Raw genomic sequence first — 56702 nt, forward strand, 5'->3', positions numbered from 1 at the left:
GGGGTGGGGGCCCCGCGCTCGGCCCGGGGCCCACCTCCCCCGGGGCGGGGGCGGGGGCCTTCGGTGCCCCCCCCCCCCCCCCCGCGGGGGGGGGGGGGCGGGGGCCCCCCCCCCCCCCCCGGCCATGTCCCCGTCCACCCCGCGCCGGGACGGCAGCGGGGATGTCGTCGAAACTGTTGCGCAGGTCGCAGCACATCCCGCACGATGCAAAGACAGCCCCCGCCCTTCCGGACGGTCGCTGCCACGGGTCCGACACCACCCGGGCGCGCCCTTCGCGCGCTCCCTCGCACAAGCCAGCGGCGCACCCCCCGGCGCCGCCCCGCGGCACCGGCGCTGCCCTGACGCCGGTGCTGACGGCCAGGGGCCCCGCGGATCTCCCCCCGTCCGCGGGGCCCTTCGCTTTGCCCGGAGGGTGCGGGCGGGCAGCCGATGACCGCGTGTGACGCAAGCCACATGAGAAACCCGTGAGATTCCGGGCAACCCTTTACGCCGGTCACAGGTCATCCATGCGAACCAACGGCCACCCGTGCACCCCCATTCACGGCGGCCCTCACATCTCGTGCCCCGCCCGCGCGGCACGCCAGACTTTCTGAGGTCTACATGAAGCTTCGCCGCGCCATGGCGATTGCGGCCGCGACGGCCGTCATAGCTCCTGCCGCTTTCCTGGCTGCGCCGGCCGCGCACGCCGAGGGTGACCCCACCTCCGCCACGCAGACGGAGACGACCGACCCGGGCGAGGCGACCGACCCCGGCGCGACGGACCCGGCCCCGGAGACCGACCCGGCCGACGAGACCGACCCGGCCGACGCCGACCCGACCGACGAGAACCCGGAGACGGACCCCGTCACCGACCCGGCGACCGACCCCGTCGACGAGACCGACCCTGCCGACGAGACCGACCCGACCGACGAGGACCCGGAGACGGACCCCGTCACCGACCCGGCGACCGACCCCGTCGACGAGACCGACCCGGCCACGGACCCGGCGGCCGACCCCGACGGTGAGACGGACCCGGACGGCGAGGAGGACCCGGACGGGGAGCCCGAGGAGCCCGGCACCGACCCCGGCGAGGAGGACCCCTCCACCGACCCCGATGAGGGCGAAGAGCCGACCGTGTGCGAGTCCTCCGACCTGGAGCTCGCCGTCAAGGGCCTGCCGGGCAAGATCGCCGCGGGCAGCGGCTGGCGCGAGTTCAGCCTGAACGTCTACAACTCGTCCGAGACGACCGTCTCGCAGATCGACTACTTCGCGGGCGCGTCCTTCGACAAGGACGGCTCGGAGCTCCTCAAGTCCCGTCACGTCACGCTGCAGGCCTTCAACGAGGAGACCAAGAACTGGGAAGACCTCGTCGACCCGGAGGGCAACGTCGTCGGTTACGTCGGTCAGTCCGACGAGATCAAGCCGGGCTACGAGGTCGACATCCCGATGCGGATCAACGTGAAGGCCGACGCGCCCGCCGGCGCCGCCTTCACCCTCGGCGCCGGTCTCTACATCGGTGACGAGGACTGCTTCGGCTTCGCCGACATCGCGTACCGGTTCGAGATCGTCAAGGCCGGCACCGACACCGACGGCACCAAGCCCCAGGAGGGCGGCAAGGCCCCGGTCCCGAGCGAGAAGCCGGCCCAGAGCACGGCCCCGGCCGTGACCGGCAGCCTCGCCGAGACCGGTTCCTCGTCCGCGATGCCGATGTTCGCCCTCGTGGGCGGTGCGGCCGTGGCGCTCGGCGCCGGTGCGATGTTCGTCGTACGCCGCCGCAACGCCGGTTCCGAGGCGTGACATCGCCGAGGACGGTGACCCGGTGACACACCGGTAGAGCCGGCAAGAGGGGCTGCACTCGGAGGGGAGTGCAGCCCCTCTTGCCTGCCCGCCTACTTCTTGGGCGGGACCGCAGGCATGCCGAGGAAGGGCAGTTTCAGCGCGCCGAAGGCGTCCTTCGGCACCGCGGGCGCCTTCGGCTCGACCGCCGCGAGCCGCTCGTACACCGCGTCCTGTGCCGGGCGCACGTCCGGCTCGCCCTTGTTGGGCCAGTACGACATGGCCCGTTCCGCCTGCGCGGTGATCGTCAGGGACGGGTTGACGCCCAGGTTGGCGGATACCGCCGAGCCGTCCACGACCGAGATGCCCGGGTGCCCATACAGCCGGTGGTAGGGGTCGATGACGCCCTTCTCGGGAGAGGCCCCGATCGGGCAGCCGCCGAGGAAGTGCGCGGTCAGCGGCGTACCCATGAGCTCGCCGACGTTGCTGCCCGCGAAGCCGTTGATCTCGTCGGCGAGGATCGTCGCGGCGCGCGCCGCCTCGGGGATCTGCTTCGGGTTGGGGGCGCCGTGGCCCTGGCGGGCGGTGAGCAGACCCTTTCCGATGCCGCCGGGCTTGCGGTACGTCGTCAGGGAGTTGTCCAGCGACTGCATGACCAGGCCGATGATGGTCTTCTCCGACCAACGGTGGTTGGAGAGCGACCGCACGGTCAGCAGCGGATGCCGGACGACGTTGCCGAGCCAGCCCAGTGCGCGCGGGAACTTGTCGGCGTACGGCACCTGGATGACGGACATCGCGCCCATCGCGTTGGAGCCCTTGCCGTAACGAACCGGTTCGATGTGCGTGTTGGCGTCGGGGTGGATCGACGACGTGATGGCGACGCCCCGTGTGAAGTCGGCCTTCGGCGCGCCGTGCTTCTTGCGGTAGCGGCGGTCGGTGGTCTGCGAGCCGACGAGGGCCTCGGAGTTGGTCCGGGTCAGTTCGCCGAGCTTCGCGGAGACGCGGGGCAGGTCGCCGCGGTCCTTCATGGTGTGCAGGAGCGTCTGTGTGCCGTACGTACCGGCGGCGACGACCACCTGGCGGGCCCGCAGCGTGCGCGGCTCGGCCTTGCGGCGGCCGTCGGTGGGGACGGTGGCGACGCGGTAACCGCCGTCCGGGTGCTCGGCGAGGCCCACGACGGACGTCATCGGGTGGACGGCGGCGCCGGCCTTCTCCGCGAGGTAGAGGTAGTTCTCGTTGAGGGTGTTCTTCGCTCCGTGCCGGCAGCCGGTCATGCACTCGCCGCACTCGGTGCAGGCTCTGCGGGACGGGCCGGCGCCGCCGAAATACGGGTCGGGAACTTCCGCTCCGGGACGGGCCGTTGTATCACCGTCGGCGTCCTTGCCGTCGCCGTAGAAGACACCGACGGGTGCCATGTGGAACGTGTCGCCCACTCCCATGGCCTCGGCGGTCGCCTTCAGGTGTACGTCGGACGGCGTCATCGTCGGGTTCAGGCGCACCCCCAGCATGCGCTTGGCCTGGTCGTAGTACGGCGCGAGTTCGTCCTGCCAGTCGGTGATGTCCGCCCACTGCTGGTCCTGGAAGAAGGGCGCCGGGGGGACGTACAGCGTGTTGGCGTAGTTGAGGGAGCCCCCGCCCACACCCGCGCCCGCCAGGACCATGACGTTCCCGAGCAGGTGCACGCGCTGTATGCCGAAGAGGCCGAGCGCGGGTGCCCACAGGTAGTTCTTGATGTCCCAGGAGGTCTTGGGCAGGGTCTCGCGGGTGAAGCGGCGGCCCGCTTCCAGCACGCCGACCCGATAGCCCTTCTCCGTCAGGCGCAGCGCGGAGACGGACCCGCCGAATCCGGACCCGACGACGATGACGTCGTAGTCGTACGCGCGGTCGTCGTCGCGCGCGCAATCGTCCGCAGCCTCCTGGCTGTGGACAGAGCTCTCCTGTGACATTGGCGCTCCTCGTTGAAAGACCTGGAATCAGCGGAAACGCAGAACCTTGAGCGCCTTCAGGCTGGTGCTCATGAACGCCGCGTACTTCTCGTCGTCCATGCCGAAGGACGGGGCCATCGGGATCAGCCGCTGATGGGCGACGGTCTGGGCCTCGGTGTACTTGAGGATGCCCTCGGAGCCGTGCCGGCGGCCGAGGCCGGATTCCTTCATGCCGCCCATCGGCGCCTGGACACTTCCGTACGCCGGGGCGTAGCCCTCGTTGATGTTGACCGTGCCGGTGCGCAGCCGGGCGGCGATGGCGTGCCCGCGCTTGCCGTTCTTGGTCCAGACGCTCGAATTGAGGCCGTACGCCGTGGCATTGGCCTGCGCCACGGCCTCGTCCTCGTCGGTGAACCGGTAGATGGAGACGACCGGGCCGAACGTTTCCTCGGCGCACACCGCCATCGGCGCCTCGACGCCGTCCAGGATGGTCGGCTCGAAGAAGAGCGGGCCGATGTCGGGGCGGGCGACACCGCCCGCGACGAGGGTGGCGCCCTTGGCGACGGCCTCTTCGACGTGGCGCTTGACGTTCTCCAGCTGGCGCTCGCCGACGAGCGAGCCCATGTCGGCGCCGTACGCGAGGGACGTGCCGAGGCGCATCGCCTTCGTACGGGCCGCGAACCGGGCGACGAAGTCGTCGGCGATCGACTCGTGGACGTACAGCCGCTCGATAGAGATGCACAGCTGTCCGGCGGAGGAGAAGCAGGCGCGGACGGCGCCCGCCGCGGCCTTCTCGACGTCGGCGTCCTCGAGGACCAGCATGGCGTTCTTGCCGCCGAGTTCGAGGGATACGCCGATGAGGCGGGCCGCGGCGCCCTGGGCGACCTCGCGGCCGGTGCGGGTGGAGCCGGTGAAGGAGACGTAGTCGGCGTGCTTGACGATTTCGGGGCCGACGACCGGGCCGTCACCGAGGACGACCTGGAAGACCTCGGCGGGAAGACCGGCCTCGACGAGGAGGTCGCGGGCCCACAGGGCGGTCAGGGCGGTCTCGGTGTCGGGCTTCATCACGACGGCGTTGCCGGAGACGAAGGCGGGCAGCGCGTCGCCGATCGACAGCTCGAAGGGGTAGTTCCACGGGGCTATCTGGCCGACGACACCGCGCGGCTGACGCAGCTCGGTGACCTTCGTCAGCGTCGGGATCGCGCCGGTGCGCCGCTTGGGCCTGAGGTACGAGGCGGCCTTGCGGCCGTAGTGGCGGGCGGCTATGGCGACGGCCTGGATCTCCTCGTGCGCGTGCAGGCGGGCCTTGCCGGTCTCCAGCTGTATGAGGTCGAGGACCTCGGCCTGGCGCTCGAGGACCAGGTCGTGGAAGCGCAGCAGGATCGCGGCGCGCTGTCGTACGGGTACGGCAGCCCAGACGGGCTGGGCGGCGCGCGCCCGCTCGAAAGCGGTGGCGACGTCCTCCGGGGTGGACTCAGGCAGGTCGGCCAGCTTCTCGCCGGTGAAGGGCGTGTGGTTGGCGGTGCGGCCGGAGCCGACCACGTCACGCGTGAGCTGGGCGACCACCTCGGGGGTGACCACGTCGGCCGCCGTGCGCGCACCTGCGGGGGCGGCGGCGATGGGGTTCGTACCGAGGGCGGCTGCGGGGGCCTGCGAGTCCGTCATGAGGGCGAGAGTAAGCCTCCCGCGAGCCTTTTGGTACCCGTCGGTAACGCCTTTTCACCAGCCCCACACCACCGCGCCAGTGTTCACTGGCAAATAAGCCCTGATCAGGGGCTTGTGCCCGACCTCGGAGCCGGTACGCGGCCTATCCGCGCGCGAACGAGTCGAGGGCGGTGTCGAAGTGCCGCTTGCCGTCGTCCTGCCTGCCGACCGGCGCCGAGACCCACACGTCGTACATCAGACCGCCCTCCTCCCAGCACAGGTCGTACGTGTGCCGGTCCTCGTCACCCGGCTCGTAGCCGCCTTGGCCGAACTCCCACAGCGCGGCCGCCAGTCCGTTGTGCGTGGTCGGGGTGACCTTGCCGGCGCGGTATCCGGGGCGGGTGTCCGGGCCCTTCGCGTGCGCCCGCCGCATCGCGCCGAGCGGGCCGCCCGGCACGGGGCTCTGCTGGCGTACGCCGATCCTGATGCTCCTGTCCGGCGACATGTACAGGACCAGGCTGTCGTCGGCCGAGCGGTTGTAGCCCTCGGGTACGGCCAGCGTGAAACCCGCCGGGTCACTCACCCTGCGGTAACCGGGCGGCGACGTGCGGGCCGGGTCGGCCGTACCGGTCGGGGCGGGCCCTCCCCCGCCGGGGCGCGTCGACACCGTCGAGGTGACGGTGCGGGTGGGCGCGGCGTCCGTACGGCCGCCGCCCCGGCTGTCGCGGTCGCCGTCACTGCCGCGCAGGAACAGCGTCGCTGTCGCCGCCCCCGCTCCCGCCATCACGGCGACGAGAACGCTCGCGACGAGCGCGCCCCGGACACCGCCGGCTCGGGGCCGCGCCGCCCCGGGCGCCAGGGGGACGTGCGACTGGGTGGCCGGGCCGGGCGCCGCGGCCTCGGGGGCGATGCCGGTCGCGAGGAACGCGAGGAGCAGCCGCTCCGCCTCGGCCGCGCCGAGTCTGCGCTCCGGATCGCGCTCCAGGAGGCGTTGTACGACGGGAAGCAGCGGGCCCGCGGCGGCGGGCGACACGATCGGGTCGTGCATGACGGCGCACAGGACGCCGCCGAGCGAGTCGCGGTGAAAAGGGGATTCGCCGCTCACCGCCGTGCACAGCAGCACGCCGAGCGACCACAGGTCCGAGGCCGGGCCGGCGGGGCCGCCCTCCATGCGCTCGGGAGCGGTGTATTCGGGAGAGCCGACGAAGGCCCCGGGATCAGTGATCGTCGTACCGCCGTCGAGCCGGGCGATCCCGAAGTCGGTGAGAACGACGCGGCCGCTGCCCGCCTCCAGCAGCACGTTGTCGGGCTTGAGGTCGCGGTGCAGCACGCCGCGCTCATGGGCCAGGCGGAGCGCGCCGACCAGCGCGAGTCCGATCCGCGCCGCCTCGCGGACACCGACCGGCCCGTCGGCGGCGATCCGGTCCGCGAGCGAGTCGCCGTCGATCCGCTCCATGATGATGTACGAGAGTCCGGTGCCGGCGTCCTCGACGATGTCGTGGACGACGATCACATGCGGGTGGACCAGCTGGGCCAAGGTCCTGGCCTCACGCAGCGCCCGCTCCCGCCGCAACTGCGTGTCGGCGGTGGGGACACCGGGTTCGTCGCCGCCGAAGTGGAGCTCCTTCACGGCGACCTGCCGGCCGAGCAGCTCGTCGGTCGCCTGCCAGACGGTCCCCATGCCGCCGCGCCCCAGCCGGTCGCCGAGACGGTACCGCCCGGCGACAAGGCGTTCGCCGCCCCCGGTCCCGCCGGTCATCGCGTGTGAGTGGTCCACGTCTCCTGTCCTGCCCCGCGTCTACGAGCCCCAAGGGCTGCTCAGCCGCCTGTCACCCGGTAGGCCGCCGTGGCCTGTTCGTAGACCTCGGTGATCTTGTCGCGCTGGGCCTCCGGGCCGATCACCTGGACGACGTGGTAGCGATCGCCGACGATCATCGCGAGGTTACGGACGTACACATCGCGCCCACTGCTGTCCTGCCAGGTGAACTGCCCTTCCGCCATGGCTTGCCGGCCGACGTCGATGCGGCGCAGACCGTTCTGGGTCGACCAGGAGGAGTCCCTGACCGGCTGGAGTTCGCGCTCCTTCTTCAGCTGGTAGTCCATCGGGTCGCTGCCGTGCTCCTTGACGGAGTCACGGCCAGGGACGACCAGCAGCTCGAAACCGCTGCCGCGGTAACGGACCTGCCCGGCGTCGTTGAGCGGCCGCCGCTCCCAGTCCTTGTCGACGGCGACCTGGAATCCCTCGGGGTCCTTGCGGACCTCGTACCCCTTGGCGACATCGGTGGCCGGGACGGAGGTCTGCGGCTGCTGGGAGCCGGGCGTCTTCTGCGGGGGCGGCGGTCTGGACTCCGTCCCGGCGGAGGGGCCCGGCGTGGCGGGTGCGCCGGTGCTCCGGCTGTCGCCCGCGTTCTTGGGGGCGCCCTGGCTTCCGTCCTGGCTTCCGTCCTGCTCACCGGCCTTCGGCATGAAGACCAGCGCATAGACGAGGGCGGCGGTCAGGCAGAGAAGGATCAGGAGGAGGAGCGTACGCCCGAGTGAGCGTGGGCCGCCGCGCTGCTTCTTCTGGATCCGCGGCTCCTTGATCCGCGGCTCCCGGGGAGGCCGCGGCTCGCGCTGCTCCCCTTTGGCACCGGCCCTGCTCTTCTTGTGCCGGTGGCGGCCGTGCACGTCGGACGACCCACCGCGGCGCTTGCGCACGAGCTCGCCGCGGCGGCGCACGATGGGCAGGCGCGCGGCGTCGACGGACGGCAGCGGCACGATGTCCGCACCGGCCTCCGGCTCGGGCGCGGACCGTACGAGCGAACGCAGCCAGCCGCGCAGCTCCTCGAAGTCGGGCCGTTCGGTGGGGTCCTGACGCAGCAGCGACTCGACGACGGGCCGCAGCGGGCCGCACTCCTCGGCGAAGGCGGGCGGCTCGGCGCAGACGAGCTGCACCAGCTCTATGGCGCTCTCCTCGGGGTACGGGGCGTGGCCCTGCACGGTACGGAAGAGGAGCGCGCCCAGGGCCCAGAGGTCGGTCGAGGGGCCGATGGGCGGGGCGAGCTGCCAGTTCTCGTGGACGGACCCGGCCTGCTCGGGCGCCCAGCGCTCGGTGACGGCGCCGACGACGGCGATCCGCGCCTGCCGGGCACGCTCCGCGGCCAGCGGATTGGCGGGCCCCCGGTAGACGGGAACCCCGCTGTGCCCGCCCTGCGCGTCCTGTCCGGCCTGGCCACTCGCCACTACCTCGTCCCAGCTCCGGGCCGGGGGCCGGCCCTGGTCCGGCTCCGGCTGCGGGCCAGGGCCGCGTCGCAGGCCGTCGGCGCGCATTCCGTCGCCCGCGGGCGAGCGGGGCACCGCGCCGTGCCAGGAGTCGTCGAAGTCGGCGGCGCCGGGCGGGCGCCGACTGCCGGCCGCGGCTCCGGGCGCTCCCGGGGCGGTGGCGGGTGCGCCGCCGGGGCCGGAGTGCCAGCCGCTCGCGGTGCCGGGCTTGCCGGGGCGGGTGTCGTCCTGCCAGGTGCCGGCGGGCCCGGGGTGACCGGCGGGCCCGGGGGCGGAGGCGGGGGCGGAGGCCGGGGCGGTGTCGACGTACGGGCTGATCGCGCGCGGGCCCCCGGCCGGACGTGGGACCGGGAGCGGGCCCGTGCCCCCCGGGCGCTGCTCCTCGTTGACGCGCGCCGCCGCACGGGCTCCGGCGCGGTACGCCGCGATGGCGCCGGCGCGCGCGGCGCGGACCTCGGCGGCGGGGTTTCCGCCGCCGGCGGGCAGGGCGGTACGCACACCGGCGCCGGGCGCGGGAGCGGGAGCCGCGTCGTACTGCGCCGCCGTCTCGCGCCCCGGGACCGGGACGGCGGCGCCCCAACCGCCGCCGTCCTCCTCCGCGTCCGCCGCCGCGTCCGGCGGCACGGGAACGGGTGCGTATCCGCAGAGCGCCTCCTCGGCCGCCCCGGCCGCGAGGCCGGTCAGGACGATGCGGCCGTCGTCGCAGACGAGCACGGTGCGGACGGTAATGTTCCGGTGGGTCCAGCCGTGCGCGTGCAGCACGCGCAGAGCGGTCAGTACGTCGGCAGCTATTTCCGCGGCCCGGTAGGGATTCAGCGGCTTCTCGGCGAGCAGCGCCGCGAGCGGCCGGGCCGCCACCAGTTCACTCACTATCCACAACGAGCCGCCCTCGGCGAAGACGTCGAAGACCTGGTCCAGCCTCGGGTGGTCGGGGATCTGCGCGGCGGCCTGCGCCGCCTCGATGGCCCGTCGCACGGCGGGATCGGCCGGCCGCCGGGTCGCACGTCCGGGCGCGCGCCGCTGGGCCGCCCCGCCTCCGCCCTCGCCGTCCAGGAACTCGGCGTCCACGACCTCGGGTAACGGGACCTGGCGGACCAGGACCTCCTGACCGCTGTACGTGTCGAACGCCCTGGTCTCGACGAGTTCGTACGCATCGGAAGGCGGCAACGGAAGGCGGTAGCGGTCGGCAAGCACCCGACCCGCATAGTCGTCCACGACGCCTCCCCAGAGCGCGCTGTACCCCTGACTCGGTGACCGCACCAAGTCGTCAATTCCGGTCGCGTACGGTCAGTCCACGAGCTCTCACGATACGTGGCCGAACGCGGCCGCGCCGCCGGGTCTCGCCAACCCGGCGGTTCCGTGCGTCAGTCCTTCGGCTTGAACGTGGCGTGCGCGGTCTCCCGCAGGGTCCGGCACTCGTCGCCGTTCCACTCGCTCGCCTTGCAGCTCACCATGATCGAGTAACCGCGGCCCGCGTCCACCTTGAAGCCCCGGTTGAGGACGTGCACGCGCATCCCCGCTTCGTCGCGCTCGAACTCCCAGTCGGCGGTGGTGGGGTAGCCGTTGTAGTCGACGGGCCGTATCCCCAGGTGCTTGTAGTTCCTGCTGGCCGCGTCGGTACCCACGACGGCGGCCGCCCAGGCCGCCTTCGCGTCGTCCTTGGGGCTGGCATTGAAGTCGACCTGAACGCGCGGGTATCCGCCGTTCTCGTTGTAGATGCCGCCGGAGTTCGAGCCCGCTATCCCATTCCGCTCAAAACCCTTGGGCATCGCCATCGTGAAGCGGAACCGGTCGTCGCTGACCTTCACGTACCCTTCGGGCAGCCCGCCGCTCTTCGGCGGGTCGTCCGTCTTGGAGTCGTCCGCGTCGCCCTGGCCCTCGTCGTCGCCGCCACCGGTGTCCTTGCCGGAGTCGTCGCCCTGGCCGTCGTCCTGGCCCTGGCCCTGACCGGGGTCCTGGCCCTGGCCCTTCCCGCCGTCCGCTGCCTTGCCCTTGTCCGCGTCGCCCTTGGCGTCGCCGCCGGCGGTGGTGCCGCTCGAAGCGGACGTACCGTCCTTGGACTTGCCCTGCGGGCTGTCGTCCTCGCCACCACTCAGCGCGACAGCGAGCACGGTGCCGAGCACCGCGAGCGCGGCGACGACCGCCACTATCACCAGCGTGCGACGCGGTACGACATCGGTGAGCGAGGCGCGCGCCGGTGACCTCGGGTCCGCCCCGGACATCGACTGGCGCGCCTGGGCAGCCTGCTTCTGCTTGGCGGTCTGGGCCGCCGCCGCGTTGCGTACGGACTTCAGCGCACCCCGCACCCGCTCGCTCGCGGCCGGGCCCTCGCCCGCCCCCGCGGCGCTCTTGGCCGGGCGCACCTCGCCGAGCACGTCGTCGGGTACCGGCGGCAGGGCCACCACCCGCGTCGCCTCCGGCGACGGTTCGGGCTCGGCCGGCTTGTCGGGCAGGTTGATCACGTCATTGAGGAGCGCCCGGGCACCCGCCTCGTCGAGCCGCTGGTCGGGGTCCTTGGCCAACAGGCCGTAGATGACCTCTTCCAGCGGGCCCGCGTTCTTGGGCGGGTCGAGCGGCTCGGTCATCACGGCCGTGAGGGTCGCGATCGCCGACCCCTTGTCGTACGGCGGAGTGCCCTCCACCGACGCGTACAGCAGACCGCCCAGCGACCACAGGTCGGCGGCCGGGCCCGGCTTGTGACCACGCGCCCGCTCCGGCGAGATGTACGAGGGCGCGCCCACCAGCATGCCGGTCGACGTGATCGACGGGTCGCCCTCGACCTGCGCGATGCCGAAGTCGGTCAGCACGACCCGGCCGTCCTCGGAGATCAGGACGTTGGACGGTTTCACGTCGCGGTGCAGGATGCCCTCGCGGTGCGCGGAGCGCAGGACGTCGAGGATCGCGAGGCCGACCTCGGCGGCGCGACGGGGCGTCAGCAGCCCGTCCTGACGCACGACGTCGGCCAGCGACTTGCCCTCGATGAGCTCCATGACGATCCACGGCCGGTCGTCCTCGTCCACGACGTCGTAGACGGTCACGGCGCCGTTGTTGCGGATCCGGGCGATCGCCTTGGCCTCACGCAGCGTGCGCGTGATGAGGCGGCGCTTCTCCTCTTCGTCGATGCTCGTGGGGAAGCGCAGTTCCTTCACTGCGACCGTGCGGCCCAGCGTCTCGTCGACCGCGCGCCAGACCGTACCCATGCCGCCCCGGCCGAGCACCGCCCCGAGCCGGTACCGCCCAGCGAGAAGACGCCCCTTGGGGTCCTTGGACTGCTCCGCCTCCGACATGCGTCCCCTCTGCGATCCCTGATCTTCGCCCGCGATGGCTGCGTTCCAGGGTGATGCAGTAACACGCCCTGGCAGAGCCTTCATTGTCCCTCACCGCGCGACCGATCGTGGTCCCGGGTCGCCGGGGCCTTTCGGCCGACCGAACAAAAGGGACCATGCGCAGGTCACAGCAGTGTCAGGACCACTCCGCCGAACCTCCCCGCAGTCCGGCCGAGTTCGCGGCATCACGGCCAGTCACTGGATCGGCGCGATGTCCGGCGCCCCCAGCCGCGCCGCGTCGGCCGTCAGATCGTCCGGCTGGCGCTGCGATTCCCGCTCGGCCTCGACCCGCTTCTCGTAGTGCTCGACCTCCTTCTCGATCTGTCCCTTGTCCCACCCGAGCACCGGCGCCATCAGCTCCGCGCACTCCCGCGCACTGCGCGTACCCCGGTCGAACGTCTCGATGGAAATACGCGTGCGCCGGGTCAGTACGTCGTCCAGATGCCGCGCTCCTTCGTGCGAAGCGGCGTACACGACCTCCGCCCGCAGGTAGTCGTCCGCACCGCTCAGCGGCTCGCCGAGACGCGGGTCACCGGCGACCAGCTCCAGCAGTTCCTCGGTCAGCGAGCCGTACCGGTTCAACAGGTGTTCCACGCGGACCACATGAAGACCCGTCCGCGCCGCGATCCGCGCCCGCGCGTTCCACAGCGCCCGGTATCCCTCGGCCCCGGCCAGCGGCACGTCCTCCGTCACGCATTCGGCGACCCGCTGGTCGAGCGCGTGCACCGCCTCGTCCACGGCGTCCTTCGCCATCACGCGGTACGTCGTGTATTTGCCGCCCGCGACCACGACGAGCCCGGGCACCGGGTGCGCCACCGTGTGCTCGCGGGAGAGTTTGCTGGTGGCGTCCGACTCCCCGGCCAGCAGCGGCCGCAGGCCGGCGTACACGCCCTGCACGTCGTCACGCGTCAGCGGCACCGCGAGCACCGAGTTCACGTGCTCCAGCAGATAGTCGATGTCCGCGCTGGACGCCGCCGGATGCGCCTTGTCGAGGTCCCAGTCGGTGTCGGTGGTACCCACGATCCAGTGCCGGCCCCACGGGATGACGAACAGCACCGACTTCTCGGTCCGCAGGATCAGTCCGGTCGACGAATGAATGCGGTCCTTCGGCACGACCAGGTGAATGCCCTTGGACGCCCGAACGTGGAACTGTCCGCGCTCCCCGATCAGCGCCTGGGTGTCGTCCGTCCACACCCCGGTCGCGTTGACGACCTGCTTCGCCCTGACCTCGTACTCCCCGCCGCCCTCCACATCCTGAACCCGCGCCCCCACGACCCGCTCGCCCTCCCGCAGGAACCCGATCACCCGGGCGCGGTTGGCGACCTGCGCGCCGTACTGCGAGGCCGTGCGCACCAGCGTCGTCACATAGCGCGCGTCGTCCATCTGGGCGTCGTAGTACTGCAACGCGCCGACCAGGGCGTCCTTCTTCAGTGCGGGCGCGACCCGCAGGGCCCGCTTGCGCGAGAGGTGACGGTGCATCGGCAGCCCGCGTCCGTGGCCGGAGGACACCGACATCGCGTCGTACAGCGCCACGCCCGATCCGGCGTACCACCGCTCCCAACCCTTGCCCTGGAGCGGATAGAGGAACGGAACGGGCTTGACCAGATGCGGCGCGAGCCGTTCGAGCAGCAGTCCGCGTTCCTTCAGCGCTTCCCGTACGAGCGCGAAGTCGAGCATCTCCAGATAGCGCAGCCCGCCGTGGATGAGCTTGCTCGACCGGCTCGACGTGCCCGAGGCCCAGTCCCGCGCCTCGACCAGTCCGGTCGACAGGCCGCGCGTGACGGCGTCGAGAGCCGTCCCCGCACCGACCACCCCCGCGCCCACGACCAGCACGTCCAGTTCACGCTCGGCCATCGCCGCGAGCGCCTCGGCGCGCTCGGCGGGTCCCAGTGTCGCTGTCCTCACTGCTGCCTCCCGTAGTGGTCGGGGTGGCCGGGATCACATCCCTGCCCTCCTCGATTCTGTCTGTGCCGCCCGTCTTCAGCCACCGCCTGTGGACAACACTCCCGCACCCCGACCTCACACAATGCCGCATAACGGTCATATTTACGCTTAGTCTGACAGTGCGCTCGCTCGAACTGTCCACAGGGCTTGCGCGTTGCCTCCCCTCCGGCTATTGGGAAGGACGGCCCACCGCCATGCCCGCAGATCTCGCCGTCATCGGACTCGGCCATCTCGGCCTGCCCCTCGCCCAGGCCGCGGTCGCCTCCGGCATCAACACCATCGGCTACGACACCGACCCCCGCCGTCTCACGGACCTGGCCGCGGGGCGCGCCCCGGGCGACGGCTCCCTCACCGCCGCCGACCTGCGCCGCATGCTGGCGGGCGGATTCCGTACCGTCAGAGCCCCGGCCGAGCTGGGCCGGGTCCGTACCGCCGTCATCTGTGCCCCCACCCCGCTCGGCGCCGACCGTACGCTCGACCTGAGCGCCGTCGGCGACGCCGCCAGAACCCTGGCGGCGCAGCTGCGCCCGCACACCACCGTGCTGCTCGAATCCGCCGCGTACCCCGGCACCACGGAAGAATTCCTGCGCCCCATCCTCGAAGAGGGCTCGGGACTCCGCGCGGGCCGCGACTTCCACCTCGCGTACTCCCCCAGTCGGGTGGATCCGGGCAGCCGGCTGCCCAGTTACGCCGCTACCCCGCAGGTCATCGGCGGCCTCACCCCCGCCTGCACCGAGTCGGCCGCCGCCTTCTACGGGCGCCTCACCGACAAGGTGGTCCGCGCGCGCGGACCGCGCGAGGCCGAGACCGTCGGCGTACTGGAAACGAACTACCGGCACGTCAACATCGCCCTGGTGAACGAGATGGCCGTACTCTGCCACGACCTCGGCGTCGACCTCTGGGACGTCATCCGCTGCGCCGAGACCAAGCCCTTCGGCTTCCAGGCGTTCCGCCCGGGACCGGGCGTCGGCGGCCACGGCGTCCCCGTCGACCCGAACTACCTCCCGCACAGCAGCCGCACACCCGGCCACCCCCTGCGCATGGTCGGCCTCGCGCAGGAGATCAACGGCCGCATGCCGCAGTACGTCATCCAGCGCTGCGCCACGCTCCTCAACGAGCACGGCAAATCCGCGCGCGGCGCCCGCGTCCTGCTCCTCGGCATCACCTACAAGCCGGACCTCGCCGACCAGCAGGGCTCGCCCGCCCAGGAGATCGCCACCCGGCTGATGGACCTCGGCGCCCAGGTGGGCTACCACGACCCGCACGTCCCCGACTGGCGCGTACGCGACGTCCCGGTCCCCCGCGCGGACTCCCTCTACGAGGCCGCAGCCAACGCCGACCTGACGGTGCTTCTGCAGAACCACCGTACGTACGACCTCCAGGCCCTCGCGGTGAAGGCCCAGCTCCTCCTCGACACCCGGGGCGCGTCCCCGACGGGGGCGAGCCACCGCCTCTGACCGTCCGGGGGGAATTCGAAGCCCGCTGTCGTACGGCACTGCTAGCGTTCGGCGTCACTCGTCGCACGTCCGTGCGCATTTACCGTGTGTCACATCCCTGGGGGGATTCTCACCATGAGCCAGTCCGCACCACCGCCACCCTCCGGCAACCCGTTCGCCGACAACGCCTACCCGCAGGCACCGGCCCCGGCCCCGGCACGCGACAACGTCGTCCTCGGCATCGCGGCCGCCTTCGCCGCCGCGCTCGTCACCGGCGCGATCTACGGCGGCATCATCGGCGCCACCGAGTACCAGATCGGTTTCGCGGCGGTGGGCGTCGGGTACGCCACGGGTCTGGCGGCCGGAAAGGCCGGCGGCCACAACCCCGCCCTCCCGGTCGTGAGCGCGATCCTCTCGCTGGGCGCGGTCTACCTCGGCCAGCTGCTGAGCTTCGCGATCGACCTCGCCGACGCGGTCGGCGTGCCCGAGTTCTTCTTCCAGAACTTCCAGGATCTGACGACGCTCTGGAAGGCGGAAGCAGGACCGATGACCTTCCTCTTCCTGGCCATCGGCGCCTACGCCGCCTTCACGGCCGCCAAGAAGTCCGCCGGCTGACGCAACGGCGGCACGCGAAAAGGCCCGGACCACCGGGTCCGGGCCTCTCACGTACGTGCGTCGGTCCTGTCGGTCAGCGCTTGTGCTCGGCCGGGGAGACCGTCACCTCGACGCGCTGGAACTCCTTGAGCTCGCTGTAACCCGTCGTCGCCATCGAGCGGCGCAGCGCGCCGAACAGGTTCATCGACCCGTCCGGGGTGTGCGACGGGCCGAGGAGGATCTCCTCGGTCGTGCCGACCGCGCCCAGGTCCATGCGCTTTCCGCGCGGCACGTCCTCGTGGACGGCCTCCATGCCCCAGTGGTGGCCACGGCCGGGCGCGTCCGTCGCGCGGGCCAGCGGAGAGCCCATCATCACGGCGTCCGCGCCGCAGGCGATGGCCTTCGGCAGGTCGCCGGACCAGCCCACGCCGCCGTCGGCGATGACGTGCACGTACCGGCCGCCGGACTCGTCCATGTAGTCGCGGCGGGCCGCGGCCACGTCGGCCACCGCGGTCGCCATCGGCACCTGGATGCCCAGCACGTTGCGCGTGGTGTGCGCGGCGCCGCCGCCGAAGCCGACGAGGACGCCGGCCGCGCCGGTGCGCATGAGGTGGAGCGCGGCGGTGTACGTCGCACAGCCGCCCACGATGACCGGGACGTCGAGCTCGTAGATGAACTGCTTGAGGTTCAGCGGCTCGGCGGCGCCCGACACGTGCTCGGCGGAGACCGTGGTCCCGCGGATCACGAAGATGTCGACACCGGCGTCGACGACGGCCTTGGAGAACTCGGCCGTGCGCTGCGGCGACAGCGCGGCGGCGGTGACGACGCCCGAGTCGCGCACCTCCTTGATGCGCTGCCCGATGAGGTCCGCCTGGATGGGGGCGGCGTAGATCTCCTGGAGGCGGCGGGTCGCGGTCTCGTCGTCGAGCTCCGCGATCTCCTGGAGCAGCGGCTCCGGGTCCTCGTACCGCGTCCACAGACCTTCGAGGTTCAGTACGCCCAGACCGCCCAGCTCACCGATGCGGATCGCGGTCTGCGGCGAGACGACGGAGTCCATCGGAGCGGCCAGGAACGGCAGCTCGAAACGATAGGCGTCGATCTGCCAGGCGATCGAGACCTCCTTCGGGTCCCGGGTGCGCCGGCTCGGCACGATGGCGATGTCGTCGAACGCGTACGCCCTGCGGCCGCGCTTGCCGCGCCCGATCTCGATCTCAGTCACGTGTGTGGCCTTTCCCTCTTGGTATGCCGTTCCAGTATCCCCGACACACACGCGAGGGGCGGCCCCGGGAAAGTCCGGGGCCGCCCCTCAGCGTGTACGTGCGAGATTACTTCCTGCTGTAGTTCGGTGCTTCGACCGTCATCTGGATGTCGTGCGGGTGGCTCTCCTTGAGACCCGCCGAGGTGATCCGTACGAACCGGCCGTTCTGCTGAAGCTCCGGAATCGTCCGGCCGCCGACATAGAACATCGACTGGCGCAGGCCGCCCGCGAGCTGGTGCACGACGGCGGACAGCGGACCCCGGTAGGGCACCTGGCCCTCGATGCCCTCGGGCACGAGCTTGTCGTCGGCGCCGACACCCTCCTGGAAGTACCGGTCCTTGGAGTACGACTTGGCCTGGCCGCGGGACTGCATCGCGCCGAGCGAGCCCATGCCGCGGTACGACTTGAACTGCTTGCCGTTGATGAAGAGCAGCTCGCCCGGCGACTCCTCACAGCCGGCGAGCAGCGAGCCGAGCATCACGGTGTCGGCGCCCGCGACGATCGCCTTCGCGATGTCGCCGGAGTACTGGAGGCCGCCGTCGCCGATGACCGGTACGCCGGCCGCCTTCGCGGCGAGCGAGGCCTCGTAGATCGCGGTGACCTGCGGTACGCCGATACCGGCGACGACGCGGGTCGTGCAGATGGAGCCGGGGCCGACGCCGACCTTGATGCCGTCGCAGCCGGCGTCGATGAGCGCCTGGGCGCCGTCGCGGGTGGCGACGTTGCCGCCGATGACGTCGACCGCTGCGTTCGACTTGATCTTGGCGACCATGTCGCCGACCAGCCGGGAGTGACCGTGCGCGGTGTCGACGACGATGAAGTCGACGCCCGCCTCGATGAGGGCCTGGGCCCGCTCGTACGCGTCACCGGCGACACCCACGGCCGCGCCGACGAGCAGCCGGCCCTCGGCGTCCTTCGCGGCGTTCGGGTACTTCTCGGCCTTGACGAAGTCCTTGACCGTGATGAGGCCCTTGAGGATGCCCGCGTCGTCGACCAGCGGAAGCTTCTCGATCTTGTGGCGGCGCAGCAGCTGGACCGCGTCCACGCGCGAGATGCCGACCTTGCCGGTGACGAGCGGCATCGGCGTCATGATCTCGCGGACCTGGCGGGAGCGGTCGGTCTCGAAGGCCATGTCGCGGTTGGTGACGATGCCGAGCAGCTTGCCCGCCGGGTCGGTCACCGGCACGCCGCTGATGCGGAACTTGGCGCACAGCTGGTCGGCCTCACCGAGCGTCGTGTCCGGGCGCACGGTGATCGGGTCGGTCACCATGCCGGACTCGGAGCGCTTGACGAGGTCGACCTGGTTGGCCTGGTCGGCGATCGAGAGGTTGCGGTGCAGCACGCCGACGCCGCCCTGACGGGCCATGGCGATGGCCATGCGGGCCTCGGTGACCTTGTCCATCGCGGCGGACAGCAGCGGGACGTTCACCCGTACGTTCTTCGAGATGTACGAGGAGGTGTCGATCTGGTCGGGGGCCATGTCCGACGCGCCGGGCAGCAGCAGCACGTCGTCGTAGGTCAGCCCGAGCATCGCGAACTTCTCGGGCACTCCATCGACGTTGGCAGTCATGCCTGACACCTTCCCAAATGGTCTTGCTCGGCGCGGATGTCCATGCTAACGGGATCGCGAGGTGTCTCATTCCACGAGCAAGATCACCTGGCGAGTTTGTGCGTTCGCACGGGGCGCGGCCGTCCCCGGAAGCCGGCTACTGCCCGGCGAGCGCGCGCAGGCGGCTGAGGGCGCGGTGCTGCGCGACCCGCACGGCACCGGGCGACATGCCCAGCATCTGTCCGGTCTCCTCGGCGGTCAGCCCGACCGCGACGCGGAGCACCAGCAGCTCGCGCTGTGCCTGGGGAAGATTTGCCAGAAGTTTCTTCGCCCACTCGGCGTCGCTGCTCAGCAGCGCCCGCTCCTCGGGGCCCAGCGAGTCGTCGGGCCGCTCCGGCATCTCGTCGGAGGGCACCGCGGTCGAGCCGGGGTGACGCATGGCGGCGCGCTGGAGGTCGGCGACCTTGTGCGCGGCGATGGCGAAAACGAAGGCCTCGAAGGGGCGGCCGGTGTCCTTGTAGCGCGGCAGCGCCATCAGGACCGCGACGCAGACCTCCTGCGCCAGGTCCTCGACGAAGTGGCGGGCATCACCGGGAAGCCGGCTCAGCCGGGTGCGGCAGTACCGCAGCGCCAGCGGGTGGACGCGGGCCAGCAGATCGTGCGTCGCCTGCTCGTCGCCCTCGACCGCACGTCGGACGAGTGCACCGATCACCGTCGTCTCGTCGTCGCGCATCGGTCCATGGTGCCTTGGCGCCGAGGCATCCGCGGCACCACGCCCGTAGTTGTGCACCGAAGCGTTATGAGCAGGTACGCCGGAACTCATCTCCTGAGCCCTCCCCTCCCGCTCGACCGAATCGTCCCCGAGGAACTCCACCCCTCAAGGATGCGGCATCGGCGGCGGAAAGGGGCACGGGCGTCCCTCACCCCGTCCGCCGGACGGCGGACGGGGATCGCGAGACCCGCGCGGGAACGCACCGGCCCGGTCCTATCGGACCAGGCCCCAGCGGAAGCCGAGCGCGACCGCGTGCGCCCGGTCCGAGGCGCCGAGTTTCTTGAAGAGCCGCCGGGCGTGTGTCTTGACCGTGTCCTCCGAGAGGAAGAGCTCACGGCCGATCTCCGCGTTGGAGCGTCCGTGGCTCATGCCTTCGAGCACCTGGATCTCACGCGCCGTGAGCGTCGGGGCCGCACCCATCTCCGCGGACCGGAGCCGGCGCGGGGCGAGCCGCCAGGTCGGGTCGGCGAGCGCCTGGGTGACGGTCGCCCGCAGTTCTGCGCGCGAAGCGTCCTTGTGCAGGTAGCCGCGGGCGCCGGCGGCGACCGCGAGCGCGACGCCGTCCAGGTCCTCGGCGACCGTGAGCATGATGATCCGGGCGCCCGGGTCTGCGGAGAGCAGCCGTCGCACGGTCTCGACGCCGCCCAGACCGGGCATGCGTACGTCCATCAGAATCAGGTCCGAGCGGTCGGCGCCCCAGCGGCGGAGAACTTCTTCACCGTTGGCCGCTGTCGTCACGCGCTCGACACCGGGCACGGTCGCGACCGCGCGGCGGAGCGCCTCTCGGGCAAGCGGGGAGTCGTCGCAGACGAGGACGGATGTCATGGCCGCCCTCCGCAGCTGATGCGCGTCACCTTGAGCCTCCAGGCTGGTACATATTTCGTCACCTGTGCGATTGACGCTCTCGGACACTTGCCCGATCGCTTGTTCTTTCAACCGCCTCGCACTCTCAACGACGGTCACTCGAAAGAGTTACGGGTCGGACTGGCGCCATCGGCACTCTACGTGAGGGCACGGTCGCACAGAAGCGCATCGGGGGTCGCCATGCCCCGCAAGTAAAGCTATGCCCCATTTAGCGGCTTTTCTTCCGTTTTGCTGGTGTCTGTGGCTAGATTCGCAATGAGTCATATTTACATCTACTTGCACAAGTAGATGCCACCTCACGGTCCAGACGCTCTCGATGCATCGATGCAAGGGGACAAGCAATGGCAGATTTCTCCCGCCTTCCCGGACCCAACGCCGATCTGTGGGACTGGCAGCTGCTCGCAGCGTGTCGCGGGGTGGACAGCTCGCTCTTCTTTCATCCGGAAGGAGAGCGGGGCGCGGCACGGAGTGCGCGTGAGAACTCGGCTAAGGAGGTTTGCATGAGGTGCCCGGTACGCGCGCAATGTGCGGCCCACGCCCTCGCGGTGCGTGAGCCCTACGGCGTATGGGGCGGACTGACCGAGGACGAGCGCGAAGAGCTGATGGGCCGCGCGCGCAACCGTCTCATCGCGGCGTCAACAGGGCCCTCCGCCACACCATCTCCCTGAAGGAACGTTTCTGCGCCGCAGCCGCGCCCGAGGCCGCCCACCCGAGCCGCCACCCGAGCCCTCGAAACAAACCGCGCCGACGACCGCGCCGATCCGGCCGGCCGGACGCGGACCGGCCTCCCTCAGCGGGCCGCAGCCAGCGCCAGCTGGTCGAGCGTGGCCGCCACCGCCGGCACCTGAGCCAGGTCCGGGAGCGTGAGCGCCACGATCTCGCGCCGCACTGCGGGCTCCACCGCCACCGTGCGCGCGCCCTTCGGGCGTACCGACTCCATCGCCAGCTCGGGCAGGACCGCGACCCCCAGGCCGGCACCGACCAGGCCGATCACGGCCGGATAGTCGTCGGTCGCGAAATCGATCCGGGGCGCGAAGCCCGCGCTCTCGCACACCTCGACCAACTGCCTGCGACAGCGCGGGCAGCCGGCGATCCACGGCTCGTCGGCCAGCTCGCCGATGCCGACCTGACCGGCCTCCGCGAGCCGGTGCCCCTCGGGGACCAGGCCGACGAGGCGGTCGGTGAGCAGCGGGCGTACGACCAGATCTTCCCAGTCCTCGGTGGCCCGGCCCGGCCCGTACCGGAAGGCCAGCGCCACGTCGCAGTCGCCCTCGCGCAGCATTTCGACCGAGCGCGGGGGTTCCGCGTCGACCAGTGACACGCGGGTGCCGGGGTGGGCCGCGCGCAGGGCGGCCAGCGCGGTGGGTACGAGCGTGGAGCTACCGCTGGGGAACGACACCAGGCGTACGCGTCCGGCGCGCAGGCCGGCGATGGCGGCGACCTCCTCCTCGGCGGCGGTCAGCCCGGCGAGGATGCCGGCGGCGTGCCGGACGAGGGCCTCGCCCGCCTGGGTGAGACGCATCTCGCGGCCCGTGCGGATGAGGAGTGTGGTTCCCGCGGACAGTTCGAGGGCCTTCATCTGCTGGCTCACGGCGGGCTGGGTGCAGCCGAGTTCGCGCGCGGCGGCGGAGAAGGAGCCGGTGGCGGCCACGGCGCGCAGGACACGGAGATGACGGGCTTCGATCACCCCTCAAGCATAAGCGACGCTTGGGTTTGCGACGGAATATTGGCGAGCGACTTTGGGGCGGGTCCGGTTAGCGTTCGGTCATGAAGCTTCTGACGGTGAATACGGGCCGCGCCGAGGCCCTGGACGGCACCGACGCCCCGAGCGGGACGACCGGGATCCGCAAGCGGGCCGCCGATGGACCCGTACGGGTGGTGGCGCCCGGGCCCAAGGGCATAGGGGCGAGCGGCCTGGTCGGCGACGCGGTGTGCGACACGCGCCACCACGGCGGGAACGACCAGGCGGTGTACGCCTTCGCGCGCGAGGACCTCGACGGCTGGGAGCGCGAACTCGGACGCCTGCTGGCGAACGGGTCGTTCGGCGAGAACCTCACGACGCTCGGGCTCGACGTGAACGGCGCCCTCATCGGTGAACGCTGGCGCGTCGGCTCCGACTTGGTCCTCGAGGTCACCAGCGGCCGCATTCCGTGCCGGACCTTCGCGGACGCCCTCGGCGAGAAGGGGTGGGTCAGGCGCTTCACACGGCAGGCCGCGCCCGGAGCGTACCTGCGGGTGATCGAGCCCGGTGAGATACGGGCGGGCGACGCCATCGAGATCGTGCACCGCCCGAGCCATGACGTCACGGTCGGCGTGCAGTTCCGGTCGGCGACGACGGAACGCCACCTGCTGCCCAGCACGCTCGCGGCCGGGGAGGCGCTGCACCCCGAAGCGCTGGCGGCCGCGCGCAAGTACGTCTCCTGACAGTCCTCGGCCGCAAAGCCTGGCGGGCGGGCGGGATCTCCGGGGCGTTCGCGGGGCACTAACGTGCCCCGCATGACGACTGCACTCATTACAGGGGCGACAGCGGGCATCGGCGCTGCCTTCGCGCGGCGCCTCGCCACGGACGGGCACAACCTGGTGCTGGTGGCCCGCGACACCGAGCGGCTCCAGGAGCAGGCGACAGAGCTGCACGACCTGCACGGGATCGAGGCGGAGGTACTGACGGCCGACCTGTCGACCGAGGCCGGGATCACGTCCGTCGAGGCACGGCTGTCGGACCGCAGGCATCCGGTGGATCTGCTGGTCAACAATGCCGGTTTCGGCAACAAGGGGCGCTTTCTCGAAGTGTCCATGGCCGATGAGCTGACGATGCTGAAGGTCCACTGCGAGGCGGTTCTGCGGCTGACGGCCGCGGCCACGGCGGGTATGAAGGAGCGGGGGCGCGGCGGCGTCGTCAACGTCGCGTCGGTCGCGGCCTTCGTCCCGCGCGGAACGTACGGCGCGTCGAAGGCGTGGGTCGTGCAGTTCACCCAGGGCGCGGCGCGGGACCTGTCGGGAAGCGGGGTGCGGCTGATGGCACTGTGCCCCGGTTTCGTACGTACGGAATTCCATGAGCGGGCCGGGATGGGTACGGACAACATCCCCGGCTGGATGTGGCTCGACGCGGACAAGCTCGTGGCGGCGGCGATGGGTGATCTGGCGCGCGGGAAGACGGTGTCGGTGCCGGACCCGCGTTACAAGGCGCTGATGGGAGCGGTGAAGCTGGCGCCGCGCGGACTGCTGGGAGGGATCAGCTCGAGGACCGGCCGGAAGTACGGCCCTCAGTAGTCCGGTCCTCGAGGCGGAGCTCGGTGGTCGGCCCCTTCTTCCAGGTCACCCGGACGGTGCGGCCGGTGATCCGGATGTCGGCGAGGGTGCTGACGGGGGCGGGGTCCGGTTCGGCGGTCAGTGAGGCGAGGGCGACGAAGAGCGAGCCGTCCGCCGTGGTGCGGCCGTCGAGGGCGGCGGTACGGGTGCGGGGGGCGGCCAGGGTGGAGCCGGTGGCCTGCTCGCGCGCGCCGGTGTAGCCGTGGACCGGGTGGAGCTGAGCGGCCGCCTGCCGGTCGGCGGCCGGGTGGAGCGGGCCGGTCGCCCGGTCGTCGGTGGCCCAGCCGGTCTGGCGTACGCGGGTGCCCTCGGGGGCGCCGGTGACGAGGTGGACGCGGAGTTCGGCGCGGCCGTGGACGGCGGTGGCGGACACGACGCGGATGCCGGGAGCCGGGGTGTGCGCCGAGGCGGCCCAGCCGCGGCCGTTGGCCAGGGGGTGGGCCGGGCCGCGCGTGGTCCAGGCGCCTTCGACGAGCAGCGCGAAGTGGTTGTCGGCGCTGTCGTGGGTCGGTCCGGTGCGGGTGGAGTACGCGAAGCGGGAGTAGCCGGGGTCGTCGCCCGGTTCGACGTGGTTGCTGCCGTGGTTGTGGAGGCGTACGAGACCGTCGGCCGACGTGGACTGGATCAGCATGTTGGGCGGGCCGAGGGTGGTGACGGCGTCCCGCGTCCCGGCGGGCAGCGGCTCCTCCGGGGCGGTCCACACCGGGTGGCCGGCGGGAAGCAGCAGCCCGAGGAAGCCCTTGGCGGCCCAGTAGGGGGAGGCCGGGCCCGAGTAGCTCTGGATGACGGGGTCGTACGGGCCGTGCCAGCCGAGCGTCAGCAGCCCCCGGTCGTCGACCGCGCCCCGGTCGAGGAAGTACCGCAGGGTGCCGGAGGCGAGGCGGCGGGTGGCGCCGGGGGTGAGCGGGGTGTGGCCGGTGAGCGCGCCGAGCCAGGGGGCGGCCGCGGCGGCGAAGCGGTAGGTGAGGGAGCGGCCGTACGGCATGGGGGCGCCGTTGGCGTCGAACATCCTGGTCGCGGCTTCGAGTTGGGCGTGCAGGCGGGGGCCGTAGCGGTCGAGGAGCGGCTGGTCGCCGGCGAGGTGGGCGTGCAGGACGGGATAGAAGTGCAGGGCCCAGGCGTTGTAGTGGTCGAAGGCACGGTTGGGGCCGTCGCTGTACCAGCCGTCGCCGACGTGCCACTCCTCGATGCGGGCGAGAGAGCGGTCGACGGTGGCGCGGGCGCGGTCGGTCTCGATTCCGGTGTCCTGGAGGAATCCGGCGACGGTGAGGCCGAAGAGCCACCAGTTGTTGTCGACGGGGGACGGGGCGAGGGCGGGCAGCAGCCACTCGACGGTGCGGCTGCGGGTGCGCTCGTCGAGGGTGTCCCAGAGCCAGGGGCGGGTGAGGCGCAGGGCGAGGGCGATGGAGGCGGATTCGACGACGGCTTGGCGTACGTCGGCCATCAGCGGCCAGGACTCGGGCGCCCCGGCGGTCAACTCGCGGTCGCTCACGGGGTTCGCGGTGCCTGCGGCGAGGCCCTCGGCATAGCGGGCGAGGTGGCCCAGCGGGTCGTGGCCGTCTGCGCCCGCGACGCGGAAGGCGGCGAGCAGGAACGTACGGGCATAGCCTTCGAGGCCGTCGGAGCGGGGGCCGGACCAACTCGGGCGGGGGCCGGGCAGGTTGATGAGCGCGTGGCGCGGGGTCGCGTACGGGCGTACGGACAGCAGGAGGCGGTCCGCCGTCGCTGCCCAGTCGTCGCGGTCACCGAACGGCATGATGCTCCTCTGGACGGCTGCTGCCGGACTGCCGCGTCGCCGGAATCCAGGCCGGAATCTAGAAGCCGGCCCGATCGAACGTCAATGGATTGCGGTTGAATGATCGAAACTTCTATCGTTCGATCACGCTGGTTTCTGTGCCACACACTGCGAGGGGGACTGCCGCCGTGCGCGAGAGTGCTGCTGAACGTCACGACCGACTGCTGGGCCTGGTACGGGAACGGGGTTCGGCGCGCGTCTCGGACCTGGCCGGCCAGCTGGGCGTCTCGCCCGTCACGGTGCGCCGCGACGTGGAGGAGCTGGCCGGGCGGGGGCTGCTCGACCGGGTGCACGGGTCGGTCTCGTGGCCGCGGGAGCGGGGCGCCGCCCCGGTGGGCGGGCCGTCCGTGAGCGGCGCGGGCCTGGTGCTCGGGATGCTGGCCCCCTCGGCGACCTACTACTTCGCCGAGGTCATCCGGGGTGCGCACGAGGCCGCGGCGCGGGCGGGGGCCCGGCTGATCCTGCGCATCTGCGACTACCGCCCGGAGGAGGACCACGCGCGCACCGAGGGCCTGCTGGCGGCGGGCGCCGAGGGGCTGCTGGTCGCGCCGGGGTGGCGGCGGCCGGGCGATCCGGCGGCGTACGGAGACTGGATCACCTCACTGCCGGTGCCCACCGTGCTGCTGGAGCGCCGGCCGGTGCCGGGCTCCGCGCTGGACGGGATCGACCGGGTCTGCTCGGACCACCGGCACGGGGTGCTGCTGGCCGTGCGCCACCTGATGGAACTGGGGCACGGGACGCCGTTGCTGATGGCGCGCGACGACTCGCCGACGGCTCTCGCGGTGCGCTCGGGGTACGCCGACGCGCTCGGCGTACTGGGGGTGCGGGCGCCGCAGGACGTGATCGATTCCGTACCGGCGGAGGTCTACCCGGACCGCTTCGAGGCGGCGGTGCAGACCCTGCGGGCGGCGGTGGCGTCGGGGGCGGCTTCGGCGGCGCTGATCCACAACGACGTGGACGCGATCCAGGTGGTGCAGCGGCTCGCGGAGCTGGGCGTGCGGGTGCCGCAGGACCTGGCGCTGATCGCGTACGACGACGAGGTGGCGGCACTCGCGGACACCCCGCTGACGGCGGTGGCGCCCCCCAAGCGCGAGGTCGGGCGACAGGCGACCGGGCTGCTGGTGGAGCGGCTGGGGCGGGGGCGGGGAGCCGGCGGGGAGGAGCCGCGACGGCATCTGACGCTGCTTCCGCACCTGCGGGTGCGGGCCTCTTGCGGAGTCTCATCGATTTGATCTTTTTTCGATCAATCAATCTTTCGCTCTTGACTTCGCTCAGCACTGGCTCAAGGATCACGGCCAACGCAATGTCGCCGCCCGTTCAGGAGCCGTGCCGTGAGCCCCAGTTGGAACAGAACGACCCATGTCATAGTCGGCGCCGCCACCGCCCTCGCCGTTCTGACGGCCTGCGGCGACAGCGGCGGGGACGACAAGAAGTCCGCCGCGCCGGGAGGTGACGACAAGCCCGTCTCGATCACCTTCTGGGGCTGGGCCAAGGGTTCGAAGGAGGTGGTCGACGCCTTCAACGCCTCGCACGAGAACATCCGGGTGAAGTACGAGGAGATCCCCTCCGGCAACGCCGGCGGCTACGCCAAGATCTCCAACGCCGTAAAGGCCGGCAACGCCCCCGACCTGGTCTCCATCGAGTACCCGATGCTCCCCGAGTTCGTGAGCCAGGGCTCGGTCCAGGACATCAGCGGCCACCTCGGCGACGATGTGAAGAAGAAGTTCCTGCCGCAGGCGGTCGAGCTGACCACCCTCGGCGGCAAGAACTGGGCCGTCCCCTTCGACGCCTCGCCGCAGGCCTTCTACTACCGCAAGGACCTGTTCAAGAAGTACGGGGTCGAAGTTCCCAGGACGTGGGACGACTTCCGCGAGGCCGCCGAGAGGGTCAAGGAGGCCGACAAGAAGGCGCGCATCGGCACCTTCTTCCCCGACGACCCGACCACCTTCCAGGCGATGGCCTGGCAGGCCGGCGCCCAGTGGTTCAAGGCCGAGGGCGACACCTGGAAGGTCGACACGACCGACGCCGCGACCAAGAAGGTCTCGACGTACTGGCAGGGACTGCTCGACGACGACCTGATCCGCAACAACGCCTCCTTCAGTCCGGAGTGGACCAACTCCCTCAAGAGCGGCGGCACCATCGGGTACCTCGGCGCCTCCTGGGGCGCGGGCGTCCTGACGGGAACCCTGCCCGAGCAGAGCGGCAAGTGGGCCGTCGCCCCGATGCCGTCCTGGGACGGCAAGCCGGCCAGCGGCATGCTGGGCGGCTCGACCTTCGCCGTGACCAAGGACAGCGAGAAGACCGAGGCCGCCGTCGAGTTCGCGAAGTGGATGACGACCACCGAGGACGGCGTCGAGGCCCGGATCGCCTCCGGTACGTCCAGCGCCTTCCCGGCAGCGGCCGGGCTGCGCCCGGCAGCCAAGGCGTCGTTCGACGCCACGTTCTACGGCGGCCAGGACATCTACCAGGTCTTCGAGGACGCCGGTGCCTCCATCAGCCCCGACTGGGCGTGGGGCCCGAGCACCGGCACCACCAACACCGTCATCAAGGACCAGTTCGGCAAGGTCGCCGACGGCGGCGCGACGATCGCGGACGCGGTCGAGGCCGGACACGAGGCGACCGTCTCCGAGCTGAAGAAGCGCGGCCTGAAGGTGGAGGGCTGAGAGGAACGTGAAGGCCCGCACCCGCACCCATGCCGCCGCCGGCGTCCTGCTGACCCCCTTCTTCGTCCTCTTCACCCTGGTGATGGTGGTGCCGGTCGGATACGCGGTCTGGCTGAGCCTGTTCACCGAGAAGCAGTCGGGACTGGGCTTCGGCGGAACGGAGACCGTCTTCAGCGGCCTCGACAACTACACGGCGGCGCTGGGTGACCCGGCCTTCCGCGAGGGCTTCGTCGTACTCCTCGGGTACTGCGTCTTCTACATCCCGCTGATGATCGGCGGAGCCCTCGCACTCGCCCTCCTGCTCGACTCCACGCTCGCCCGCGCCCGCCGCTTCTTCCAGCTCGCGCTCTTCCTGCCGCACGCCGTCCCCGGCATCATCGCCGCGCTGATCTGGGTCTACCTCTATACGCCCCAGCTCAGCCCGGTCGTCGACGCGATGGAGGCAGGCGGCGTCGGCTTCGACTTCTTCGCACCCGAAGGCGCCCTCCCCTCCGTGATCAACATCGCGTTGTGGGAATGGCTCGGCTACAACATGGTGATCTTCTACGCCGCCCTCCAGGCCGTCGACCGCTCCGTGCTCGAAGCGGCCACGGTGGACGGGGCGGGCGCCTGGCGCATCGCGCTCAGCATCAAGGTGCCGCTGATCCGCGCCTCGGTCGTGATGGTCGCGCTGTTCACGGTCATCGGCTCGCTACAGCTGTTCACCGAGCCGCTGATCATCAACAAGGGCACCGGATCCTCCGTCAGCTCCACCTGGACGCCGAACATGTACGCCTACACCGCGGCCTTCGACCGGAACGACTACGGGCTCGCGGCCGCCGCCTCCGTACTCCTCGCCCTCACCGCCGCGCTGCTCTCCTTCGCGGTCACCCGCTTCACCGGCCGGAAGGGCAGGAAGGCATGAGCACCAGGAGCACCGCCACCAGCCGCCGGCTGTCGAAGTCCGCCGTCAACGGCGCGCTCGTCCTCGCCGTGATCTACATGCTTCTCCCCCTCGTCTGGCTGTTCACCGCCGCCACCAAGGACACCGGCGGCCTGCTCGCCGGAAACGCCTTCTCCTTCGAGGACTTCAACCTCGGCGCGAACCTCTCGGCCCTGGCGGCGTACAGCGACGGCCTCTACTTCCGCTGGTACCTCAACAGCCTTCTCTACGCGGGCGGCGGAGCCGTGGTCAGCTCGCTGATCAGCGTCGCCGCGGGCTACGCCTTCGACAAGTACCACTTCCGGGGCAAGGAGAAGCTCTTCGGCGTGGTGCTGCTCGGCGTGCTCGTCCCGACCACCGCACTCGCCCTGCCCATGTACCTGCTCGCCAGCGAGGTGGGCATCGTCAACACCTACTGGGCCGTTCTCGTCCCCGTGCTGGTCCACCCCTTCGGGGTCTACCTCGCCCGGGTGTTCAGCGCCGGCTACATCCCGGACGAGGCCCTGGAGGCCGCCCGTATCGACGGAGCCGGCGAGCTGCGCACCTTCTGGTCCATCGGTATGCGCATGATCATGCCGGGCTTCGTGACCGTCTTCCTCTTCCAGTTCACCGCGATCTGGAACAATTTCTTCCTCCCCCTGGTGATGCTCTCGGACCAGAAGCTCTTCCCCCTGAGCCTCGGCCTGTACGCGTGGAACAGCAACGCCCACGGCGAGCCGGAGTTCTACCCGCTCGTCGTCACCGGGTCCCTCCTCGCCGTCGTCCCCCTGATCGTCGCCTTCATCTCCCTCCAGCGGCACTGGAAGGCCGGGCTCACCGCGGGAAGCGTCAAGTGACGCACGCAAACGACCGCGACCCCCGAGCGACCGAAGAGGAGCCCGAGTTCCACCATGCACCACACCACTGACAATCAGCCGTCCCTGCTGCTCTCCATGGGACCCGGCATCGCGGAACGCCTGTTCGCCGACCGCCACCGCGCCCGCCTTGCCGAGCTGGCACGCACCGACCCCGGCCTCGTCGCACACGACCTCGCCACACCCGCGCCGCCTGTCGCGACGGCGCTCGCCGAGGCCGAGGTCCTCCTCACCTGCTGGGGCGCGACCCCGCTCACCGCCGAGGTCCTCGACACCGCCCCGAATCTGCGCGCCGTCATCCACGCGGCGGGCTCCGTCAAGCACCACATCACGCAGGCCTGCTGGGACCGCGGCATCGCCGTGACCTCGGCGGCGGCCGCGAACGCCCTGCCCGTGGCCGAGTACACGCTCGCCGCGATCCTCTTCGCCGGCAAACGCGTCCTGCGCTCCGCCGCCCGCTACCGCGCCCTGCGCGCCGACCACGACTGGCGCGCGGAGCTCGACGGCGCCGGAAACCACCGCCGCACCGTGGGCATCGTCGGCGCCTCGCGCATCGGCCGCCGCGTCATCGAGCTGCTCCGCCCCTTCGACCTGGACGTCCTGCTGTACGACCCGTACGTCACCCCGCCCGAAGCCTCGGCCCTCGGCGTCGGGCTGGCGTCGCTCGACGACCTGTGCGCCCGAAGCTCCGTCGTCTCGGTCCACGCCCCGCAGCTCCCGGCCACCCACCACATGATCGGCGCCCGCCAGCTCGCCGCGATGCCGACCGGTGCGACCCTGATCAACACCGCCCGCGGCTCCCTCGTCGACGAGGCCGCCCTGCTCCCCGAGCTCGCCTCCGGCCGCCTGGACGCCGTACTCGACGTGACGGATCCCGAACTCCCGCCTGCGGACTCACGGTTGTACGACCTCCCGAACGTCCTGCTGACCCCCCACATCGCGGGCTCGCTCGGCGACGAACTGCACCGCATGGCCGACCAGTCTTTGGACGAGCTGGAGCGATACGCCGCCGGCCGCCCCTTCGCCGACCCGGTCCACCCGGCATCCCTGCGGCACTCGGCCTGAACCGCCACAATGCGCATTCCTCACTAAAATGGGACGTATTCCACCCAGGCCGGGAGGCGGGCATGAAATTCGTACAGATAATCGACTACAAGACCGAGCGGTCCGAAGACATGAACCAGCTCATGGACAAGTGGGTCGAACAGACCAAGGGCAAGCGGACCGCCACGCACAACATCATCGGCAAGGACCGGGCGGAGACGAACCACTACGTCGAGATCGTCGAATTCCCCTCGCACGAAGAGGCGATGAAGAACTCCCATCTTCCGGAGACCGACAAGACCTTCCAGGAGATGGTGGCGCTCTGTGACGGGATGCCTTCGTTCACCGACCTCGACGTGGTCCGGGACGAGCAGCTGAACAAGGACGCCTGTAGCCGGTTCTTCCTGGAGATCTGCGGCAGGGACGATCCCGCGGCCTTCAGCGAGATCTTCGCGGCCGACTACCACGACCACGACGTCGCGAACGAGCGGGACACGATGGGGGTCGACGACATCCGCATGGAGACGCTCGGCTACCGCGCGGCGTTCCCCGACTTCCAGTTCACCATCGAGGACCAGGTGGCCGAGGGCGACCGGGTCGCGACACGCTGGAGCTGGCGCGGCACCAACACCGGCGAGATGCGGGGCATGCCGGCGACCGGCAGGCCGGTGGACATGGTCGGCACCACGACCTTCCGGTTCGAGGACGGGAAGATCAAGGAGGGCTGGTGGCACTGGGACGTGCTGGGCATGATGCGCCAGCTCGGCATGGTCGAACCGCCGTCGTAGAATCCGCACCCTGCGCAAAAGGCCCCTGTTCCCGCCGCTGAAACAGCGGGGGAACAGGGGCCTTGCGCAAGCGCCGGACGTCAGCGCCGGACTTCAGTGCCCAACGTCGGCGCCAAACGTCGGCGCCAAACGTCGGCGCCAAACGTCAGCGTCAGTGCGAGTGGCCGTGGCCGCCGTGGCCGCCGTCCGCCTCGTCCTCGGCCGGCTTCTCGACGACCAGGGTCTCGGTCGTGAGCAGCAGCGACGCGATGGACGCGGCGTTCTCCAGCGCGGAGCGGGTGACCTTGACCGGGTCGATGACGCCGGCCTTGACCAGGTCGCCGTACTCGCCGGTCGCGGCGTTGAAGCCGTGGCCCTTGTCGAGCTCGCTCACCTTGGCGGTGATGACGTAGCCCTCGAGGCCGGCGTTCTCGGCGATCCAGCGCAGCGGCTCGACGACGGCGCGGCGGACGACCGCGACACCCGTGGCCTCGTCGCCGGTCTTGCCCAGGCCGCCCTCGAGCACCTTGGCGGCGTGGACCAGAGCGGAGCCACCACCGGAGACGATGCCCTCCTCGACCGCGGCGCGGGTCGCGGAGATGGCGTCCTCGAGACGGTGCTTCTTCTCCTTGAGCTCCACCTCGGTGGCGGCGCCGACCTTGATCACGCACACGCCGCCGGCCAGCTTCGCGAGGCGCTCCTGGAGCTTCTCGCGGTCCCAGTCGGAGTCCGTGGACTCGATCTCGGCCTTGATCTGGTTGACACGGCCGGCGACCTCGTCGGACTTGCCGCCGCCGTCGACGATCGTCGTGTCGTCCTTGGTGACGGTCACGCGGCGGGCGGTACCGAGCACGTCCAGGCCGGCCTGGTCGAGCTTGAGGCCGACCTCTTCGGCGATGACGGTCGCACCGGTGAGGGTGGCGATGTCGCCGAGCATGGCCTTGCGGCGGTCACCGAAGCCGGGGGCCTTCACCGCGACGGCGTTGAAGGTGCCACGGATCTTGTTGACGACCAGGGTCGACAGGGCCTCGCCCTCGACGTCCTCGGCGATGATCAGCAGCGGCTTGGAGGCGCCGGCCTGGATGACCTTCTCCAGCAGCGGCAGCAGGTCCTGGATCGAGCCGATTTTGCCCTGGTGGATCAGGATGTACGGGTCGTCGAGGACGGCCTCCATACGCTCCTGGTCGGTCACCATGTACGGCGACAGGTAGCCCTTGTCGAAGGCCATGCCCTCGGTGAAGTCGAGCTCCAGGCCGAAGGTGTTGGACTCCTCGACGGTGATGACACCGTCCTTGCCGACCTTGTCCATCGCCTCGGCGATGAGCTCGCCGACCTGCGAGTCCTGGGCGGAGAGCCCGGCCACGGCGGCGATGTCGGACTTGTCGTCGATCGGGCGGGCGTTCGCGAGGAGGTCCTCGGAGATCGCCTTGACCGCGGCGTCGATGCCCTTCTTCAGGGCGGCCGGGGAAGCGCCGGCGGCGACGTTGCGCAGACCCTCGCGGACCAGGGCCTGGGCCAGCACGGTGGCGGTGGTGGTGCCGTCACCCGCGATGTCGTTGGTCTTGGTCGCCACCTCCTTCACGAGCTGGGCACCCAGGTTCTCGTACGGGTCGTCGAGCTCGACCTCGCGCGCGATCGTGACACCGTCGTTGGTGATGGTGGGGGCGCCGAACTTCTTGTCGATGACGACGTTGCGGCCCTTGGGGCCGATCGTCACCTTCACCGTGTCGGCAAGCTTGTTGACGCCGCGCTCGAGGGCGCGACGGGCGTCCTCGTCGAACTTCAGAATCTTCGCCATGGAGCTTCTCTGTCCTCTCAAACGAAATGCGCCCCGGGCCGCCCGGCTGTCGCTGGGGGCCAGGGGCGCAGATCAAAAGCAATCTTCGGGCGAATTACTTCTCGATGATCGCGAGCACGTCGCGAGCCGAGAGGACGAGGTACTCCTCGCCGCTGTACTTCACCTCGGTGCCGCCGTACTTGCTGTACAGCACGACATCGCCGACGGATACGTCGAGCGGCAGGCGCTCGCCGTTCTCGAAGCGGCCCGGGCCCACGGCCAGGACGACGCCCTCCTGGGGCTTCTCCTTGGCGGTGTCCGGAATGACCAGGCCAGAGGCCGTGGTCTGCTCGGCGTCGAGCGGCTGGACCACAATGCGGTCCTCGAGCGGCTTGATGGCAACCTTGGAGCTGGTGGTCGTCACGGTCCGGTCTCCCCCTTCGGAGATCTCACGGGGTTAACTGATGTGGGGTGGCGACCAGGTGGATCCGTCGTCGCGGGTGCCGGACCTGCCCGTCGCTACTTTTGGCACTCACCGGTGGAGAGTGCCAACGCCGAGACTATGACGCGGTTAGCACTCGGTCAAGCGGAGTGCCAATCCGGCGCCGCCGTGCGTGTTGCCGACGGGTGCCCGCACGGGCCGGCACGGGGCCCCGCGCGGGCTGGTCGCGGTTGCGTCTCGATACCGCCAACGCCCCGTCGGGCCGTCAGGTTCCGTACGACAGTGCCGTCATGCCCGCCGCGCGGAGTGTCCAGGAGCGCCGCCCCGCGTCGGGCTGGGGCGACGCCGCCCTCGCCGTCTTCGTACTCGCGGTCGACGCGGTGGCCTGCTTCACGGCCGCGGTCATGCTCTGGGGCGAGCGCGCCGGCGAAGTGGCCGCGCTGATCACCTTCGGCGCTCTGGCCGCGGCTTTCGCTCTGACGGCGTACGGCTTCGGGAACGGCGGCCGGGCCATTACGGCATGGGTCCAGCTGCTGGCCGCTCTGCTGCTCGGCGCGACCGTGCTCTACGGCGCGGCCCGGGCGTACGACGACGCCCACCCGGAGCCCGCGCCCACGTACGACCCCGGTGGGGCCGGCCACCAGTGCCGCAGCGGGGGCGGCAGCGACGAGTGCAGGGACAGCGGCGGCTGAGCGCCCCGGAACCACGCCGGTGTCAGAGGTAGTCCTCCAGCCGGGCCACGGCGAATCCCTGCTCCTGGATCCGGCGCAGTATCCGCGTCGTCATCTCGGTGATCGTCGAGCCCTTCAGCTCACCGGGCCCCCGGAAGTGCGCGAGCACGACGTCTCCCGGCCGCAGCCGGTCGCCGTGCGCGTACCGCAGGTCGTTGATCTGCATCGACGCCCCCCACAGCACGACCGCATCGGCACCGCAGTCGCCCGCCGCCCGCAGCGTCTGGTTGTTGTACGCCCCGTACGGCGGCCGGAAGAGCCGCGGCCTGGCGCCGAAGCGGGCCTCCAGGCGGTCCTGCTGGCCGCAGATCTCGGCGCGTTGTCCGGTGTACGGGAGACCGGGCAGGTAGACGTGGCGGAGGGTGTGGTTCTGGACCGTGCTGAGGCCGCCGCCCGCCCGCCTCAGCCGGTCGAAGTGGTCGTACCCGGGCGAGGCCACGCTGTCCGTGAGGAACATGCTGATCGGCAGATTCAGCTCGTCGACCATCCGTACGAACTCGGGGTCGCGTTCGGCTCCGTCGTCGAAGGTGAGGAAGACGACCTTGTCGCGGGTCGGTACGCGGTCCACGACGAAGGGCCGCTCCGGCTTACGGACCGGGGGCGTCGGCGCCGGACGCAGCGGCGCCCGCAGTCCCCACCGCGCGTACGCCCCGGCGGGCGGGGCCGGCGGGGCGTGCGCCGGAAGCGCCGCCGCCCCCGCGTCCCGCACCTTGGGGGCGACGCTGCGCACCGCCTTGCGCCCCAGCCGCTCGATCGGGTCCACGGACTGCGCGCAGCCGGTGAGGGCCAGCGCACCGGCCGTCAGCAGTCCGGCCGTCAGCCGGTGCGCGCGCGTCACAGGTAGTCCTCCAGCCTGGCTACGGCGTACCCCTTGGCGGTGACCGTCTTCATGACCCGCCGGATCATGTCCGGCATGCTGCCCTTCCAGTCCTCCTTGCCCCGGAAGTGCGTGAGGATGATGTCGCCGGGATGCAGGTCCCGGTCCCACTCCCGCCACTCCATCCGGTCCGGGAACGCCTCGGCGGCCCACAGCGGCACCGCTTCGATGCCGCAGGATCGGGCGGCGCGCAGGGTGGCGGCGTTGTAGTTGCCGTACGGCGGCCTGAAGAGCCGGGGCCGCTTGCCGTACCGCTTCTGGATGATTTTCTGCATCCCGCAGATCTCACGCTTCTGCTGGGCGTACGAAAGGCCGGGCAGGTAGCGGTGGTTGAGGGTGTGGTTGTGCAGGGACACGCCACGGCCCTGCATCCGCTCGAAGTAGCCGTAGTTCTCGCGCACGAGGTAGTCGCTGAGGAACGCGCTGTAGGGGATGCCGAGCTCGGTCATCATCTTCAGCAGCTTCGGGTCCTTCTCCGCGCCGTCGTCCATCGTCAGGAAGACGACCCGCTCCTTGACCGGGACGGTGGTGAAGACGGGCGGCAGCCCCGGGCCCGCGCCGAAGCCCTTGCGTGTGGTGATCTTCGGTTTCACGGCGGGCGGCGGGGGCGCGGCGAGCGGGGGCCGCGCCAGGCCCCACTTCCTGGCGGCGGCGACGCGCAGGGTCTGGGTGTGCCGCAGCCGCTCCGCGTATCCGGCAAGGTCCCGGGCCGGCCCCTGCCGGTACTCCCGCTGCTGGCCGGCGGCAGGCTCGGCTGGCGGTGCGCCCCCGTCCGGCGTGTCGCCGCCCCCGGAGGCGCATCCGGAGCCGATGGCGGAGGCGAGGAGCACGGCCAGGGCCATACGGACCCGCCTACTCCCCTTCCTCTTCATATCTTCCTTTTGTCGTACTAGTTGCATGGCGTTGGATCCTGTCAGCGCCACGCACTGTCTCCGGGGCGACACCGCGACCGGGCGCGCACGGTCCCCCGGCTGGCCCACAATTGACCGGGTGAACGACCTCGATGCCCCCGATGCCCCTGACGCCCTGGACTCCTTCGCCGCCCTGCGCACCGAAGAGGGGCGCGCCCTGCTCGTCGCGCTCCGCGACCACAACCCCGCGGACGAGCTGGCGACCGCGACGCGGCTGCGCCGTGACCACCCCGCCGCGCTCGTCTCGGCGGCGCTCGGACAGGCGCGTCTGCGGCAGCGGGCGGTGGCGAAGTTCGGCGCCGAGGACGCGTACCGGATGTTCTTCACCCCGAACGGCGTCGAGCAGGCCACCCGCACGGCGGTGGCGACGTACCGCGCCGGCCGCTTCGCCGCCCTCGGTGTACGGAGCGTCGCCGACCTCTGCTGCGGCATCGGCGGCGACGCGATCGCGCTGGCCCGCGCCGGAATCTCCGTCCTGGCGGTCGACCGCGATCCGCTGACGGCCGAGGTCGCCCGCGCGAACGCCGACGCGCTCGGCCTGTCCGCCCTGATCGAGGTCCGCTGCGCCGACGTGACGGCCGTCGACACCTCCCCGTACGACGCGGTCTTCGTCGACCCGGCGCGGCGCGGCGGCCGCGGCCGGATCTTCGACCCGGAGGCATACTCCCCGCCGCTGTCCTGGGCGATCGAGGCGGCGCGTACGTCCGCGCACGCCGCACTCAAGATCGCGCCGGGCGTCCCGCACGAGGCCGTCCCCGACGACGCCGAAGCGGAGTGGATCTCGGACGGCGGGGACGTGAAGGAGGCGGTGTTCTGGTTCGGGACGGCCCCGAAGGCGGTCCGGGCCACCCTGCTCCCCGGCCCGCACACCCTGCTGGGCACCGGGCTGCCGGACCCCGAGCCCGGCAAGGTCGGCCGCTACCTCTACGAGCCGGACGGCGCGGTCGTCCGCTCGCATCTGGTGGCGGAGGTGGCGCGGCAGGTGGGCGGCCGCCTGATCGACGAGACGATCGCGTACGTGACGGCGGACGGGCTGCACCCGACGCCGTACGCCACCGCGTACGAGATCACGGATCAGATGCCCTTCGGCCTGAAGAAGCTGAAGGCGCTGCTGCGGGAGCGCGGAGTCGGCGTACTGACGGTCAAGAAGCGCGGCTCGGCGGTCGAGCCGGAGGAACTGCGCCGCAAGATGAAGCTGTCGGGGCCGCATTCGGCCACCGTCTTCCTCACGCGGGTGGCGGGCGCGCCGACGGTGCTGATCGGCCACCCGGCGGCGGGTTGAAAAAAATTGGTCCGCACGTCCTGTCACACTCGCGGACCGTGGCGCGTCAAGGCAGTGAAGTACTCACCACACACCGCCGGAGCGGGACCGCACCGGCGACCACCTGCTGAGGAGCACTGCTGATGTCCACCACCTACGTCGTCGTCACCCTCCTGGCCGCCGCCATGGCCGGCTTCTCGGCCGCTTCGGTCTTCTTCCGCGCCAAGTGGGTCGTCGAGCCGCTGGCCGACTACGGCGTCCCCGAGTCCTGGTGGCCCTGGCTCGGGGCGGCCAAGGCCGCCGGCGCGGCGGGCCTGGTGATCGGTCTCTTCGTCCCGGTCATCGGCCTCCTGGCCGGCATCGGCCTGGTCCTGTACTTCACCGGCGCCGTCGTCACGGTGGCCAGGGCCCGCTCGTACGCGCACATCCCGTTCCCCCTCGTGTACGCGGCGCCGGTGGTCGGCGCCCTGGTGCTCGGCTCCGCCTGAGGCCCGGCGCCGTACGCCCGAGAACCCGTGCCACCTCCCGGGCGCGGCCCGGCCGCCTCAGACCTTCGTGCCGCTGTCCGCGCCCACACGCACCGCCCACCGGTAGTGCGCCATGGCCTTCGCCGCCCCGATCAGCCCGGCCACCCACAGCACGACGCCGAGCCCGAAGAAGAAGACCGCGTCCACGTACGTCTCGGAGCCCGGCCGGGCGCTGACCGCGAACCCCAGTGACGACCACAGCCCGAGCCCGCACACCACCAGTGACGACAGCAGCCACGCGAGGCCGAGCCCGGGCACCCGCCACGGCGCGGCGGAGAAGCCGTCGTCGCGCCCCACTTCCGCCCACCCCGCCAGCAGCTGACGGACCGTACGGTCGCGCCGCACGCCCATCCCGATGAAGATCGAGCACGCCACGACTCCGCCGAGCCCGACCGCGCCGAAGGCCGCCCCGAGGACGGCGATCAGCGGGTCACCCGGCCCTTCGAACGCCTTGAGGGCCATCCCGACGATGCCCCACCCGAGCGCGGCACCGCCCACCAGCAGCCAGAACCGCACCAGCCGCCCCGGCCCGAGGTGGCGTGCGATCAGCTCGTCCATGGCCCGCGACCGGTCGGCGAGCATCGCCTCGGGTCCCGGCCAGGCCTGGAGGTGAGCGGGCGGCGGGGGTGGAGGAAGCGGCGTACGACGAGACATGAGCACGACACTATCCAGTGCCACCGGCGGGCCGGTTCAGGCCCCTCCGGCCGACTCGAAGCGCCAGCGGTGCACCGCCCGCGCGATCAGCCCCGCCTCGGGCTCGGGCAGTTCCGGCAGCGGCGCGTCGTACGCCGCGTCCCACCACGTCATCACGAGCACCCGGTCCTGCGGCGCCCGCAAAATCTCCGTGCGTACGGGCTCCGCCGCCAGGACCCGCGCCTGCGCCCGGGCCCATTCCAGCAGCTCCGCGCCCCTGCCCTCGGCGGCGCGAGCCTCCCACATCAGCGCGACGGTCATGAGTAGAGGTTGTCCTTGCTGATCTCGTGCACGTGATCGTGGTCGTGACCGTGGTCATGAACGGCACCCGGTACGTGCGGCTCCGTCACCGGCAGCGAGGAGTCGGCCGACAGGTCCCAGTCGGACGCGGCCCTGCCCCGCGCCACCATCTCCGCGCCGAGCGCCGCGACCATCGCGCCGTTGTCCGTGCACAGCCCCGGCCGGGGCACCCGCAGCCGGATCCCGGCCCGCTCGCACCGCTCGGCGGCCAGCGCCCGCAGCCGCGAGTTCGCGGCCACCCCGCCGCCGATCATCAGGTGGTCGACACCCTCGTCCTTGCAGGCCCGTACCGCCTTGCGCGTCAGCACGTCGACGACCGCCTCCTGGAAGGACGCCGCCACATCCCGCACGGGCACGTCCTCGCCCGCACTGCGCTTCGCCTCGATCCACCGCGCCACCGAGGTCTTCAGCCCCGAGAAGGAGAAGTCGTACGCCGCGTCGCGCGGCCCGGTCAGACCGCGCGGGAAGGCGATCGCCCTCGGGTCGCCCTCCTTCGCCAGCCGGTCGATGACGGGGCCGCCCGGGAAGCCCAGGTCCAGCACCCGGGCGATCTTGTCGAACGCCTCGCCGGCCGCGTCGTCGATGGTCGCGCCCATCGGCCGGACGTCGCTCGTGATGTCGGGGGCGAGCAGCAGCGACGAGTGCCCGCCGCTGACCAGCAGCGCCATCGTGGGCTCGGGCAGCGGTCCGTGCTCCAGCTGGTCCACGCAGATGTGCGAGGCCAGGTGGTTCACGCCGTACAGCGGCTTCCCGAGCGCGTACGCGTACGCCTTCGCCGCCGACACACCCACCAGCAGCGCGCCCGCGAGGCCCGGCCCCGCCGTCACCGCGATGCCGTCCAGGTCGGAGGCGGCGACCCCGGCCTCCTTCAGCGCGCGCCCGATCGTCGGGACCATCGCCTCCAGGTGCGCGCGCGAGGCGACCTCCGGCACGACGCCGCCGAAGCGGGCGTGCTCGTCGACGCTCGACGCGATCGCGTCGGCGAGCAGCGTCGTACCGCGCACGATTCCGACGCCGGTCTCGTCGCAGGAGGTCTCGATGCCGAGGACGAGCGGTTCGTCAGCCATGGTGAATCTCGGTTTCTTGTACGGAGGTCGCTGGGTGTGCCGGGTCGGTCGTCGTCGTCAGCCGCATCACGAGCGCGTCGATGTTGCCGGGCTGGTAGTAGCCGCGCCGGAAGCCGATCGGCTCGAAGCCGAAGCGCTCGTACAGCTTCTGCGCGCGCGTGTTGTCGACGCGCACTTCGAGGAGCACCTCGGCGCACTCGAAGGCGGTCGCGTGGCCCAGCAGGTCGGTGAGCAGCCGGGCCCCGAGCCCGGTGCCCCACTGGTCCTTCGAGACGGCGATGGTCTGTACGTCGCCCAGCCCTCCGGCGGCGGCAAACCCGGCGTACCCGACGATCCTGCCGTCCCCGTCCTCGGCCACCACGTAACGGCGGGTGGCCTGCGGCCCGCGCGCGTGCGCGAGCTCGGACCAGAACATCCCCGGGGACCAGGCGTCCTCGGGGAACAGCTCGCGCTCGAGCTCGAGCACCGGGCCGATGTCCCACCAGCGCATCTCTCTCAAGCCCGCGGTCACTTCGGCGTGACCACCTTGTAGTTCTTCGGCACCTGCGCGTCGGGACGGCGCAGATACAGCGGCAGCGGCGCCAGGAAGGGCTCACCCGCCGCGAGCTTCTCGGCGGCCAGCGACGCCAGCGCGCCGGCCGACTGGTGCTCGGGGCCGCGCGCGTCGGGGAACGCCTCGGGGTAGAGGAGAGCCCCGGAGCCGACCACCGGCAGGTCCGCGAGCTGCTCCGCGATGTCGGCGGGCCGGTCGACGGCGGGCTCGCCGACGCGCGTACGGGCATCGGCGTACCGCGCCCAGTAGACCTCCTTGCGGCGCGCGTCGGTGGCCACCGCGAACGGCGCTGTGAGCCCGGCGAGCCCGGCGGCGTACGCCAGACCGTCCAGGGTGCAGAGCCCGTGGACCGGCACTCCGAGGACCAGGCCGAAGGTCTCGGCCGTCGCGAGGCCGACGCGCAGTCCGGTGTACGGACCGGGGCCGACGCCCACGACCACCCCGGTCACGGCGTCGAGTTTCAGTCCCGCCTCGGCGAGCACGCGGTCGACGGTGGGCAGCAGCAGCTCCCCGTGACGGCGTGCGTCGACCTGACCGGCCTCGGCGACGACGGACTCGCCGTCGTGGAGGGCTACGGTGACGGCTGGGGTGGCGGTATCAACGGCGAGCAGGAGCACACAAACAGCCTACGGCCCGCGCACACCGCCCTCGGCGTCCCCCGTCCCTCCCGGCCCCTGCGCTACCGTCACCACACATACAAGCCCCGTACGAACATGAGGTGGAGCAAGGTGGCAAGGAGCAGCTCGGGAATGGTGGCCGGGCTCGTCGCGGCTGCCGTGGGGGCGGTCGCTTTCCTCGCTTACCAGGCGTCGGCAAGCGCCCCCTCCCCCGCACGGCTCGCCGAAAGCGGTGCCGGCAAGGTCCCCGCGGCGCACGCCTCGCAGCCGGCCAAGGCGCCGGCCAAGGTGAAGAACCCGCTCGCGGTGCCGGCCCAGTCCGGCACCGGTACCCGCGTCGTCTACGCGCTGGCCGAGCGACGGGTGTGGCTGGTGAACGGCGCGGGCACGGCCACCAGGATCTTCCAGGTCGCACCGAGCACGGTCAGCCCGCCGCCCGGCACGTACGCGGTCAGCTCGCGCTCGGGGACCATCACCGGCTCCGACGGGGTGCGGATCGAGCACGTCGTACGGTTCACGACGGTCGACGACGTGCCGATCGGTTTCAGCGCCGCCGTCGACGGGTCGATGCCGAGCCCGGACCCGAAGAGCAGGACCGGCGGTGTCCGCATGCCGCGGGCCGACGGCGACGCGTTGTGGAGCTTCGCGACCGTCGGCGTCAAGGTCGTGGTCGTCCCGTAAATACGCTCGTACGAGCGACGGGGGTTACGCCGCGTCGCGCTGCTGAGCGCGTTCCTCGGTGGGCAGTCCGGCGGCCTCGGACGCGTCGCTCTCCTGCGGCCGCTCTCTCGGCGGGGTGGAGACCGCCGTGGCCGCCGCGCACGAGGCCAGCAGGTCGCGCATGGAGAGAGGCTGGGTCACTTCGCGTTCTGAAGCCGGCATGGATGCCTCCTGGGCTCCGGTTGAGCAGGCGTGATTAGGTAGACCTAACCAGTCTCGGTATCCATGTGACCATGCCCGGCCTCACCGGCGCAACATCTTGCCGACGTCTTGTCGGAACGTACGGACGTCAGGCCCCCAACGCGGCCAGGTCCTCCCCGGCCCAGCGCGCGCCGATGCCGCTCACCGTCACCTGTCGCACATCGTCGGCGGCGTCCCCCACGGCCCGGTGGATGACCACATGGAGCCGGTCGTCGGACAGCTCCTCGACCTTTCCGTCGCCCCACTCGACCACCACCACCGAGTCGGGCAGCGAGACGTCGAGATCAAGGTCTTCCATCTCGTCGAGCCCGCCGCCCAGCCGGTACGCGTCGACATGCACCAGCGCGGGACCGCCGGTCAGCGACGGGTGGACGCGCGCGATGACGAACGTGGGAGAGGTCACGGCGCCGCGCACCCCGAGTCCCTCGCCGAGCCCGCGCGTCAGCGTCGTCTTGCCGGCGCCGAGCTCGCCGGTGAGCATCACGAGATCGCCGGGCCGCAGCACTTCGGCGAGCCGGCGCCCGAACTCCTGCATGAGGCCGGGCGAGGGGACGGTGTGGACGGCGGTGACGTCAGCCGCCGGGCTGTGCGGTGCTTCCATACGTCCCAACGTTAGCGGCTGCCGGTACGGCGCCCACCCTGGCCAGCAGGTCGGCGAGCCGGTCGGTGACCACCTCGGGGTGCTCCAGCATCACCAGGTGACCGGCGTCCGGGACTATCACCAGCTCGGCGTCCGGCAGCAGGCCGGCGATTCCCTCGCTGTGCTCGCTGGGCGTCACCAGGTCCTTGTCGCCCGCGAGGACCAGCACGGGCACCTCTGCGAAGATCTCCAGCGCCTCGGCCTTGTCGTGGTCCGTGAAGGCCGGATAGAACTCGGCGACCACGTCGATCGGCGTTCCCTCGATCAGCCGCTCCGCGAACCGCGCGACCGCCGGATCGACGTCCTTCGATCCGAAGGAATACCGCTTGATCAGCCCGGCGAAGAGGTCCGCCGTGGCCCGCCGCCCGCGCTCGACGATCTCCGCCTGCGTACCGAGGGCGCGCAGCACGCGCGGCAGGACGCGGCGTACGGCGTTCACACCGGCCACCGGCAGCCCGAAATTGACCTCGCCGAGCTTCCCCGACGACGTACCGACGAAGACGGCGCCCGCGACGCGCTCACGGATGAGCTCGGGGTACTGGTCGGCCAGGGCCATCATGGTCATGCCCCCCATCGAGTGCCCCACGAGCACCAGCGGCCCTTCGGGCGCGGCGGCGTCGACGACGGCTTTCAGGTCGCGCCCCAGCTGCTCGATGTCGACCGGGACGCCGTGCGCCTGGGCCGCGCCGCGCGCCGAGCGCCCGTGACTGCGCTGGTCCCAGTGGACGGTCCGCACGACCCCGCGCAGAGCCGCCCGCTGGAAGTGCCACGAGTCCTGGCTCAGACAGAAGCCGTGGCTGAACACCACGGTGACGGGGGCAGGGGTCTTGCGCCCGAACAGCCGGCGCCGCCGGGGCCCCGTCGAGGCGCCGTCCGCGTCCACCTCGTCCACTTCGTAGTAGATGTCGGTCCCGTCGTCCGCCAGGGCCTGCCCGGGCATCCCGCGCAGAGCGCCGTACGGCCCCGAGGCGTCCAGCGCGAGCCGTGCCTTCTTCCGCATCCCGCGCCCGACGGTCAGCCGCTCAAGAGCGACACCGGCGGCGGCGCCCGCGGCGACCACACCTATCGCGGCGCCGGCCACACCGGCCCGGCGCCAGTTGCCGACGGCGGAGGTGGCGGCCGAAGCCGCCACCTCCGCCACGCCGGGCGCGCTGCTCTCGCTCACGGTGCCGCTCTCCTAGCTTTCGGGGTCCTCGTTCACATAGACGCGCGGTACCCGCGATCCGATGCGGGTGACAATTTCGTACGCGATCGTGTCCGCGGCCTGCGCCCAGTCCTCGGCGGTCGGCTCCCCCCGGTCGCCGGGACCGAACAGCACAGCCTCGTCCCCCGGCTCCACCGCATCCGCGCCGAGGTCGACCACGAACTGGTCCATGGCGACCCGTCCCGCGACCCGCCGCCACTTGCCACCGACGAGCACGGGCCCGGTGCCGGACGCGTGGCGCGGAACGCCGTCGGCGTACCCGACCGGGATCAGCGCCAGGTTCGTCTCCTCCCGCGTCACGTAGTGGTGCCCGTAACTGACGCCGTGCCCCTCCGGCACCCGCTTGACCAGCGCCACCGACGCGGCGAGCGTCATGACCGGCCGCAGCCCGAAGTCGGCGGGCGTGCCGAGCTCGGGGCTCGGGGAGACGCCGTACATGGCGATGCCGGTCCGTACGAGATCGAAGTGCGCCGCGGGCAGGGTCAGGGTCGCGGGCGAATTCGCGATGTGCCGGACCTCGGGCTCGGCACCGGCCTTCTCGGCGTAGTCGACAAGATCACGGAAAACGGCCAGCTGGACGTCGATCGAGGGATGCCCGGGCTCGTCCGCGCAGGCGAAGTGCGACCAGAGCCCGGTGACCTTCACGCCCTCGGCGTCCAGAGCGTGCCGCACGAGTTCGGGCCAGTCGGCCGGCTGGCACCCGTTGCGCCCGAGCCCGGTGTCCGCCTTGAGCTGTACGCGCGCCACCCGCCCCGCCGCGCGCGCCGCCTCGACCACTTCCGCCAGGGCCCACATCCCGCTCACGGACACGTCGATGCCCGCCTCGACCGCCTCGCGCCAGGGCCCGCCGGGGGTCCACAGCCAGCACATCAGCGGACCGTCGAACCCGGCGGCGCGCAGGGCCAGTGCCTCTTCGGGGGTCGCCGTCCCCAGCCAGGTCGCCCCGGCGTCGAGGGCCGCGCGGGCACAGCGCAGGGCACCGTGGCCGTACGCGTCCGACTTCACCACGGCCATCAACTGAGCCCCCGCCGCGCGAGCACGCAAAGCCCGCACGTTGGCTCGCAGGGCCGCCAGGTCGATCTCGGCGCGGGCTCGCATGGGGGTATGGGTCATCGCGGTCATCGCGCCAAGTGTCTCAGAGCCGTACGACAGCCCGGCCTCACCTCACCCGGGAACGCCACCACCCGTCCCCGGCGCCCCCGGAGCGGCCCGCCGCCCCACGACCCCCCGCCAGGCCCCCCGCACCGCCTCCGCGACATCCATCGCCCCCACGGGAGCCCCGCCGGCGGCCAGCCGCCCCGCCAGCCCATGCACGTACGCCGCCACCGACCCCGCGTCCACCGCACCCAGCCCCGCCGCGAGCAACGCCCCCGCCAGCCCCGACAGCACGTCCCCGCTCCCCGCCGTCGCCAGCCAGGGCGTCCCGGTCGGATTCACCCGCACCGGCCGCGGCCCCGCGAACCCCGCACCGCCCACCGGCGACGGCGCCACCAGCGTCGTCGACCCCTTGAGCAGCACCGTCGCCCCGTACAGCGCCGCCAGCTCCCGCACCGCGACCAGCCGCCCCGCCTCCACTTCCTCCCGCGACACCCCGAGCAGCGCGGCCGCCTCCCCCGCGTGCGGCGTCAGCAGCGTCGGCGCGTCCCGCCCCCGCACCATCTCCGGCTCCAGCGGCCGCAGCCCGTCCGCGTCCACCAGCACCGGCACGTCCGAAGCCAGCACATCCCCCAGCGCCCCGCCCGCGTCCTCGCCCAGCCCGGGCCCGACCACCCACGCCTGGACGCGCCCCGCCTTCGACGGCGGCCCCGCGTGCACCAGCGCCTCCGGGAAGCGCGCGATGACCGCGTCCGCCCCGTGCCCGACGTACCGCACCGCCCCGGCCCCGCCCCGCAGCGCACCCGCGACCGCCAGCACCGCAGCCCCCGGATACCGCTCCGACCCCGCGACGACGCCCACCACCCCGCGCCGGTACTTGTCGCTCTCCGCCCCGGGAACCGGCAGCAGCGCGGCCACATCGGCGTGCTGCAGCGCCTCGACGTCCGCCTCCGCCGCCCCCAGGTCGAGCCCGAGCTCCACGAGCCGCACGGCCCCCACGTACTCCCGGGCGGGGTCGATCAGCAGCCCGGGCTTGTACGTACCGAAGGTGACCGTGGCGTCCGCGCGCACACACTCCCCCCGCACCTCCCCGCTGTCCGCCTCGACCCCGCTGGGAAGATCCACGGCGACGACGACCGCCCCGGAGTCCCGCGCGGCCCGCGCCAACGGCACGGCGTTGTCCCGAAGACCACCCCGCCCGCCGATCCCGGTGATCCCGTCGACCACGAGATCCGCCCGCGCGAGAGCCCCCAGGGCGTCACCCGCCACAGACCCCCCGGCCGCCCGCAGCGCCGCCAGCCCGCCCCCGTGCGCCCGCTCCGCATCGAGCAGCACGGCGGTGACCCCGGCACCCCGACGGGCCAGCCGCGCCCCCGCGTACAGCGCGTCGCCGCCGTTGTCCCCACTCCCGACGAGCAGCACGACCCGCGCGCCGTACACCCGCTCCAGCAGCCCCGCGCACACCGCGGCAAGCCCGGCCGCCGCCCGCTGCATGAGCGCGCCCTCGGGAAGCCGCGCCATCAGCTCCCGCTCAGCGGTCCGCACGGTCTCCACGCCATAAGCAGCACGCATCAGCAGAACACCCTCACCCTTCGCCCTCCGCGATGACCACCGCGGAAGCGATCCCCGCGTCATGACTCAGCGAGACATGCCAGGACCGCACCCCGAGCGCCTCCGCCCGCGCCAGCACCGTCCCGCTCACCCGCAGCCGCGGCTGACCGCTGTCCTCGACGTACACCTCCGCGTCCGTCCAGTGCAGCCCGGCCGGCGCGCCCAGCGCCTTCGCCAGCGCCTCCTTCGCCGCGAACCGCGCGGCGAGCGAGGCGATGCCCCGCCGTTCGCCACCCGGCAGGTTCAACTCGCTTTCCAGGAACAGTCGTTGTGCCATCTGCGGCGTACGCTCCATCGATGCCCGGAAGCGCTCGATCTCGGCGACATCGATCCCCACACCAATGATCACGCGCTCACTCCACCGTCACGGACTTGGCCAGGTTCCGGGGCTGGTCCACCTCGTTGCCCCGGGCCGTGGCCAGCTCGCAGGCGAAGACCTGCAACGGCACGGCGGAGACCAACGGCTGCAGGAGCGTCGGCGTGGCCGGAATCCGGACCAGGTGATCGGCGTACGGAACCACCGCCTCGTCGCCCTCCTCCGCGATCACGATCGTGCGAGCCCCCCGCGCCCGGATCTCCTGGATGTTCGACACGATCTTGTCGTGCAGAACGGAGCGCCCCCGGGGCGAGGGCACCACCACGACCACCGGCAGATCGTCCTCGATGAGCGCGATGGGCCCGTGTTTGAGCTCGCCCGCGGCGAATCCCTCAGCATGCATGTACGCGAGCTCCTTCAGCTTGAGCGCACCCTCCAGGGCCACCGGGTACCCCACATGCCGCCCCAGGAAAAGCACCGTGTTCTTCCCGGCCAGCGACCGGGCCAGCTCCCGCACCGGCTCCATCGTCCCCAGGACCCGCTCCACCGCGCCCGAGATCTCGGACAGCTCGCGCACGACGTCCCGGACCTCGTCGCCCCACTTGGACCCGCGCACCTGCGCCAGATACAGGGCGACGAGGTAGCAGGCGACCAGCTGGGTCAGGAACGCCTTGGTGGAGGCGACGGCGACCTCGGGCCCGGCATGTGTGTAGAGCACCGCGTCCGACTCCCGCGGAATGGTGGACCCGTTCGTGTTGCACACGGCCAGAACCTTCGCGCCCTGCTCCCGCGCGTGCCGCAGCGCCATCAGGGTGTCCATGGTCTCGCCGGACTGCGAGATGGCGATCACCAGCGTCTTCGCGTCGAGAATCGGATCGCGGTACCGGAACTCACTCGCCAGCTCGGTCTCGCAGGGGATCCGCGTCCAGTGCTCGATGGCCAGCTTCGCGATCATCCCCGCGTGATACGCGGTCCCGCAGGCCACCACGACGATCTTGTCGACCTCCCGCAGCACGGCGTCGGGGATCCGCACCTCGTCCAGCGTCAGCGACCCGCCCGGGTCGATCCTCCCCAGCAGCGTGTCGGCGACGGCCTTCGGCTGCTCGGCGATCTCCTTGAGCATGAAGTAGTCGTAGCCGCCCTTCTCGGCCGCCGAGGCGTCCCAGTCGATGTGGTACGACCGCACTTCGACGGGCGCACCGTGGAAATCGGTGACCGTGACCGCCACCCCGGCGGCGCCGCCCCCGCCCTCGTCCCGCCGCAGCTCGACGACCTGGTCCTGTCCCAGCTCGATCGCCGACCGTGTGTGCGCGATGAAAGCGGCGACATCGGACGCGAGGAAGGCCTCCCCCTCCCCGACGCCCACCACCAGCGGCGAGTTCCGTCGCGCCCCCACCACCACGTCGGGCTCGTCCGCGTGCACGGCGACCAGCGTGAACGCCCCGTCGAGCCGCCGGCACACCAGCCGCATCGACTCCGCCAGGTCCCCGCACGAGGAGAACGACTCGGCGAGCAGATGCGCCACGACCTCCGTGTCGGTCTCCGACACCAGCTCGTGCCCGCGCCCGGCGAGCTCGTCCCGCAGCGCCGCGAAGTTCTCGATGATCCCGTTGTGTACGACGGCTACGCGCCCCGCGTTGTCCAGATGCGGGTGCGCGTTGGCGTCGGTGGGCCCGCCGTGCGTGGCCCACCGGGTGTGTCCGATGCCGGTGACGCCGGTCGGCAGCGGCCGTCCCACCAGCTCTTTCTCCAGGTTGACGAGCTTGCCCGCCTTTTTCCCCGCGGCCAGGCCACCGTCTGCCAGGACGGCCACGCCGGCCGAGTCGTAGCCCCGGTATTCGAGCCGCTTCAGTCCCGCGACGACAACATCAAGCGCCGACTGCCCGCCGACGTACCCCACGATTCCGCACATGTCCGCACCCTACGGCCGACGCCCCCACGTGACCGAGCACACCACCCACGACGCCCCCGCACACCCGACAATGTTGATGTGATCACTTCGCCGCCACGAAGCGCCCAGCGCCGGGCCGACGCGTCGCCGTACCTGGACCTGACCCGGGCGGAGTGGAGCGCGCTGCGCGAGAAGACGCCGCTTCCCCTGACCGCGGAGGAACTCGAACAGCTCCGCGGCCTGGGCGACGTCATCGACCTCGACGAGGTGCGCGACGTCTACCTCCCACTGTCCCGCCTGCTCAATCTGTACGTACAGGCCACCTCGGGCCTGCGCGGCGCCCTGAACACCTTCCTCGGCGACCCGGCCAACGGCCACGGCTCACAGCGCGGCACCCCCTTCGTCATAGGAGTCGCGGGCAGCGTCGCCGTGGGCAAATCGACCGTCGCCCGTCTGCTCCAGGCCCTGCTGGCCCGCTGGCCCGAGCACCCCCACGTCGAGCTCCTCACCACCGACGGCTTCCTGTACCCGATGGAGGAGCTCAAACGCCGCGGGCTGCTGTCCCGCAAGGGCTTCCCGGAGTCGTACGACCGCCGCGCCCTCACCCGCTTCGTCGCCGACATCAAGGCCGGCAAGGACGAGGTCACCGCGCCCGTCTACTCCCACCTGATCTACGACATCGTCCCGGGCGAGCGCCTCACGATCCGCCGCCCCGACATCCTGATCGTCGAGGGCCTGAACGTCCTCCAGCCGGCGCTCCCCGGCAAGGACGGCCGCACCAGGGTCGGCCTCGCCGACTACTTCGACTTCAGCGTGTACGTCGACGCCCGCGCCGAGGACATCGAGACCTGGTACCTCAACCGCTTCCGCAAGCTGCGCGCGACGGCGTTCCAGGACCCCTCCTCGTACTTCAGGAAGTACACCCAGGTCTCGGAGGAAGAGGCCCTGGACTACGCCCGTACGATGTGGCGGACCATCAACAAGCCCAACCTGCTGGAGAACGTGGCGCCAACGCGCGGCCGTGCCACGCTGGTGGTGCGCAAGGGCCCCGACCACAAGGTCAAGCGCCTCTCGCTCCGCAAACTCTGAGGAGTACGTGCCGTGCTTCACCTACGCCTGATCGTCCCCGCCGACCGCACCGACGAGGTCGTCCGCACGGTGGAGAAGACGGTCGGCACGACGCACCTCGCCGTGGTCCCCGGAGCGGCCCGCGACCCCCAGGGCGACCTCGTCCTGTGCGACGTGGCACGGGAGGCGGGTGACGACCTCATCAGCGCGCTCCGCGCCCTCGGCATCGACGAGACCGGTTCGATCGCCGTCGAGAACATCGACCTGTCGCTGTCCGAGCGGGCCGACCGGGCGGAGAAGGACGCGCCGGGCGAGGGCGCGGACGCGGTGCTGTGGGAACAGCTGACGGACGCGACCCACGAGGAGTCGACGCTCTCCGTCACCTACATCGCGTTCCTGTCGCTGGCGACGATGATCGCGGCCTGCGGCGTGGTGCTCGACAACGCGATCCTGATCGTGGGCGCCATGGCGGTGGGTCCGGAGTTCGGCCCGCTGGCCGGCTTCTGCACGGCGCTGGTGCAGCGCGCCCCGAAGCTGGCGTGGCGCTCGTTCACCGCGCTGATCGTGGGCTTCGCGGTGGCGATGGCGGTCGCGGTCCTGTTCAGCCTCTTCATGAGCGCGACGGGCCTGTTCACCGAGGCGAAACTGGACGCCGACCGCCCGAACACGGGCTTCATCTACGCCCCCGACTGGTTCTCATTCGTCGTGGCCGTACTGGCGGGCGCGGCCGGCATGCTGTCCCTCACGTCGGCCAAGTCCGGCGCCCTGGTGGGCGTGGCCATCTCCGTGACGACGGTCCCGGCCGCTGCCAACGCCGCGGTGGCGCTGAGCTACGGCGACCTGGGCCAGACCTGGGGCTCCTCCGAGCAGCTCCTGCTGAACCTGCTCGGCATCGTCGTCGCCGGTACGCTCACGCTGCTCGCCCAGAAGTTCTTCTGGGCCAGGCAGCGCGAGCGTACCGCCGCGAGGAACGCCTAACCGAGCGCGGACTTCACCACGTCGGCGAGCCGCCCCGCGACCGCCTTCGCCTGCTCGATGTCGGCCGCCTCGACCATGACCCGCACGAGCGGCTCGGTGCCCGAGGAGCGCAGCAGGACCCGTCCCGTGGCGCCCAGCTCGCGCTCGGCGTCGGCGACGGCGGCCGCCAGCTCGGCGGAGGTGCCGACGCGCGACTTGTCGACGTCGGGCACGTTGATGAGGATCTGCGGCAGCCGGCTCATGACCCCGGCGAGGTCCGCGAGCGTACGCCCGGTGGCGGCCACCCGCGCGGCCAGCATCAGGCCGGTCAGGGTGCCGTCGCCGGTGGTGGCGTGGTCCAGCACGATCACGTGCCCGGACTGCTCGCCGCCCAGGGCGTACCCCTCGGCCTTCATCGACTCGAGGACGTACCGGTCGCCGACGGCGGTCTGCACAAGCTCGATGCCCTCGCGCTCCATGGCCAGCTTGAAGCCGAGGTTCGACATGACGGTGCCGACGACGGTGTTCTTCCGCAGCTGACCGGCCTCGCGCATGGCGAGGGCGAGCACAGCCAGGATCTGGTCGCCGTCGACCTCACGGCCCTCGGCGTCCACCGCCAGGCACCGGTCGGCGTCGCCGTCGTGGGCGATCCCGAGATCGGCACCGTGCTCGACGACGGCGGCCTGGAGCATCTCCAGGTGCGTGGAGCCGCACCCGTCGTTGATGTTCAGTCCGTCCGGATCGGCGCCGATGGTGACGATCTCCGCGCCGGCCCGGGCGAAGGCTTCCGGAGAGACACGCGAAGCGGCACCGTGCGCCTCGTCGAGAACGACCTTGACCCCGTCGAGCCGGTTCGGCAGTACGCCGATCAGATGCGCGATGTACTGGTCGAAGCCCGCGTCGTAGTCCGAGACCCGGCCGACGCCCGCCCCGGTCGGCCGGGCCCACGGCTCACCGGTCCGGTGCTGCTCGTACACGGCCTCGATCCGGTGCTCCAGCTCGTCGGCCAGCTTGTGCCCGCCGCGCGCGAAGAACTTGACACCGTTGTCCGGCATGGCGTTGTGACTCGCGGAGAGCATGACGCCGAGATCGGCGCCGAGCGCGCCCGTCAGGTACGCCACCGCGGGGGTGGGCAGCACGCCCACGCGCAGCACGTCGACGCCCGCGCTCGCCAGACCCGCCACGACGGCGGCCTCCAGAAACTCCCCCGACGCACGCGGATCACGTCCGACCACGGCGGTCGGCCGATGGCCCTCAAAGGTGCCCGCCTCGGCGAGTACGTGCGCCGCCGCGACCGACAGACCGAGCGCGAGCTCGGCCGTCAGGTCCGCGTTGGCGACACCGCGCACACCGTCAGTGCCGAAGAGTCGTCCCACTGGTGTCCTCCGAAAATGCTCCGAAAATGCAAGCTGGCTACAAAGCCATAGACGAACGCCCCGGCAGCACACAAGGTGCCGCCGGGGCGAACGTCTGAAACAGGCGAGCAGGCGGATTAGCGCTTGCTGTACTGCGGCGCCTTACGGGCCTTCTTGAGACCGGCCTTCTTGCGCTCGACCGCACGGTCGTCGCGGGAAAGGAAGCCGGCCTTCTTCAGCGCCGGGCGGTTGTTCTCCACGTCCGCCTCGTTCAGCGCACGGGCGACACCGAGACGGAGCGCACCGGCCTGACCGGAGACACCGCCACCCGCGATGCGGGCGATGACGTCGTAGCGGCCGTCGAGCTCGAGCACCTTGAAGGGCTCGTTGACTTCCTGCTGGTGAACCTTGTTCGGGAAGTAGTCCTCGAGCGTACGCCCGTTGATCTTCCACTTGCCGGTGCCCGGGACGATCCGGACGCGGGCGATGGCGTTCTTGCGACGGCCCAGGCCGGCCGCGGGCTGCGGGTCACCGAAGCGGCCCGCGAGGGACTCGCTTGTGTACTCGCCCTCGACGGGGACCTCGGACTCGAAGGTGGTCACCTCGGCGAAGGTCTCTTCGTTCTCGGAACCCTCGACGGGCGTCTCGACAGTGGTCTCGGCCACGATTCTCCTCAGATTTCTTTCGTTCTTAGGGGGTGTGGCCGGAACTACTGCGCGACCTGGGTGATCTCGAACGGCACCGGCTGCTGGGCAGCGTGCGGGTGCTCGGGACCTGCGTAGACCTTCAGCTTCGAGAGCATCTGACGACCCAGGGTGTTCTTGGGGATCATGCCCTTGATGGCCTTCTCGACGGCCTTCTCGGGGTTCTTCGCCAGCAGCTCGTCGTAACGAACGGAGCGCAGACCACCCGGGAAACCGGAGTGGCGGTACGCCATCTTCTGGGTCTTCTTGTTGCCGGACAGGTGAACCTTGTCGGCGTTGACGATGATGACGAAGTCACCCATGTCCATGTGCGGGGCGTAGATCGCCTTGTGCTTGCCCCGCAGGAGGGTGGCGGCAGTCGTCGCCAGACGGCCCAGGACGATGTCCTGCGCGTCGATGATGTGCCACTGGCGCGTGACATCGCCGGGCTTGGGGCTGTACGTACGCACGGTCGTAGCCTTCGCTTCTTCAGTGAGTGGGTCCTGACAAGGCCACTGGGACGATCACGACAGCCTTGGCGGCATCCGGGGACGCAACCCGTCTGCCTGCCGCTGGTCATCGGCCCGGTGGACCGGCGTAAGGGCCCCTCGCGTGAGAACGACCAAGCCAATACGCATAACGAACTGGAAGCTTACCCGCCTGCCCCCGTACGGGTCAAAACGGCCCGGCGGGCCCGCACACCGCTCCCCGCGCGGCGCGCCCCCCAGCGCGCCCGCTACCGCGCCCGCTCCACCCGCCGCTCGTCCCACACCGGCTCCGTCGTCTCCCGTACGACCCCGTCCGAACCGAAGACCAGATACCGGTCGAAGGACTTCGCGAACCACCGGTCGTGCGTCACGGCCAGCACCGTCCCGTCGTACGCCTCCAGCCCCTCCTGCAGCGCCTCGGCGGACTCCAGGTCGAGGTTGTCCGTCGGCTCGTCGAGGAGCAGCGCGGTCGTCCCCTCCAGCTCCATCAGCAGGATCTGGAAGCGCGCCTGCTGCCCGCCCGACAGCCGGTCGAACGCCTGGTCCCCCTGGCGCTCCAGCTCGTACCGCCGCAGCGCGCCCATCGCCCCGCCCCGGTCCTTGGAGTGCTCGGACCACAGGATGTCGACGAGCGTCCGGCCGACCAGCTCGGGATGCGCGTGCGTCTGCGCGAAGTGCCCGGCCACCACCCGCGCGCCCAGCTTCCACTCCCCCGTGTGCCGGACGTCCTCCCCGGCGAGCAGCCGCAGGAAGTGCGACTTGCCGGACCCGTTCGACCCGAGCACAGCGACCCGCTCCCCGTAATAGACCTCCAGGTCGAACGGCTTCATCAGCCCGGTGAGCTCGAGCTCCTTGCACACGACGGCCCGCACCCCCGTGCGGCCGCCCCGCAGCCGCATCCGGATGTCCTGCTTGCGCGGCGGCTCCGGCGGCGGTCCCGCCTCCTCGAACTTCTCGAACCGCGTCCGCATGGCCCGGTACCGCGACGCCATGTCCGGGCTGCTCGCGGCCTGCCCCCGCAGCCTGAGCACCAGCGCCTTGAGCCGCGCGTGCTCCTCCTCCCACCGGCGCAAGAGCTCCTCGAACCGCGCGAACCGCTCGGCCCGCGCGTCGTGGAAGGTGTCGAAGCCGGAGCCGTGCACCCACGCGTCGGCCCCCGTCGGCCCCGGCTCCATGCTCACGATCTTGTCGGCGGACCGCGAGAGCAGCTCGCGGTCGTGGGACACGAAGAGGACCGTCTTGCGGGTCTCCTTCAGCCGCTCCTCCAGCCACCGCTTGCCCGGCACGTCCAGATAGTTGTCCGGCTCGTCGAGCAGCAGCACCTCGTCGGGCCCCCGCAGCAGGGCCTCCAGTACGAGCCGCTTCTGCTCACCCCCGCTGAGCGTCCGCACCGCGCGGAACTGCGCCTTGTCGTACGCGATCCCCAGCGCCGCCATCGCGCACATGTCCCAGACGGTCTCGGCGTCGTACCCGCCGACCTCCGCCCAGTCGGACAACGCCTGCGCGTAAGCCATCTGCGCCTTCTCGTCGTCCACGGTCAGGATCCCGTGCTCCGCCCTGTCGACGGCGGCGGCCGCCTCCCGGATCCGGTCCGGGGACACCGACACCAGCAGGTCCCGTACGGTCCGCTCGTCCTGTACGGACCCCACGAACTGGCCCATCACCCCGAGCCCGCCACTGACGGTCACGGACCCGCCGTGCGGCTGCAGCTCCCGGGAGATCAGCTTGAGCAGGGTCGTCTTGCCCGCTCCGTTGGGCCCGACCAGGGCCACGACAGCGCCCTCCCCGACCCGGAAGGAGACGTCGCCGAGCAACGGCCGCCCGTCCGGCAGGTAGTACTCGACGTGTGCGGCCTCAAGATGTCCCATGCTCCGCATTCTCGCCGTCGTCCGCCGCATCACCCAACCGGTTTAGGATGCGCGGCATGAGCTTTGGGCAAGGGGGGCCCTCCTGGGGTGGCCCCGAGGGACAGCAGAGCCCTCACGATCCGTACGGAACACAGTCGTCAGCGGACACGCCGGACTGGGCGGCGCTGGCCGACGCCTCCGCCGCGCGCGCCCGCCGCAAGCGATGGACCTACATCGGCGGCGGCGTCCTGGCGACCGCCGTGATCGGCGCGATCGTCGCCACGGCGGTCGTCACGACGAACAGCAACAGCACGAACACCGACCACACCAACTCCGCGAGCGAGCTGCCGACGCCCGAGACCCTGCCGACCGAGTCCGCGCAGCCCGGCCCCTCGTTCTCCTCCCAGGCGCCCCCGCCCCCGCCCAATCCCCGGGACTTCATCTCCAGCGCGAAGAAGGACAAGCTGCCGCTGAGCGCCGACACCCTCTTCCCCGGCAAGAAGCTGAAGATGGGCGACCGCTCGTACACCAAGGGCGCGACGAACCGCACGACCAGCTGCTCCGCCGCGACCCAGGGGGCACTGGGCTCCGTACTCACCAGCAACGGTTGCGACCAGGTCGTCCGCGCGACGTACTTCAAGAGCGGCGTGGCCGTCACCGTGGGCGTCGCGGTCTTCGACACCGCCGCCCAGGCCGCCAAGGCCAAGGAGCAGGCGAGCGGGGGCCTCGCCTCTCTCCCCGGCGCCGGCGTCCCCACGTTCTGCCGGGGCGGCTCGGTCTGCCGCAAGACCACCAACGCATACGGCCGTTACGCCTACTTCACCGTGAGCGGCTTCACCACCGGCAAGAACGTCACGCAGGCCGACCGTGACGTCTTCACCACCGGCGACGACCTCGCGGAGTTCACATTCCGCCAGATCCACCAGCGCGGGAAGACCCAGGCGTCAGCAGCAGCCACCGCCGGCCAGTGAGCCGGCCGGCGAACCGGGCAGGGTCCGCATGTTGCGCGCCTGGCGAGCCCGCTCCGCCAGCAACGCGTCGGCGGGATAGCCGACTTCCTCCAGCGTGAGGCCGTGCGGGCGTACGACATGGACAGACGAGTCCCGTACGCCCGCCGCCAGCACCTTCCCCGGCCAGTCCGCGTCCCGGTGCCCGTCGCCGACGAACAGCATCGCGCCGACGAGCGAG

52 protein-coding genes (1 of these 52 running past the window's edge) are annotated in these 56702 nt (G+C 71.5%); 19 read left to right on the forward strand and 33 right to left on the reverse strand.

The genetic code is table 11. The features are described 5' to 3' along the window. The first annotated feature begins 600 nt into the window (after positions 1–600). Positions 601–1776 (forward strand): LAETG motif-containing sortase-dependent surface protein, encoded by a 1176-nt coding sequence (locus ACWIHY_RS16390; protein ID WP_454376344.1) that lies wholly within the window; start codon positions 601–603, stop codon positions 1774–1776. A gap of 92 nt (positions 1777–1868) precedes the next feature. Here ACWIHY_RS16390 and ACWIHY_RS16395 read toward each other — a convergent pair whose 3' ends face one another. From ACWIHY_RS16395 to ACWIHY_RS16420, 6 genes are all read right to left on the reverse strand, one after another. After that, positions 1869–3701, reverse strand: a complete 1833-nt coding sequence (locus ACWIHY_RS16395) for a GMC oxidoreductase (protein ID WP_454376345.1) — start codon at positions 3699–3701, stop codon at positions 1869–1871. A gap of 27 nt (positions 3702–3728) precedes the next feature. Continuing rightward, positions 3729–5345, reverse strand: a complete 1617-nt coding sequence (locus ACWIHY_RS16400) for a succinic semialdehyde dehydrogenase (RefSeq protein ID WP_454376346.1) — start codon at positions 5343–5345, stop codon at positions 3729–3731. A 142-nt stretch (positions 5346–5487) separates the two neighbouring features. Beyond that, positions 5488–7101 (reverse strand): serine/threonine-protein kinase, encoded by a 1614-nt coding sequence (locus tag ACWIHY_RS16405; protein ID WP_454376347.1) that lies wholly within the window; start codon positions 7099–7101, stop codon positions 5488–5490. Between the two features lie 41 nt (positions 7102–7142). After that, positions 7143–9800 carry a protein kinase gene (locus tag ACWIHY_RS16410; protein WP_454376348.1) on the reverse strand — a complete coding sequence of 886 codons (2658 nt, stop codon included), beginning with the start codon at positions 9798–9800 and terminating at the stop codon, positions 7143–7145. A 149-nt stretch (positions 9801–9949) separates the two neighbouring features. Continuing rightward, positions 9950–11872: a serine/threonine-protein kinase gene (locus ACWIHY_RS16415; protein WP_454376349.1), complete on the reverse strand. Its 1923-nt coding sequence runs from the start codon at positions 11870–11872 to the stop codon at positions 9950–9952. 234 nt (positions 11873–12106) lie between these two features. Next, on the reverse strand, positions 12107–13816 hold the full coding sequence (locus ACWIHY_RS16420; protein ID WP_454376350.1) for a glycerol-3-phosphate dehydrogenase/oxidase: 1710 nt from the start codon (positions 13814–13816) through the stop codon (positions 12107–12109). Between the two features lie 233 nt (positions 13817–14049). On the opposite strand from ACWIHY_RS16420, the gene ACWIHY_RS16425 reads away from it, so the two are divergent. Continuing rightward, on the forward strand, positions 14050–15312 hold the full coding sequence (locus tag ACWIHY_RS16425; RefSeq protein ID WP_454376351.1) for a nucleotide sugar dehydrogenase: 1263 nt from the start codon (positions 14050–14052) through the stop codon (positions 15310–15312). A gap of 114 nt (positions 15313–15426) precedes the next feature. Next, positions 15427–15906: a hypothetical protein gene (locus tag ACWIHY_RS16430; RefSeq protein ID WP_454376352.1), complete on the forward strand. Its 480-nt coding sequence runs from the start codon at positions 15427–15429 to the stop codon at positions 15904–15906. A 73-nt stretch (positions 15907–15979) separates the two neighbouring features. Here ACWIHY_RS16430 and ACWIHY_RS16435 read toward each other — a convergent pair whose 3' ends face one another. The 4 genes from ACWIHY_RS16435 to ACWIHY_RS16450 all read right to left on the reverse strand — a co-directional run bounded on the left by ACWIHY_RS16435 (position 15980) and on the right by ACWIHY_RS16450 (position 20289). Next, a complete protein-coding gene (locus ACWIHY_RS16435; protein ID WP_069927404.1) occupies positions 15980–17104 on the reverse strand; it encodes a GuaB3 family IMP dehydrogenase-related protein in 1125 nt (374 codons plus the stop codon). 106 nt (positions 17105–17210) lie between these two features. Continuing rightward, complete coding sequence (gene guaB / locus ACWIHY_RS16440; protein ID WP_454376353.1) at positions 17211–18713, reverse strand: IMP dehydrogenase; 1503 nt, start codon at positions 18711–18713, stop codon at positions 17211–17213. Positions 18714–18849: 136 nt separating this feature from the next. Next, the gene (locus ACWIHY_RS16445) at positions 18850–19425 is read right to left on the reverse strand and encodes a sigma-70 family RNA polymerase sigma factor (RefSeq protein WP_028812321.1); all 576 of its coding nucleotides are present in this window, start codon (positions 19423–19425) and stop codon (positions 18850–18852) included. A 252-nt stretch (positions 19426–19677) separates the two neighbouring features. After that, positions 19678–20289 (reverse strand): response regulator transcription factor, encoded by a 612-nt coding sequence (locus ACWIHY_RS16450; RefSeq protein WP_003948568.1) that lies wholly within the window; start codon positions 20287–20289, stop codon positions 19678–19680. Between the two features lie 380 nt (positions 20290–20669). On the opposite strand from ACWIHY_RS16450, the gene ACWIHY_RS16455 reads away from it, so the two are divergent. Beyond that, positions 20670–20996: a WhiB family transcriptional regulator gene (locus ACWIHY_RS16455; protein ID WP_454376354.1), complete on the forward strand. Its 327-nt coding sequence runs from the start codon at positions 20670–20672 to the stop codon at positions 20994–20996. 122 nt (positions 20997–21118) lie between these two features. Here ACWIHY_RS16455 and ACWIHY_RS16460 read toward each other — a convergent pair whose 3' ends face one another. Beyond that, positions 21119–22015, reverse strand: a complete 897-nt coding sequence (locus ACWIHY_RS16460) for a LysR family transcriptional regulator (protein ID WP_454376355.1) — start codon at positions 22013–22015, stop codon at positions 21119–21121. 80 nt (positions 22016–22095) lie between these two features. Here ACWIHY_RS16460 and ACWIHY_RS16465 point away from each other — a divergent pair, with 80 nt between their 5' ends. Then, positions 22096–22752 (forward strand): MOSC domain-containing protein, encoded by a 657-nt coding sequence (locus ACWIHY_RS16465; RefSeq protein ID WP_454376356.1) that lies wholly within the window; start codon positions 22096–22098, stop codon positions 22750–22752. Between the two features lie 72 nt (positions 22753–22824). After that, on the forward strand, positions 22825–23598 hold the full coding sequence (locus tag ACWIHY_RS16470) for an SDR family NAD(P)-dependent oxidoreductase (RefSeq protein ID WP_454376357.1): 774 nt from the start codon (positions 22825–22827) through the stop codon (positions 23596–23598). Here the strand turns inward: ACWIHY_RS16470 and ACWIHY_RS16475 are convergent. Then, positions 23561–25393, reverse strand: coding sequence for a DUF2264 domain-containing protein (locus tag ACWIHY_RS16475; RefSeq protein WP_454376358.1), 1833 nt, complete (start codon positions 25391–25393; stop codon positions 23561–23563). The genes ACWIHY_RS16470 and ACWIHY_RS16475 overlap by 38 nt on opposite strands. A 167-nt stretch (positions 25394–25560) precedes the next feature. Here ACWIHY_RS16475 and ACWIHY_RS16480 point away from each other — a divergent pair, with 167 nt between their 5' ends. The 6 genes from ACWIHY_RS16480 to ACWIHY_RS16505 all read left to right on the forward strand — a co-directional run bounded on the left by ACWIHY_RS16480 (position 25561) and on the right by ACWIHY_RS16505 (position 31703). After that, positions 25561–26664 (forward strand): substrate-binding domain-containing protein, encoded by a 1104-nt coding sequence (locus ACWIHY_RS16480; RefSeq protein WP_454376359.1) that lies wholly within the window; start codon positions 25561–25563, stop codon positions 26662–26664. Between the two features lie 99 nt (positions 26665–26763). Beyond that, positions 26764–28095, forward strand: a complete 1332-nt coding sequence (locus ACWIHY_RS16485) for an ABC transporter substrate-binding protein (RefSeq protein WP_454376360.1) — start codon at positions 26764–26766, stop codon at positions 28093–28095. Between the two features lie 7 nt (positions 28096–28102). Beyond that, positions 28103–28999: a carbohydrate ABC transporter permease gene (locus ACWIHY_RS16490; protein WP_454376361.1), complete on the forward strand. Its 897-nt coding sequence runs from the start codon at positions 28103–28105 to the stop codon at positions 28997–28999. Then, positions 28996–29853: a carbohydrate ABC transporter permease gene (locus ACWIHY_RS16495; protein WP_454376362.1), complete on the forward strand. Its 858-nt coding sequence runs from the start codon at positions 28996–28998 to the stop codon at positions 29851–29853. The genes ACWIHY_RS16490 and ACWIHY_RS16495 overlap by 4 nt, the downstream gene beginning before the upstream one ends. A 54-nt stretch (positions 29854–29907) precedes the next feature. Beyond that, complete coding sequence (locus ACWIHY_RS16500) at positions 29908–30936, forward strand: hydroxyacid dehydrogenase (protein WP_454376363.1); 1029 nt, start codon at positions 29908–29910, stop codon at positions 30934–30936. Between the two features lie 62 nt (positions 30937–30998). After that, the gene (locus ACWIHY_RS16505; RefSeq protein WP_454376364.1) at positions 30999–31703 is read left to right on the forward strand and encodes an ester cyclase; all 705 of its coding nucleotides are present in this window, start codon (positions 30999–31001) and stop codon (positions 31701–31703) included. Between the two features lie 151 nt (positions 31704–31854). Here the strand turns inward: ACWIHY_RS16505 and groL are convergent, their stop codons facing one another. Beyond that, positions 31855–33480 carry a chaperonin GroEL gene (groL, locus tag ACWIHY_RS16510; protein WP_454376365.1) on the reverse strand — a complete coding sequence of 542 codons (1626 nt, stop codon included), beginning with the start codon at positions 33478–33480 and terminating at the stop codon, positions 31855–31857. A gap of 94 nt (positions 33481–33574) precedes the next feature. Next, positions 33575–33883: a co-chaperone GroES gene (gene groES / locus ACWIHY_RS16515; RefSeq protein ID WP_028812332.1), complete on the reverse strand. Its 309-nt coding sequence runs from the start codon at positions 33881–33883 to the stop codon at positions 33575–33577. Between the two features lie 308 nt (positions 33884–34191). On the opposite strand from groES, the gene ACWIHY_RS16520 reads away from it, so the two are divergent. Continuing rightward, positions 34192–34593, forward strand: coding sequence for a DUF6234 family protein (locus tag ACWIHY_RS16520; protein WP_454376366.1), 402 nt, complete (start codon positions 34192–34194; stop codon positions 34591–34593). Positions 34594–34615: 22 nt separating this feature from the next. Here ACWIHY_RS16520 and ACWIHY_RS16525 read toward each other — a convergent pair whose 3' ends face one another. Together ACWIHY_RS16525 and ACWIHY_RS16530 are read right to left on the reverse strand one after the other, a co-directional pair. Beyond that, positions 34616–35470 (reverse strand): polysaccharide deacetylase family protein, encoded by an 855-nt coding sequence (locus tag ACWIHY_RS16525; RefSeq protein ID WP_454376367.1) that lies wholly within the window; start codon positions 35468–35470, stop codon positions 34616–34618. Further along, on the reverse strand, positions 35467–36351 hold the full coding sequence (locus ACWIHY_RS16530; RefSeq protein WP_454376368.1) for a polysaccharide deacetylase family protein: 885 nt from the start codon (positions 36349–36351) through the stop codon (positions 35467–35469). Before ACWIHY_RS16530 ends, ACWIHY_RS16525 begins: the two co-directional genes overlap by 4 nt. 148 nt (positions 36352–36499) lie before the next feature. On the opposite strand from ACWIHY_RS16530, the gene ACWIHY_RS16535 reads away from it, so the two are divergent. After that, a complete protein-coding gene (locus ACWIHY_RS16535; protein ID WP_454376369.1) occupies positions 36500–37702 on the forward strand; it encodes a class I SAM-dependent methyltransferase in 1203 nt (400 codons plus the stop codon). Positions 37703–37824: 122 nt separating this feature from the next. Further along, positions 37825–38169: a DoxX family protein gene (locus tag ACWIHY_RS16540; protein WP_454376370.1), complete on the forward strand. Its 345-nt coding sequence runs from the start codon at positions 37825–37827 to the stop codon at positions 38167–38169. Positions 38170–38226: 57 nt separating this feature from the next. On the opposite strand, the gene ACWIHY_RS16545 is transcribed toward ACWIHY_RS16540, so the two are convergent. From ACWIHY_RS16545 to tsaB, 5 genes are read right to left on the reverse strand one after another with little or no spacing between them, the layout of a single operon-like run. Continuing rightward, positions 38227–38862, reverse strand: a complete 636-nt coding sequence (locus tag ACWIHY_RS16545) for a hypothetical protein (protein WP_454376371.1) — start codon at positions 38860–38862, stop codon at positions 38227–38229. Between the two features lie 36 nt (positions 38863–38898). Then, complete coding sequence (locus tag ACWIHY_RS16550; protein ID WP_454376372.1) at positions 38899–39162, reverse strand: hypothetical protein; 264 nt, start codon at positions 39160–39162, stop codon at positions 38899–38901. Then, positions 39159–40268 (reverse strand): tRNA (adenosine(37)-N6)-threonylcarbamoyltransferase complex transferase subunit TsaD, encoded by a 1110-nt coding sequence (gene tsaD / locus ACWIHY_RS16555; RefSeq protein WP_454376373.1) that lies wholly within the window; start codon positions 40266–40268, stop codon positions 39159–39161. The genes ACWIHY_RS16550 and tsaD overlap by 4 nt, the downstream gene beginning before the upstream one ends. Next, complete coding sequence (rimI, locus tag ACWIHY_RS16560) at positions 40261–40758, reverse strand: ribosomal protein S18-alanine N-acetyltransferase (RefSeq protein WP_454376531.1); 498 nt, start codon at positions 40756–40758, stop codon at positions 40261–40263. The genes tsaD and rimI overlap by 8 nt, the downstream gene beginning before the upstream one ends. A 17-nt stretch (positions 40759–40775) precedes the next feature. Continuing rightward, a complete protein-coding gene (gene tsaB, locus ACWIHY_RS16565) occupies positions 40776–41438 on the reverse strand; it encodes a tRNA (adenosine(37)-N6)-threonylcarbamoyltransferase complex dimerization subunit type 1 TsaB (protein WP_454376374.1) in 663 nt (220 codons plus the stop codon). 132 nt (positions 41439–41570) lie between these two features. On the opposite strand from tsaB, the gene ACWIHY_RS16570 reads away from it, so the two are divergent. Next, positions 41571–42119, forward strand: coding sequence for a hypothetical protein (locus tag ACWIHY_RS16570; protein ID WP_454376532.1), 549 nt, complete (start codon positions 41571–41573; stop codon positions 42117–42119). A gap of 24 nt (positions 42120–42143) precedes the next feature. On the opposite strand, the gene ACWIHY_RS16575 is transcribed toward ACWIHY_RS16570, so the two are convergent. The 7 genes from ACWIHY_RS16575 to glmS all read right to left on the reverse strand — a co-directional run bounded on the left by ACWIHY_RS16575 (position 42144) and on the right by glmS (position 49137). Further along, the gene (locus ACWIHY_RS16575) at positions 42144–42320 is read right to left on the reverse strand and encodes a hypothetical protein (protein ID WP_454376375.1); all 177 of its coding nucleotides are present in this window, start codon (positions 42318–42320) and stop codon (positions 42144–42146) included. A 127-nt stretch (positions 42321–42447) separates the two neighbouring features. Next, entirely contained in the window at positions 42448–42960 is a 513-nt protein-coding gene (gene tsaE / locus ACWIHY_RS16580; RefSeq protein WP_454376376.1) for a tRNA (adenosine(37)-N6)-threonylcarbamoyltransferase complex ATPase subunit type 1 TsaE, read from the reverse strand. Next, positions 42932–44164: an alpha/beta fold hydrolase gene (locus tag ACWIHY_RS16585; protein ID WP_454376377.1), complete on the reverse strand. Its 1233-nt coding sequence runs from the start codon at positions 44162–44164 to the stop codon at positions 42932–42934. The genes tsaE and ACWIHY_RS16585 overlap by 29 nt, the downstream gene beginning before the upstream one ends. Before the next feature lie 12 nt (positions 44165–44176). Continuing rightward, positions 44177–45316, reverse strand: coding sequence for an alanine racemase (gene alr / locus ACWIHY_RS16590; RefSeq protein ID WP_454376533.1), 1140 nt, complete (start codon positions 45314–45316; stop codon positions 44177–44179). Positions 45317–45367: 51 nt separating this feature from the next. Continuing rightward, positions 45368–46870, reverse strand: coding sequence for an NAD(P)H-hydrate dehydratase (locus ACWIHY_RS16595; RefSeq protein WP_454376378.1), 1503 nt, complete (start codon positions 46868–46870; stop codon positions 45368–45370). 13 nt (positions 46871–46883) lie between these two features. Further along, positions 46884–47258, reverse strand: a complete 375-nt coding sequence (locus ACWIHY_RS16600; protein WP_454376379.1) for a holo-ACP synthase — start codon at positions 47256–47258, stop codon at positions 46884–46886. Between the two features lie 4 nt (positions 47259–47262). After that, entirely contained in the window at positions 47263–49137 is a 1875-nt protein-coding gene (glmS, locus tag ACWIHY_RS16605) for a glutamine--fructose-6-phosphate transaminase (isomerizing) (RefSeq protein ID WP_454376380.1), read from the reverse strand. A gap of 78 nt (positions 49138–49215) precedes the next feature. Here glmS and coaA point away from each other — a divergent pair, with 78 nt between their 5' ends. Together coaA and ACWIHY_RS16615 are read left to right on the forward strand one after the other, a co-directional pair. Beyond that, entirely contained in the window at positions 49216–50205 is a 990-nt protein-coding gene (gene coaA, locus ACWIHY_RS16610; protein ID WP_454376381.1) for a type I pantothenate kinase, read from the forward strand. A gap of 12 nt (positions 50206–50217) precedes the next feature. After that, positions 50218–51162: a DUF389 domain-containing protein gene (locus ACWIHY_RS16615; RefSeq protein ID WP_454376382.1), complete on the forward strand. Its 945-nt coding sequence runs from the start codon at positions 50218–50220 to the stop codon at positions 51160–51162. On the opposite strand, the gene glmM is transcribed toward ACWIHY_RS16615, so the two are convergent. The 4 genes from glmM to ACWIHY_RS16635 form a co-directional block, all read right to left on the reverse strand. Next, positions 51159–52517: a phosphoglucosamine mutase gene (gene glmM, locus ACWIHY_RS16620; RefSeq protein WP_454376383.1), complete on the reverse strand. Its 1359-nt coding sequence runs from the start codon at positions 52515–52517 to the stop codon at positions 51159–51161. The genes ACWIHY_RS16615 and glmM overlap by 4 nt on opposite strands. Before the next feature lie 116 nt (positions 52518–52633). Next, entirely contained in the window at positions 52634–53161 is a 528-nt protein-coding gene (rpsI, locus tag ACWIHY_RS16625) for a 30S ribosomal protein S9 (protein ID WP_454376384.1), read from the reverse strand. A 44-nt stretch (positions 53162–53205) separates the two neighbouring features. Beyond that, positions 53206–53649, reverse strand: coding sequence for a 50S ribosomal protein L13 (rplM, locus tag ACWIHY_RS16630; protein ID WP_069927435.1), 444 nt, complete (start codon positions 53647–53649; stop codon positions 53206–53208). A gap of 266 nt (positions 53650–53915) precedes the next feature. Beyond that, complete coding sequence (locus tag ACWIHY_RS16635) at positions 53916–55544, reverse strand: ABC-F family ATP-binding cassette domain-containing protein (protein ID WP_454376385.1); 1629 nt, start codon at positions 55542–55544, stop codon at positions 53916–53918. 47 nt (positions 55545–55591) lie between these two features. Here ACWIHY_RS16635 and ACWIHY_RS16640 point away from each other — a divergent pair, with 47 nt between their 5' ends. Continuing rightward, on the forward strand, positions 55592–56485 hold the full coding sequence (locus tag ACWIHY_RS16640) for a hypothetical protein (RefSeq protein WP_454376386.1): 894 nt from the start codon (positions 55592–55594) through the stop codon (positions 56483–56485). On the opposite strand, the gene truA is transcribed toward ACWIHY_RS16640, so the two are convergent. Further along, positions 56459–56702 carry the end of a tRNA pseudouridine(38-40) synthase TruA gene (gene truA / locus ACWIHY_RS16645; RefSeq protein ID WP_454376387.1) on the reverse strand. The gene runs 650 nt beyond the window's last position, so the window shows 244 of its 894 coding nt (coding positions 651–894); the start codon falls outside the window, past its right edge; the stop codon is at positions 56459–56461. The genes ACWIHY_RS16640 and truA overlap by 27 nt on opposite strands.

It is taken from the genome of Streptomyces sp. NPDC055287 (genome assembly GCF_053646035.1).

What these genes read in the sequence shown, in the direction of transcription:
- ACWIHY_RS16390 (WP_454376344.1), top strand. Translation starts at nt 601, where the DNA reads ATGAAGCTTCGCCGCGCCATGGCGATTGCGGCCGCGACGGCCGTCATA.
- ACWIHY_RS16395 (WP_454376345.1), bottom strand. Translation starts at nt 3,701, where the DNA reads ATGTCACAGGAGAGCTCTGTCCACAGCCAGGAGGCTGCGGACGATTGC.
- ACWIHY_RS16400 (WP_454376346.1), bottom strand. Translation starts at nt 5,345, where the DNA reads ATGACGGACTCGCAGGCCCCCGCAGCCGCCCTCGGTACGAACCCCATC.
- ACWIHY_RS16415 (WP_454376349.1), bottom strand. Translation starts at nt 11,872, where the DNA reads ATGTCGGAGGCGGAGCAGTCCAAGGACCCCAAGGGGCGTCTTCTCGCT.
- ACWIHY_RS16425 (WP_454376351.1), top strand. Translation starts at nt 14,050, where the DNA reads ATGCCCGCAGATCTCGCCGTCATCGGACTCGGCCATCTCGGCCTGCCC.
- ACWIHY_RS16430 (WP_454376352.1), top strand. Translation starts at nt 15,427, where the DNA reads ATGAGCCAGTCCGCACCACCGCCACCCTCCGGCAACCCGTTCGCCGAC.
- guaB (WP_454376353.1), bottom strand. Translation starts at nt 18,713, where the DNA reads ATGACTGCCAACGTCGATGGAGTGCCCGAGAAGTTCGCGATGCTCGGG.
- ACWIHY_RS16445 (WP_028812321.1), bottom strand. Translation starts at nt 19,425, where the DNA reads ATGCGCGACGACGAGACGACGGTGATCGGTGCACTCGTCCGACGTGCG.
- ACWIHY_RS16450 (WP_003948568.1), bottom strand. Translation starts at nt 20,289, where the DNA reads ATGACATCCGTCCTCGTCTGCGACGACTCCCCGCTTGCCCGAGAGGCG.
- ACWIHY_RS16455 (WP_454376354.1), top strand. Translation starts at nt 20,670, where the DNA reads ATGGCAGATTTCTCCCGCCTTCCCGGACCCAACGCCGATCTGTGGGAC.
- ACWIHY_RS16465 (WP_454376356.1), top strand. Translation starts at nt 22,096, where the DNA reads ATGAAGCTTCTGACGGTGAATACGGGCCGCGCCGAGGCCCTGGACGGC.
- ACWIHY_RS16470 (WP_454376357.1), top strand. Translation starts at nt 22,825, where the DNA reads ATGACGACTGCACTCATTACAGGGGCGACAGCGGGCATCGGCGCTGCC.
- ACWIHY_RS16475 (WP_454376358.1), bottom strand. Translation starts at nt 25,393, where the DNA reads ATGCCGTTCGGTGACCGCGACGACTGGGCAGCGACGGCGGACCGCCTC.
- ACWIHY_RS16495 (WP_454376362.1), top strand. Translation starts at nt 28,996, where the DNA reads ATGAGCACCAGGAGCACCGCCACCAGCCGCCGGCTGTCGAAGTCCGCC.
- ACWIHY_RS16500 (WP_454376363.1), top strand. Translation starts at nt 29,908, where the DNA reads ATGCACCACACCACTGACAATCAGCCGTCCCTGCTGCTCTCCATGGGA.
- ACWIHY_RS16505 (WP_454376364.1), top strand. Translation starts at nt 30,999, where the DNA reads ATGAAATTCGTACAGATAATCGACTACAAGACCGAGCGGTCCGAAGAC.
- groL (WP_454376365.1), bottom strand. Translation starts at nt 33,480, where the DNA reads ATGGCGAAGATTCTGAAGTTCGACGAGGACGCCCGTCGCGCCCTCGAG.
- ACWIHY_RS16520 (WP_454376366.1), top strand. Translation starts at nt 34,192, where the DNA reads ATGCCCGCCGCGCGGAGTGTCCAGGAGCGCCGCCCCGCGTCGGGCTGG.
- ACWIHY_RS16530 (WP_454376368.1), bottom strand. Translation starts at nt 36,351, where the DNA reads ATGGCCCTGGCCGTGCTCCTCGCCTCCGCCATCGGCTCCGGATGCGCC.
- ACWIHY_RS16540 (WP_454376370.1), top strand. Translation starts at nt 37,825, where the DNA reads ATGTCCACCACCTACGTCGTCGTCACCCTCCTGGCCGCCGCCATGGCC.
- ACWIHY_RS16545 (WP_454376371.1), bottom strand. Translation starts at nt 38,862, where the DNA reads ATGTCTCGTCGTACGCCGCTTCCTCCACCCCCGCCGCCCGCTCACCTC.
- ACWIHY_RS16550 (WP_454376372.1), bottom strand. Translation starts at nt 39,162, where the DNA reads ATGACCGTCGCGCTGATGTGGGAGGCTCGCGCCGCCGAGGGCAGGGGC.
- tsaD (WP_454376373.1), bottom strand. Translation starts at nt 40,268, where the DNA reads ATGGCTGACGAACCGCTCGTCCTCGGCATCGAGACCTCCTGCGACGAG.
- rimI (WP_454376531.1), bottom strand. Translation starts at nt 40,758, where the DNA reads ATGCGCTGGTGGGACATCGGCCCGGTGCTCGAGCTCGAGCGCGAGCTG.
- ACWIHY_RS16570 (WP_454376532.1), top strand. Translation starts at nt 41,571, where the DNA reads ATGGTGGCCGGGCTCGTCGCGGCTGCCGTGGGGGCGGTCGCTTTCCTC.
- ACWIHY_RS16575 (WP_454376375.1), bottom strand. Translation starts at nt 42,320, where the DNA reads ATGCCGGCTTCAGAACGCGAAGTGACCCAGCCTCTCTCCATGCGCGAC.
- tsaE (WP_454376376.1), bottom strand. Translation starts at nt 42,960, where the DNA reads ATGGAAGCACCGCACAGCCCGGCGGCTGACGTCACCGCCGTCCACACC.
- alr (WP_454376533.1), bottom strand. Translation starts at nt 45,316, where the DNA reads ATGACCCATACCCCCATGCGAGCCCGCGCCGAGATCGACCTGGCGGCC.
- ACWIHY_RS16595 (WP_454376378.1), bottom strand. Translation starts at nt 46,870, where the DNA reads ATGCGTGCTGCTTATGGCGTGGAGACCGTGCGGACCGCTGAGCGGGAG.
- glmS (WP_454376380.1), bottom strand. Translation starts at nt 49,137, where the DNA reads ATGTGCGGAATCGTGGGGTACGTCGGCGGGCAGTCGGCGCTTGATGTT.
- ACWIHY_RS16635 (WP_454376385.1), bottom strand. Translation starts at nt 55,544, where the DNA reads ATGCGGAGCATGGGACATCTTGAGGCCGCACACGTCGAGTACTACCTG.
- ACWIHY_RS16640 (WP_454376386.1), top strand. Translation starts at nt 55,592, where the DNA reads ATGAGCTTTGGGCAAGGGGGGCCCTCCTGGGGTGGCCCCGAGGGACAG.